This is a genomic window from Ruegeria sp. BH6 (assembly GCF_056538105.1).
The window spans coordinates 57,672-115,342 of the sequence record NZ_JBQFSR010000012.1 but is presented as its reverse complement, the minus strand read 5'-3'; the positions used below and the strand labels follow the sequence as shown (position 1 = coordinate 115,342).

Here is a 57,671-nt window from a genome sequence, read left to right as displayed (position 1 = left end):
CTGACGCTGGCCGTTGACGGACGGCTTGCCTCGACTGTGCATGCCAATGACGAAACCGAAAACGTCATGGGCCAGGCAACATCCCGGTTGGCACAGGTCATGAAGCTGGCAGGGCTCATTCCCCTGACTTTCGCCCGCCGCCCGGGCGATGTGGGATCAAGCTTTCACGTGGGCGGCTCGGTTCCCATGGCCAAAACGCCCAGTTCGAGGCAATCCGATATCCTCGGGCGACCCAAAGGGTTGTCACGGGTGCATCTTGTCGACGCCTCAAGCCTGCCCAGCATCACGGCCACGACCATCACCTTCTCGGTCATGGCCAATGCCCATCGGATTGGCTCGCTGGCCCCCTGACATTTGGCCAATGGCTTAATCCAACTCCCGGACAAGACGAAAGACATGTCCATATCCGCGATTATAGTGATGTGGTCCGATGCGAAACCCGGATCGGCTCTGCCAATCTTGTGAATACGAACCTCCACCCCGCATGGCCCGGAATTCACAATCATCCCCGATAAGTGGAGAGCCGTCGATCTTCACGGGATCATGATAGGATTCATAACAATCCTCGACCCATTCGAAGCCGTTGCCATGCATGTCATAAAGCCCAAAATCATTGGGCGGATGCAGGCCCACTGGCGCCATCGTGCGCACGGGCCAAATGGAAGAGCAATTGATGCAGACAGCATTGTTTTTCCCCACTTCATCACCCCATGGAAACCGCGTCACGGATCCGGCCCGGGCGGCGTATTCCCATTCTGCGTCCGTCGGCAAACGGTAAGTGTGCCCTGTCTTGGCGCTCAGATATTCGGCGTAAGCTTTTGCATCGCTCCATTCTGTCGGCGTCATGGGCTGGTCATCGCGATAGCCTGTCTCTAAATCAGGAAAAAACGGCTCGCGCCCGGTGATCGCGAACCAGTCCGGATCTTCCTGCGCCTGTTTCCATTGCCCATAGGTGATTTCATAGCGGGAAAACGCCACCGGGCGCGGGATGCGAGCCAGACGCCTTGGACCTTCCCGGTTGGCATGTTTCAGCTGTTTCCGAAGGGGCTTGTAAATAAACAGATGCGCATAACGCCCCTTTTCGAAGACCGGAGAGCCGAGCAGAAAGTAGCCCGGAGGAACCTCGACCAGTTCCGGACATTCAGCGCAATCCTGGAAAACACGACCAGATGTAACCAGGTGATAGCCAGGCTGGCGCAATGGAAGAAACTGGGCCGTTACAAAAAGCGCGGCATGTTGCAGAAGTGATAGGTCGGGCTCAGGCAGTTGTTCATACTCTTCTGTCGCCCGCATTGAGAATTCAAGATCACGCAGCGCCGTGTTTGCGACCACGACCAGCAAGAGTAACCCGGCCAGTATAACGAAGACCACCAACACCCCGGACGACATGATCCAAAACAGCCGCCGCATCCATCGAATAACTCGCCCCAGAAGCGATCCGGTCGACGGGTAGGGCGTTCTCTCAGATTTCATTAGAAAACCCTTCCTGATCACTCAGAACCCTGACGGAGGCTTGATGCGTGGTTCCAACCTCGAAAGCACCAGCCTCTAATGCCTGAGCCAACGCACGGTCGCCTTTGCCGTGCGCCGCGCGGGCCAATGCGGCTCCGTAAGCCTCAAGCACCGAGGTCTCATGCCAGATATCCAAGAAAGCTTTGCGCGCGGCGGTTCCCTGCCCTACGCGCCGGCCCGGCTGATGTTGCAAGTTGCGCATTGCCGCGATCAGTTCGTCCTCGGTTTCAAAAAGAGATCCTCCCCCTGCCCGCTCAACGATCTCGGGGAACGGACCCAACCGGCGGGCAATTACCGGAGTTCCCAATCGGAAGCTTTCAATCAGGATGATGCCGAAGGTTTCATAGCAGACAGACGGCACAATCAGCCCGATGGCCCCGCGGTAATAGGCGTTAAGCTCTTCCAGCGTCTTGCGGCCCAGAAATTTGATACGGTCATTGCCTGCGGCTTGGCTCTTTAGCGCATCGGCATAATCCCCGTCTCCGAGGATCAGCAGATCGGCATCCGGATAACGCTCAAAGGCCGGGAACACGTCCTGTAGCCCTTTGATCTTTTCCAACCGCCCGACGAACAGGAAATAGGGACGATCATGCGCCGCCGGTTCCGGCAGGGCGCTTTGGTCAAGATCGGGCAGGAAATACGGCAGCACCTGCATCTCTTGCCCCAGGCCGAATTCGCGGTGCTTGGCGCGGCTGAATTCGCTTTTGGCGATGATCAGGTCCATATGATCCAGCGCCCGGTCCAGTGCGCCGGTATAGCGCCACAGCTGCGGCGGACGTTTGTAGTTCAACACGCAGCGCAGGCATTGACGCTTGTCGCACAGCTCGCGCTCGTGCCGCCACAGAACATGGGTGGGACAGACCAGCCAGTGTTCATGCGCCTCGTAAACCTTCAACCCCTCGCCCATCGACAACAAGCCGGGTCCACCGATCAGCGATGTATTGTTGTGCCAGATGATATCCGGCTGCCGTTCGGCCAGTATCTCGCGGATGCGGGCGGCGTGTATGACGGGTCGGCCAAGCTGTTGGGTCAGCAGGTTCGACATCATGCCATTGCGGCTGCGCAGCCCGATCCGCCGTACCCCATCAGGGTCGCCCTCGGACTGCGGCTTGCCGCCCAGGATCAGATAGCTGTCCTCGTCATGCACCACAGTCACATCGTGCCCGCGCGCCACCAGCGCCCGGGCCATGCGCTGAATCCCTATGGCGTCACCTCCGAAGGAATACGGCGGGTAAAATGTGGTGAACATCAAAATGCGCAACGACTGCATGCGGATCGTACCGGATTACCAATAACTTTCCGGTATGAAACACGATCCCTGCGACAATCGAAAGGCACAAGCCATGCGGGCACCCGCTTCGCCGCCGGTGTTGCGGACATGCTGCAAACATATGCGGGCTGTCATGGGCCGTGACCACAGCATGTGCAAATACGGCGCGCATGCTATGATCGGGAAATAGTTCAGAAAATTGGCCCGATCCCGCTTCAGATGCAGACCTCTTCCCCTTCAGACCCTCTTCATGTTGTCGAAATGGGCACCCAGTTCGGCATGGGCGGTATCACCCGGCATATCCTTGGGCTTAGCGATTGGCTGCAGGCGCGAAACCACCGCGTCACGCTGGCAGGTACCGCCGATATCTGGGCCGGGCCTGACCAACAGGCGGATTTCCTTGACCTGCCCACCCGCTATGTCGCGGGCGACGGTGGCAGCATCGTCAACCGGCTGCGTCATACGGCAGTCGCGGCCTGGCAACTTCAGCGCTGGCTGGCGGACAATCCAGTCGATCTGGTCCATTGCCATGAATCTGCCCCTGCGCTGGTTGCCAATCTGGCCCGCACCGGGCGGCGTATCCCCCTTGCCGTCACCTATCACGGGTCCGAGCCCGAGCGGATCGCCGCATTCGGCCGGATTGCCGCGAAATGCGATCTGGTGATCACACCCAGCCACCGTTCAGCCGAAGATCTGGCCGTGATCGGGAATGTGCCGCGGGACAAGCTGAAGGTCATCGGGTTGGGCGTCACCCCCCCACCCGAGGATAGTGCCGAAGGCATTGCCAGCCTGCGCTCCGAACTGCTTGGGGATGGCGACCGGTTGATTGTCACACTGGCCCGCCTGCTGCCGCAAAAAGGGATCGACATTCTGATCGACTGCGTCGCACGGATGAAAGACATCCATCCGGGCTATCGTTTCATCGTTGCCGGAGACGGGCCGGATGAGGCGCAATTGCACGCGCTGGCGCGCGATAAGGGGCTTGGTGAACACCTGCAGTTCATTGGCCGCACCGATAAACCGATCCGGCTGTTGCGGGCGGCGGATCTGTTCCTGTTGACCTCGCGATGGGAGGCGCTGCCCTTCACCATTGCCGAGGCGTTCCAGGCCGGAACCCCGGCGGTGGCCACCGCCTGTTCCGGCGTGGTCGAACTGATTGATGACAGTGTTGGCGCGGTCGTGCCCATCGCCGATATCGATGCGATCTGCGCTGCCGTGGCGGATGTCTTGTCAGACGAAGACCGCCGCCGAACCCTTGCGGAAAATGCTTTGAAACGCAGCCGCGAAGACCGGTTCGATCCGGATTGGGTGCACCAGCAATTCGAAAAGACCTATTACACTCTGGCAGGTCGCTAAAAAGGACCGCAGATCAGGGACGTTTAGTGATGTAGCCCCAGACTTCGCCCAGCGTCCAAGCGGTCGACAGCAGCATGACATACGGCAGCGTCTTGAGGTACCGCATCCCCCGCCCCTTGCTGGCCTGCAGCTTATAGTGGCGCACCCAAAGCAGCGGCGGGATCAGTGGCCCCGCCAGGATCAGCATCAGACGCTTTGCGTTGCTTTGATTGCGCACCCGAATTTCACCGAACAGGCGGCCCCAATCGAACCGCTCGGGCAGCAATTCCCGAAATGTCGCCCTGGGCCGGCGGTGATGCACGACCACCTCGTTCGAGAGCCACAGCTCCTCACCCTGTTCGATCAGGTGCCAATGCACGATTGGCTCGTGATAACGGTCTTTCCATAGATGCTGCGTTTCATCCAAGGCTTTGCGGCTATAGGTCAGGTTCACGTCTGACACCCAATCTGCCGGACCGGTTTCAAACGGCCGCCCGTAGCGGCCAAAATCAGTGACGTAAAAGGCCCAGTTCAGTGGGCTGACCGGCTCCATGCATTCAATCGCGCCGCCGATCACGTTCTTGCCGGTTTCTGCATACAACCGCACGATAGTACGCGCCCAATCGGATTGCGGCAGGCCGCGATCTTCGAGAATGCCGATAATATCGCCCGTGGCTGCGGCCAGCCCGGCCGAGCGGCGGCGGTCGTAAAGCTCATGCTTGCCCGCCTCGGAGGTGATCGGGCGGATCGGGTCGATGACGCCCAGATCCAGAAACCGCACTTCGGGATAGTCATCGGCATATTGGGCAACATCCGCGACGCTGGCGTCATAGGGAATGATCACATCCAGCGGCGGCGGGTCATCGAAACTGCGCACTGCTTCCAGAAAATCCCGCACATAGCTGCCGCCTTGCACGATGGTCAAAACGATGGAAAGGGTCGGGTCGCTGCTCATTGGATTGTCATGTCCCCCAGATTGTCCAGTTCAACTGGCTGACCGCTGCGCGTGCTTTCCGGCACAGCGGCGGCGATTTCGACCGCGCGCAGGCCCGCATGACCGTCGGCGCAGTTCAGGCCGGTTTCACCGCGGGTCAGGCGGATGAAATCGGCCAGTTCGTCGCCAAAGGACAGGATCGCGGTCGATTTCCAGGATTTCAATTTCTCGCGCACCATGATTTCCGGATAAAACTTACGCACCCGTTTGGGCGCACCACCGGGCTTGTCCATGGTGATGACAAGGTTCTGCATCGGCGCATAGGCCCCGCGCACCATACCGCGCGAGCCGTACACCTCGATCACGCTTTGATAGCCTTTCCAATCGTTCCAGCAGGCCTGATAGATCGCCGGAATACCATCGGGGTTCTTGAAGATTGCCACAGCGTTGTCCTCGGACCCCGGCACGTTCCAGACCGTGTTGGTGGCCACTCCATAAACGCTGGTAATCTCGCCCAGAATGAAACGCGCCATGTCGGTCATGTGAATACCCACATCCCACAACGCACCGCCGCCGGAAAATTCGGCCTGATATTCCCAATCATGGGTGAAATGGCCCAACCCGTCATGGCCGCCATATACGCGGACATGGTCGATCTCTCCGATCTCGCCCGAGGATGCGACCTCTTTCACATGCGCAAACGACGGGTAGTAGCGCATATTGAACCCGGCCCCTAAAGCCTTACCCGCCTTTTTCGCGGCATCGACGATGCGCCTTGCCCCTTCCACGGTCGGGGACAGCGGCTTTTCGGTCAGCACATGCAGGCCTTCGGCAAAGGCCCGCAGGCAGAGCGGTTCACGTATATGCGCCGGGGTCGAGATCACCACCGCATCCATCGACGTGGCAAAAAACCGGTCGAGATCGGTAAAGGCAGGCGCGCCATCCGCCACGGCCACGGCCCGGTGAAACTCCAGATCCAGAACCGCCGCCAACTCGGCGTCAGGAGACTCAAGAATGTTCTGAACACGCATCTGGCCGATCTTTCCGGCCGCCCCGATCACACCGATCTTCATTCAATTCCTCATTAACAATCACGGGTGCGCAACAGGGTTACACCCGGCATCTTTAACAACAATTCACTTATAAGCGGAGTAGCACAGGCGCTGCCTCCACGCTAGGTTTCTGAAAGGCCGCTGTTAGCAACAAAGCGGGATCGCAGGGGGCATGACGTTGTGAACATCTCCGGATTGGACCACCTGAAGGGCAAGTCCGTCTTCGTGACCGGGGCGACCGGTTTTGTCGGCAAACGGCTTGTGCCGACCCTGCTGGACACCGGTGCCAAGGTCACCGTTCTGCTGCGCAGCCGCCATGGCGCGCGCGCGCTTGAGGGGATGGGGGCACATGTCGTAACCGGTGCGCTTGGCGACAGGGCCGCCATGGAAAACGCGCTACGCGATCAGGACGTACTGTTTCATCTGGCCTATGACATGCGCGCACCTGCAGCCGAAAACCTTGATACCTTCGACACCCTCAGACAGGCCGCTGACGCCGCCGGGGTCGGGCGGATCATCCATATCAGCTCGATCGTCGTCTATGACGGCTGGCCGCAGGAGGATCTGACTGAGGATAGCCCGTTATCCCAAGCCGGAGGCACACCATACCGGCAGGCCAAAATGGCGATGGAACAGGCTCTGATACAGGGAAATTGTCCGGCTGTGATCCTGCAACCAACGCTGGTTTATGGCCCGGGCAGCATGCTCTGGACCGATCGGCTGGCCGACTGGATGGCCACAGGCAGCGTGGTGCTGCCGGACCCCGAGGGGCTGTGTAACGCAGTGTTTGTGGACGATCTGGTTCAGGCCATGCTTCGCGCCGCCGTGCTGGATGATCTGGCGCAGGAGCGGTTCATCATATCGGGCGCAGCACCCTTTGCCTGGTCGGATTTACTGACCGGCTATGCTGATATCATCGGACGGGGCAGCCTGCGTCACGTCCCGCTGGATACCCTTAAAGACGGGCTGCCGCCGGAAGAGACCGGAGAGGTCCCCGATACCCCGCCGCTTGCCGCCCGGCTCAGCGCCGCCGCGCGCACCAGGATCGGGCGAGAGAGGTTCGAAAAGCTGGTACACATAGTGAAACGGCGGCTGCCTGCGCAGGGTGAGATGCATCCCGACCGCTATATGCTTGAGCTTTTCGCAACCAAGGGGCACTGCCGGATCGATCATGCGCGTGCCCGGCTGGGTTACGCACCTGCCTATGATCTTGAGGCCGGGCTGGCCGCCACCCGTACTTATCTTGAAGCCCGCTATGAAAAATAATCTGGCTATATTTAAGATTACCCATTCATTTCAGGGATGAAGACATTTGATCCATATTGCCGTTGACGCAACGCCTTGGGAGAACGAGCGCGGCTTTGGCCGGTTCACCCGCAATCTGATCGCCGCGCTTGCCGCCCGCGATACCGGTTTTCGCTATACGTTATTGTTCGATCAGGAACCAACACGACCCGTACCGGATGGGGTCGAAACCCTTGTTGCAGGGGCTGAATCATCGATGTCCGAGGCCTCCTCGGGGGCCAAGGCTCGGGGCGGGGCCGATCTGCTGACAATGGCGAAAGCAGCCCGCCGCATCGACTGCGATGTCTTCTTTTATCCGGCGGTTTATTCCTATTTTCCCCTGCCCGCCCGGCGCCCGACGGTGGTGTGTTATCACGATACGATCCCCGAACGCTTTCCCGATCTGATCTTTCCCAAACGTCTGAATTTCCGGCTGTGGCAGGCCAAATGCTGGCTGGCCAAGATGCAAGCGACACGGGTGATGACAATCTCGGACGCCTCGGCGAACGATCTGACGCGTATCCTACGCATCCCCCGCGCGCGGATCGACACGATCTCCGAAGGGGCCGAAGACGTCTTTCGACCTATTGACGATAAACAGGCTCTAATACAGGCCAGACAGGCTTACGACATCTCTCCTGACGCACCGCTTCTGGTCTATCTGGGCGGGTTTAACCGGCACAAGAATGTTCTGCGTCTGATCGAAGCCATGCCGCAGATTCTGGCACAGGTACCGGATGCGCGCCTGGCCATCGTCGGGCGCACAACCGGCGCGCGGTTCTGGGACAACGTTGAGGACCTCAAGGCCAGCGCCGCCGCCCGATCCGAAAGCATCCTGTTCACCGGCGAGATTGGTGACCCCGAACTGGCCGCCCTGCTGAATGCGGCCGATGCGTTGGTCTTCCCCTCGCTGTGGGAGGGGTTCGGCCTGCCCGCGCTTGAAGCAATGTCATGCGGCACCCCCGTCCTGTCCTCGGATCGCGGCAGCCTGCCCGAGGTGGTGGGCGATGGCGGACTGTATTTCGATCCTCAATCCAGCCAGGCGCTTGCGGATCAGACCATCCGCCTGCTGACCGAACCCGGGCTACAAAGCGCCCTGTCGCAAAAGGCGCTGGCGCAGGCCTCAAATTTTAGCTGGAACAAAGGCGCGGAACTGGCTGAAAAGTCGTTTCGGAAGGCACTAAGCCCAAAATAATTAAATTGTCCCGCTAGCTTTTTTGAGAACCACTCAACAATACCGCCCTGAACTCAAAATTGAGCTCCTCCTGGAAACACGTTACTACTGTCTGTAACCAGGCAGACAAATATGTTGGATTCGTACCCCTTCCCCCCTATCCGTGGAAGGGGTTAGAATTTTTGACAGCCATACCGCGAATTGATTTCAGTCTGACTTTGTAAGATCAGGGTAAATTATGAACTACGAGACCTCGCACCATCAGTCCCTCAAACAGCTTATTGCCGCACGCGACGCGCGGATCGCTGTAGTGGGGCTAGGCTATGTCGGCCTGCCGCTGGCGCTGACCGCCTATGATGAGGGGTTCGACACGACCGGTGTTGACCTCAACCCCGATCGGGTGGCGCGGATCAATCAGGGCGATCAGGTCATCTCGTATCTGGCGTCGGATCGGATCGCGCAGGCTGTGGACAGTGGGCGTTTCCGCGCCACGCAGGACCCTGCCGCACTGGCCGAGGCCGATATCGTGCTGATCTGCGTTCCGACCCCGCTGACCGATGCGCAGGACCCGGACATGCGCTTTGTTGCTGCCGCAGCCCAAACCATCGCGCAGCATCTGCGCCCCGGTCAGATGGTGGTACTGGAAAGCAGCGTCTGGCCCGGAGCCACGACAACTCTGGTCCAGCCCATTCTTGAGGCCGGCGGTCTGCGTGCAGGTTCTGATTTCTTTCTGGCCTTCTCGCCGGAACGCGAAGACCCCGGCAATGACAAGTTCGACACGCACAGTATTCCCAAAGTGGTAGGTGCCGATGATCCGCTGTCGCGGCAACTGGTCGAGGATTTCTATCGCGCCATCGTCACCAGCGCGGTGCCGGTCAGCTCGGCCGCCACAGCCGAAGCGGTGAAACTGGTCGAAAACAGCTTTCGCACCGTCAATATCGCCTTGGTCAACGAGTTGAAAACTGCGCTTGAGGCGATGGATGTGGACGTCTGGGAGGTAATCGAGGCAGCGGCCACCAAGCCCTTTGGCTTTATGCCCTTCTATCCCGGCCCCGGCATTGGCGGGGCCTGCATTCCGGTGTCCCCCGCCTATCTGGCGTGGCGCGCCGCAGATGCGGGGTCGGATACGCCGATCATCAATCTGGCACGCTCCAGCAACGACGCCGTCCCGCAGATGCTGGCTGCGCGCATGGCTGCAGAGCTGACGGCACGCAACGGCTCGGCGCTGGCGGAAACCGGGCAGCCGCTGACCGGGCAGAATATTTTGCTGATGGGCATCGCCTATAAGCGCGATGTCGAAGACACCCGCCGCAGCCCGGCGCTGGTGCTGCTGGATGAGTTGGAGAAGCTGGGGGCCGAGGTCGATTATCACGACCCGTATTTCCCCCGACTGCCGGAAGGCGGTGAATACCCGCAGCTTGCGGGCCGGGAGTCTGTGCCGCTGGCGGCCGAGAACCTGAGACAATATGCGGCGGTGGCCGTCATCACCGATCACAGCGCCCCGGATTACGATCTGGTCGCGCGCACGGCGACGCTGATCTTCGACACACGCAACGTCTTTGAAAAAGCAGAAATTACCGTGACAAGCGGCAAGCTCGTCAAACTCTGAACACGTCAGCCCTGTGCAACGCGTCCGGCAATTTTGAAACAGAAAAAAGGTTACTAAAATTACGTACTTTCAATGAGGTAAAAATCAAAAGTAGAATTCTTGTAATGAGTGAAAAGCCCGAGAAAATTTTTGTTGATCTGGACGGGACGCTGATCAGAACTGATCTTTTTGTCGAGGCCATCCTTCAATTCCTGAAAAGGAACCCGCTTAATATCTTTCCCCTCCTTTTATGGCTGTTCAAAGGTATTCCCTACGCCAAGGAACGCATTGCCCAGGAGGTCACCCTCAGGGCTGAGACGCTGCCATACGAAACCCCGCTTCTTGAATACCTGGAACAGCAGAAAGCGGATGGCAGGCAGTTGGTTCTCGCGACAGCTTCGCACCGCATATATGCCGATAAGGTTGCCGCACATCTGGGGATATTCGAGTCCGTGCTGGCAACGGATGCAGATCACAACCTGAAAGGCGCCAACAAGCTGACCGCGATACGCGCCGCCGCCCATGGTGATGCATTTGCATATGCCGGAGACAGCGCCGCCGACAACCCGATCTGGGCCGCCTCTACGTCGGACATATTCGTAAATGCTCCTGAATCCGAGGTGGCAAAGGCGCAGGCGGCGGGCACAGCCGAGAAAGTCATCACATCACGCCCGCCGCTGTGGCGCGCCTTTCTCAAATCAATGCGGCCGCATCAATATGCAAAGAACGCCCTGATCTTTGCGCCGATCTTCACCTCTCAGCAGTATCTGCCTTTTTCATCGGTTCTTGCCTCTCTTCTGGCCTTTATCTGCTTCAGCCTCTGTGCGTCGGGTGTGTATTTCCTGAACGATCTGGTTGATCTGGCCGCTGACCGCCAGCACACAAGCAAACGGCACCGCCCGCTGCCATCGGGCGATTTGTCCCTGCATGCAGGCGTTGCCGGGGCCATCGCGCTGCCCGTTATCGCCTTTGCCCTTTCGCTGACTTTCCTGCCGCTTGTCTTTGCGGTTGTGCTGACCGCCTATCTGATCATCACCATGGCCTATTCCTTCTGGCTGAAACAGATCGCGACAGCGGATGTCATGGTGCTGGCATCCCTTTACACGCTGCGCGTCATCGCGGGGTCTGCCGCCACCGGCATTGTCCTATCTTCCTGGTTTCTGGCATTCTCGATGTTTGTCTTTGTCAGCCTCGGCTATCTGAAGCGCTATATCGAGGTGGCAGCGGCACCCGAGGAAGACGGCAATGTCCATGGCCGGGATTATTCCTATACTGACAGCGAAACCATGTTCAGCCTGGGCGTGGCCAATATCACGGCCGCCGTTGTCATTCTGGCTCTGTATATCAACAGCCCCGAAGTGCAGGAGATTTACCGGACACCCGAAATCCTGTGGCTGCTGTGTCTGCTGTTGCTGTACTGGGGAAATCGGATCTGGGTCGGCGCCCGACGCGGACGGGTTGCCGATGACCCGGTCCTGTTCGCCTTGCGCGACAAGATAAGCCTCATGGTCGGTGGTGCCTTTGTCCTGGTGACCCTGGCTGCGAAATACCTGACCCTTTGATGATGGCCCCGGAAACGAAGGAGAACACAAATGTCGTTATACTGGTCCGCTTTGCTATTTGCCGTCTGCGCAAACATTTGCACGAACGTCTCGTTCAAACTGGCCGTGCAACAGCTTTCAGGACCTTTCGATATTCGCGCCCTTGTGGTTTCGCCCTGGGCTTGGGCCGGTTTGATCAGTGGTTTGCTGTTGCTGAGCAGCTTCATTGTCGCCATCCGCGGCCTTGAGCTAAGCATCGCCTACCCGGCCGTCACCGGATTGGCGATGGTGGGTATTCTGGTCGTCGGTTACTTTATGTTTTCTGAAACCCTCAACCTGCAGAAAATCGCCGGGATCGGGCTTGTCATCGCAGGCGTAATCGTCCTGTCGCAGGTCAAACCGGCCTGACGTCTGGTCAAAACGCTGGAAATAACAGAGTGCGCCTTCACCAGATCTACTCTGGATTGTGCGCAGACAAGCGGACCTCCGCATATTTCTTGTGGCCTCTTTTACAAAGCATTGCCGAAGTATCTGATTTAGGGAATACTCGGCTCAGGTATATTTGTGCCTCAAAAATACGCAGTGTAGAACGAGTAGTGGGGCAAAGCCCCGTCAGGTAAAAATAACCAAATTTTAACCCAAGGTGGTTCACAGTTTTGCCATGATTTCGTCGCGGAATCATTATGGGCATCTGCCTGTGGCATAAACCATCGCCTACTTTGGGTTGTGCTCGCACCAAGATCAAAGCCGGAGGGCTGGAAAACATGATGGGGATTATCGGATTGGCTATCCTTGTCGGCCTGTGCGCCGGGGGTATCGCTCTGTACTCCGGGGCTTCCATCCTGATGGCGTTCGGGGCCTATATGCTGGTTGGCTGGATGTTCATTCTGGTGGCCATCATCGCGATCTTCGCCATCCGCTCATTTAAACTCCGCACCCAGAAACAAGATCCCGCTTATTCCGGCTGAACCATCTAATCCCGCCCGGCGACCCTTTTGGCCACATATCCCAGAAATGCCTTGTTCGGATTTCTGATCTGCGGGCGACCCGACGCGGCCCAATAGGCCAGCCAGTCTGCTTCCAGCGCATAGACATCCCGGCCCGGCGCCATCGCCCTGGCCTCTTCCAGCGCGCCTGACGGTAGGATCGGCTTGTCCGGCCCCTCGACCACCTGACCGCGGCGCGAGAACCGGATCAGGTCGCCCGGCTCTTCGGTCATCTCATAATCGGGCAGATGATCGGCAGCGATCATGTCGCGGATCATTTTTCGGAACACCCGCCTAGGTGAGGCCGAACCCGATTTCTTCAGCAGCACCTCAACCGAGATCCGCCATTCAGGTTGCCGCCCGCAATGTTTGCGCGCCAGTTCATAGATCCGCCGTTCCAACGGTTTGCGCAGGCGAAAATAATCGCGGCTGAGGGTCAGCACGGATTTCGCCAGCACCGCACGAAATAACCAGTCGGACAGCTTAACGCTGACACTGACCATCCGGCCCGCCCGGGTGCGCCGGACGATCTCCCAGCTTTCGATCAAGCCAAAGCCGGTTGTGGTCTCTTTCTCGCCGGTAACGATGTTGGTGGTGATCCGGGTGCCTGCCAGCCGCTCGAACGCTTCGCGCAGGCGCTTGTAGCCGTCGCCGCTGGTCTCGCGATTGGTGGCCACCATCAGATCATGCGCCGTCAGATGCAGCACCTGGCTGACGGTCCGGCCCGCATTGATCGCCGCCATCAACTGACTGATGCAAAAGATCAGAATGTCCTTGTCATGAATCGTCGCCAGGCCACGCACCGAAGGCGTCACCGTGATCCCAACCCCGTTATGTTCATAATTCAGAATCCGCCGGTCCGGCCTGGTCGAGAGCGAAAACATCGGATGCTCCATCGACCCCATATCGGTCTTTGGTAGCGCATCGAAGATATCGCATACAAAAAAATCACCTGTCGGATGGCGGTCGGGCAACAGCGCCCCTGCCCCGCTCATATCAGCCTGCCCATATGTTCCTGCCCGAATCTTCGTTCGTGGTTTTATTGACGCTCACCGTAAAGTTATCCACAGGAGGCGTAAAGCCGCCGGATCGTGGGTTCAGAGTCAGTTCAACGTGGGTTCAGAGTCACTCTATCGTGGGATCAGATTCACTATGGATATCGAAAATGATGAAAATCTCTTTTTTTTCGTGTAGTTAGATAAAGTGAATAGAGCCTGTAACTAATAATATAACAGGATTCTAACAGAATAAATTTTTGCAAACCGCCTCAATTCCACCTTTCAAACAGCCTTTACCCACTATTTTTGCTTAGAAAATTTGATTTTATGCTCATAATACTTCCATATGCCACCTTTTGTGGTATATTGAGGAAAACATAGCATACAGGCAGCATTTTCAATGCGAGCAGGCACTCCAGAGGGAACCCCTCCGTATTTCAATATCGATCCGGATCTGGCTTATGCAGAGCTTGGAGATCCCACCGGTACACATGATTTCTCGGACATCGCGGATGCCTGTGCCCGGGGTCGGGCCGATCTGGCAAACCGGGGATTGGAAGAGGACGGCCAGAAAAAACTGCGGCTGTTTTCAACCTGGGAGATTACCAAGTATTTGATCCCCGTGGCGCCTGCTCATTTCCGCCGGGTCCTGAAGGGCAACCCGGATCTGCCACAAGGGCAGTCGGAAACAGAAGGCGGGGCCAAGTGGTTCACGCTGGATGAGGTGCTGCGCCTGCGTTCGCATTTCGCCTCGGAAGGATCAAAAGCCAAAGAGTACCGCCCCTACCGCCCCAAGGGACTACCCGCCAAAATCGTGTCGGTGGCAAACTTCAAGGGCGGCGTCGGCAAGACATCCACCTGTGCGCATCTGGCCATGTCCGCGGCTTTGGATGGCTACAAGGTGCTGGTCATTGATCTGGACAGTCAGGGGTCAATGACCTCGGTCTTCGGTGGCAAGATAACAGATGAATGGCAGACCGTGTTCCCGCTGCTCGCCCGTCACTATGCCGCCCATCTGCGCCGCGACAATCAGGGGCGGCTTGACCGGGGCGAGGCGCCGCATCCAATCGACGATACGCTGTCAGACGCATTGAAAGTGCGCAGCAGCGACCTGATCCAGGCCACCCACTGGCCGAATATCGACCTGATCGGGGCTCAGCTGAACCTCTACTGGGCCGAGTTCCAGATCCCGGTCTGGCGTATGCAGGGCCGCAGCTGGAAGCTGTGGGACGCGCTGACCGACACGCTGGAAGAAGATGGCCTGTTGGATGAATATGACATCATCTTTGTCGATACCCCCCCTGCCCTAGGCTATCTGACGATCAACGGGCTGGCCGCATCCGACATTTTGCTGGTGCCCATGGGCGCGTCATTCCTCGAGTTTGATTCCACCGGGCGCTTTTTTGACATGCTGCATTCTACCTTCCAGTCGATCGAAGACGGAGAGAACATGGCCGCCCGCGCACTGGGACGCCCCGAGATGGCCTTTCAGTGGGATGCGGTGCGCACGGTCATCACTCGCTATGACGGCAGTCAGCAGGCAGAGCTGGCCGGATTGATGCAAGCCTATCTGGGCCGTACCCTGTCGCCGCATTGGCAAGGCTATACGGCGCTGATCGGGCAGGCCGGGGAACAGGTCAATGGCATCTACGAAGCTGATTACCGCGATTTCAACCGCGAAACCTATGTGCGGGGGCGGGAAACTTTTGATGCCACCTATGCCTCGTTCAAGAAGCTATTGATCGGGGTCTGGCGGGGTGAGGAACTGGCCCAAAAGGCCAAAGAGGCGGGAACGCCGGAACTGACGCTGTGAGGGACATGTTTCGCGCGCGAAACACCTCTGAACTACGTCAGAAAAGGAGAAATCGATGGCAAAACGCAAACGGCTGACCCCTGCCCGGCCGGATTATCTGGCAGATACCCCCTCTTCCCCCGGGGCCAAATCCATGTTCCCCACGGATACGCCCCGATCCGCACCCCCGGTTGCGCAGGTGGCCGGCGCAACGGCTGCTCAGGCCGCGCTGGAAGAGCTGTCCGGGGAACTGCGCGCCGCGCGTGCCGAAGGCCGTCTGGTGCAGGACCTGCCGCTGGAGGCTATCGAGGAAACCTATCTGGTGCGTGACCGGATGGCCGCCGATGACACTGAGATGGAGGCGCTGAAGGAAAGCCTGAAGGCGCGTGGGCAGCAAACCCCGATCGAGGTTGTAGAGCTGGAGAATGGACGGTACGGCCTGATCTCCGGCTGGCGGCGCATGACCGCCTTGCGGGCGCTGGCGGCCGAAACAGGTGAGGCGCGATTTGCAACCGTTCGGGCGTTTCTCAGACAACCTCAGAGCGCATCCGATGCCTATGTGGCCATGGTTGAAGAAAACGAGATCCGCGTCGGGCTGAGCTATTACGAGCGCGCCCGGATCGTGGCGCGCGCAGTAGAACAGGGGGTTTACCCGGACGAGGCCGCCGCTCTGCGTGGTCTGTTCGCCTCGGCCAGCCGGGCAAAGCGGTCAAAGATCGGGTCCTTTGTCTCGATCTATCACGCGCTGGACGATCATCTGCGCTTTGCCTCGGCCATCCCCGAACGGTTGGGGTTGTCGATTGCGAAGGTTCTGAAAGAGGAGCCGAAGCGGGCAGGGCATCTGATCACAGCGCTGGACGCTGCAGCATCCTCTACTCTGGACGTTGAAATTTCGGCTCTAACTAAGGCGATCAGCGCGGCGCAGCCAAAGCCTGAAAAGACATCCAGCCCGGAGCCAAACACGCCCCTGTCCGAAGAGATCGGGGGTATCTGTCTGCAGCTCAGCCGCGATGCTTCGAAACTTACATTGTCGGGCCGTGGCATGTCAGATGGGTTCTATTTGGACTTGTGTGAGTGGTTGAAGTCCCGGACAGCATAGGTCCGGGATCGCCAAACCACGGAACCGGGTGGCCCGGTTAATTGCCAGACGCCTGCAACAGCCCGTCCGCATGGGCCTGCAGATCCGATGTGACACGCAGAAACTCGGAAACGTTGTTATAGGCCAAAAATGGGACGGCAATGACCGCCGTGGTCAGAAAGAACAAGCGGCCTTTTCCAAGCACGGAAAACCCGGCCAGCAAGAACATCGCCGGGACGTAGCTCATGGAGTACAAAAACGTCTCATCGCCGTAGAAGAAATGCAGCACCCCTTCGAACAGCAGGTATAAAAGCAATGCCTGCGCGACCGGCGCATTCGGCCCAGGGGTCAGGATGGCCCGGGCCAGGCCTGTGATGAATACGATGGCCCATAGCACGAGCCCCGCAAGACCGACCCATGCCAATGTCTGAACGGGGGAGAATTGCACGGACAAGCGCATCCATTCGGGGAAGACCGGATTGTCCAAAAACGGCACTTCGGGGATGGCGATGGTATAGGCGAAGAAGGCCCGGATCTTGTCCAGCGGTCCCCCGGCCAAATCGTGCAGGACATAGGCGAATTCCGATTTGAGGCGTGGAATGAAGAAGTCTGAGCGCGGAAAGGCGATCCGCTGCAGGGTGAAGATGACCGTTGCGATTGCAAAGCCGTCGACCAGAATGCGGAAGGCGCGTTTGTATGAATTACAGGCAAGCACGGTCAGAATGCCGGCCATCCAATTGGTGATCGTCATCGAGAACGCAATCACGCTGGAAATCGACTGCAATATCGGCGGTATAGTCCCGCGCTGCATCAATGTTCCAAAGACTAGGGCAATCGTAACCGTCAGACCGGCAAAGGCGTGTACCTCTGGCACAGGCATCCAGAAGATGGCCGCGCTGGATACTGCGCCCAGAGCTGTGAAAACAACAGCGTCAAAGCGGGGTAGGCCAAGTCCTCGGAACCCGCCGAACAGGGTCGCACTCCAAAGGCCCGCCGTGGCGGAGAGCACGCCGAGAACGGCCAGCCGCTCAGAAAGGCCCGCCACGATCAGCGCTTTGGTTGGCGTGTACATGATTATGGCCTGCAGCGGGTGAACATTGGTTCGGTAATTGTTGGCATAGCGATCCAGCATCACCGGATGGACCCGAATCAGATCGGCCTCGAACCAGACCCATGCATCGCGGTTCGGGTCGATCAAAGCCAGAGGGATCTGGCTGGCCAGAAACCAGTACCCCGCACCGACCAGAAGGCTGATCATAAAAGCCAGGCCTAGATCGGTCCGGCTGGCGACAAGCCAGGCTTTGAAACGTCCAAGGTTTTGGGACAGCGTCAGGCGCGTATCGGGAATGTCACTGACAATTTCGCCCAGAATTCGTCGCAGCATCCGTAACCTCAAACCCAAAAATAACGTAAAACATTGTTAGTTAGATACTAATTGATCTAAAACTCTACCTTTTTAGCGGCCATTTGCAAAAGGCGCGCGCTGATGTTTCGCGCGCGAAACACTGTCTGATGTCATGGGCAGTTCCAGATGGCGACATCTTCTGCGGTTATTGGGTATCTGCTTGCTTCCATAACCTCGGGCACCTGATTAGCGTCATACCGGTCCATGACCCATTCCCAGACCGGTTCACCACTGCTGTTTACCTCCAACGCGCGGCCCGCGCGGGATTCCGTCAGCAGTAGATTGCCATTGGGCAGCTTTTGCCATTTCCCCGACCACTTGGTGTAAAACGGCATGTCCGACTGTTTGGGGAATAGGATGGCGCGTTCTTCTGTATGGGGCTGGATGGCCACCACGCGCGATCCGCCCTGTAAATTGCCCCCTTCGGTTCTGTCGAAATTGTTGTCGAAGATGCCTATCCAACCGTCACCGATGAAATCGGGGTCGTGCTGAAAGAGAGTAGCCGAGTTGGTGTGCCATTTCACCTCCAGCGTCTCTGGATCGAGCACCATGACCATATGAAGATCACGCAGGGACACGACAATGTCGCCCGCATCAAACAGCGGATATTCATCGGCCATCTCCGGTGGCAGTTCTTCTATGTCGTTGAGGTGAAAGATGTCGCCACTATAACGCCTGCCCGTTCTTAGATATGCGTCGCTCAAACCGTTTTTCTCAAACACTTCGATCGAGCTGATGGATTTTAGGACCTCGCCATCGGCGCTGACTTTCATAAAGTAATCTTCGTAGACGGGGAAGGACAGGATATTCAAAAGCTCTTCATCGCGCCCATCGCGCGAGCGAAGCTCTTGATTGCCGGACACCCAGAACGAGCCGTCATCATTTGCCGAGATTGAATGATGTGCCCGAGGCTCTGAAAGGGCCCACAACACATCGCCACAGGCCGACATCCGGGCGATCCCGATAAATTCGAAGTTGAACAGGATGTCGCCGTTGGGAAAAAGATGCGAGCCGTGAATGTATGGGTAGTTATGCCGCCCGCCGAAAATCTCGCCGGGGTCAGGCGCCCAGGAGTGCAGGACAGCGCCGGATTCGTCGATCAGCCGAACACCTGCATGCCAGTCGAATTCCGGGAAATACGATGTGATAAGCGTAGAACCGGGGGCAATGGCGTTGGCATCGTGAATGCGTACACCTTCAAAATCATACCGCACCGGCATCAGCCGATCAGGTTCCTTCATGAAGGCTTTGACTTCTTCCCAGGCCTGAACGGCGATCCTGTAAGGGGCGAGATACAGATAGGCAGACACAAGTCCCGCCAGGAAAGTGATTGCCAACAGACAAGCCAGCGACAGCAATGCAAGTAGGCGATCAGACATAATCAAAGAACCTCAATCCACAGATCTATGGAGCAACGTTGGATTTTTGGCTGACGGCGATCAAGCTTTAATCCGTTCAAACCGCCTGTTTGGGGGCGAGCCTGCCCATTTGCGGGGCTTTTTGCAGCGCATTTTAGACAGGTTTGCCGCTATGGGGGTGCGACTTCAAAAATGTCTAACCCGGAAACAATGCAGTTGATTTTGCCGCATAGTCATTAGGACCTTGCAATGTGGGGCCTTGATGTTCCTATTTTTGTGCCAAGCGGTTTAGTCTTGGATCGCAGGGCAGGCGCATTACCGGGTAACAAGTTCAGTGTTAGGAGGTTTGAAGAGCAAAGAGTGAAGCACTTTTTTGAAAACCTGCCTGAACGGCTGTTCTGGACTTGTCTATTGCTCGCCATCGTTTGCGCATCCATCCTCTATGGGATTGTCGCGCAAATGAAGCAATGGCCACCTGCGCCTCAGCTTCGGCTCGTGTACAGGACGGTGTTTGTCGAACAATCCCTGACGGGAGCGGCCTTGCAGAAACATCTTCAACCCTCACGCGGACAGGGCGATGGTGTTATGATTAACGAGGCTCCGGATCGTAAGGACGCCGTCCTGCTTATGGGGTTCTTCGACGGAGAGAACCAGGCACGGCTTGTGAATCGCGACGGTAGTGTGATTCGCAAATGGTCTCTGAATTACTTCGAACATTACCCTGATGTTGAAACCCGTCCCTGTGACGGTCTTGGCACCCCTTTAGAGACAGATGTGCACGGGGCACTGCTGACGCCGAAGGGCGACCTTGTGTTCAGCTACGAATATTGCGGAACCGCCAAGCTGGATCAGTGTTCCAATCTGCTCTGGGCGCTCAACGAGCAATCTCATCATTCGCTGGTGACGTCTGAACAGGGCGGATATCTGACGATTGGCCGCGACGACTGGACCGCCGCCGAGGTTGCCGATCGGTTTCCGCCTTTTTTCACTGCGGACACGGATGCGCCGATCTGGGAAGATGTGGTGCTGAGGCTTGACGAACAGGGGCAGGTTCTGGAACGGGTATCGATCCCCGACATCATCATGGATAGTGGCCTGACCGCGTTGCTGACGGCCAACAATCAGGATTTCAAAACGAAAGGCGTAACCCGGAGCGAGTTGCTTCACGCCAACAAGATTGATGAACTGCCGTCAGAGCTGGCCTACAAGTTCCCGCTGTTCAATGCCGGGGACTGGGTGGTTTCGATGCGGGGTCTGAACCTTGTTATAGTGGTGGACCCGGCCACGCGGACAGTGAGGTGGCATCAGACCGGCCCTTGGATCAGGCAGCACGACCCTGAGTTCCGCCCGGATGGCAAAATTTCGATCTTCAACAACAACGCATACCTGACGTCTTACACGCGGAGTGACAAAACTCGGCTCGATGCGCCCCGGGATACAAACATCATGACCATCGACCCGGTCAGCCGGGAGACGGAGGTTGTTTTCGGCAGCAAGCCCGGTCAGGAGATGCTGTCGGTCATCCGGGGGCAGCATGAAATTCTCGACGGTGGTGGAATTCTGATCACGGAATTCGATGCCGGACGCGTGCTGGAGGTGGATGGTGCTGGCACTGTGGTCTGGGAATATGTCAATAAATACGATGACGAATTTGTGGGTGAAATCACCAATGCAAAACTCTACCCATTGAGTTATTTTGAAACCGATTGGAAGGAATGCACGCAATGAAATTGTTCATGGAAACATGGGCGGGGGGACGTCTGATTGCGCTGTTGCTGTTTGCAGGGGTGCCGTTTCTGATGTTGGCAAGCCCGGCGCATGCATATATCGGCCCGGGTGCCGGGCTGGGGGCTATTGCAGTCACGATTGCCGTAGTTCTGGGTGGTATCTTTCTTATTGTCGGGCTGGTTTGGTTTCCACTCAAGCGGCTGCTTCGCGGCAGGAAAGGCCCGGCTGACGCAGGCAACGAGACCGACCCGGCGGAATGACACAGGCTATAGCCGTTTCGCTGCTGGCCGTCGCGGGGTTTATTATTGCCCTGTGGTGGACGAATATTGCAGGAATTGCCCATAAGATCGTTGGCGCAAGCATGGCAGGCGTGGCTGCGTTGCTTGACAACCAGTTATCTGACGATGCCAAGGAAGCTGCAGCGCGGCGGGCAGGGGTGCAACTGATCCTGGGCGGTTTGAACCTGACATGGCGTATCGCTCTGGCGCTGGCTGCGGCGGGTCTGCCTATTCTGCTGGCCGATCTTGCGGGTCTCGCGCCCGGTAGTGCAGTTCTGGATGTGATGCTGCGGCTGGATTACATCGTCATCGTGTCCGTTCTGGCCTTTGCTGCGGTTAAGATCGTCAGCCGTCTGCGTCGCAGCGAAACACCGCAGGATAACGGCGTGTCCCAATACTCGCCTGTAGACCAGTTTGTTCACAACCTAGCTTTCTCGGGTCCGACGGTTCAGAAAGCGGCCGCACGGATTGAGGCGCGCCTGATGCCGCGCCCTCCGATGCCAGAAGCAGCGAATCCCATTTTCGTAACCTCCCTTGCGCGAGGCGGCACCACAGCGGTTCTCAACGCGCTGCATGATGCGCCCGAAGTGGCGACACATACCTATCGCGATATGCCTTTTGTGACGGCTCCGGTTCTATGGAACAAACTGGCTGGTGGCCAGAGGCGCGGCGTGCGGCGGCAGCAGCGGGCCCACGGGGACGGAATGAAGATCGACCTTGAAAGCGCGGAAGCGTTTGAGGAGGTCATCTGGAAAATATTCTGGCCGGACAGGTACAAAGGGGCCTCGATCCCCCTATGGGAAGCTGTGGACTCTGATGAACAGGCCGACCACTTCCTGCGTCGCCATATGAGCAGCATCATCCGGGCGCGCAATGTGCAGGCTGGATCGCAGAGCGTTCAGAAAACGCGCTATTGCTCGAAAAACAATGCCAACATTGCCCGGATTCCTTATCTGCTCAAATCCTTCCCGGATTGCAGGATAGTCGTTCCGGTGCGGCGTCCTGAAAGCCACGCAGAGTCCCTGCTGCGGCAGCACAACAACTTCAGCAAGCTGCAGTCTCGGGACAGCTTTGTGACCCGCTACATGGCGGATATTGGCCATTTCGAGTTTGGCGATTTGCATAAACCCTTTCTGTTTTCCGGGTTTGCGCCTGATCAGAAAGACACCCATACGCCCGATTACTGGCTGCAATACTGGACCAGCGCCTTTCAGGACCTGTTTGCGTACAAAGACAAGTGTATCTTTCTTCTGCAGGACGATCTGCGCGCGTCTCCTCGGGCGACGATGGAGGGGCTGTATGACACCCTTGGCCTGTCACCCGACGGGCAGAGTTTTGAGCAATATTTCCACTCAAAGCCTGACCTGGCCGAGGCTGAGAGGTTCGATCCCGGTCACTTGCAGGACGCGCATGACGTCTATAGCGCGCTGGTGGAGTGTGCCCATCGGGATCAGCTGCAAAAGGTGATTTGACGAAAATTTCATATATAAATCAAAGCATCTACCGATTTACACGCACTTTCCCTATATTTTGCAAATAACCTTTTGAACGCTGGAAAGTGTTCTATAATATTCGATAAATATTCCTTATCAGGATTGATTAATCTTCCCGCAAAAGCCGCGCAGAATGGGCCTCGGGCACCCACGCCTGCTGGCTGGAAATGGGGCGAGACCCTTTCCCCGGCGTGGAAATTTCCCCAAAAGCAAAACTGTTCCGGGGACATTTTGAGAAAATACGGATTTCTAAAATCACCCCCGGTTTCCTCTCGGAGAGTATGACAGGATAAGGTAGTTGTGTTACAAAATGACTCACCCAAGAGTTGACAATTGGACGCGCGAGTTTTGAGCGAGAGCAGGACCAAAGAAACCACCGTATTTTCTGTGCGTTTGCCTGTGGACGCGCTGGAGCGTTTTGACACGACTGTGACCGCGCTCGGGCAAAGAGCCGCAACCAGATCATCCAGCGACTGATCTATCAGCCGGTCGGGTATCTTAGATCCGGACTCGGCCCTGATGGATCTCTGGCAACAGCACCTGCATTAGGTGCGGAGGGGCTACACCAACCTGAACCAACTCGCAAAATCGGCCAAGCGCGGCAGCGTCATCTGGACGGATGATGATCGACGTGATGAGACCGATGACGTGGACCCATGGCAACGGCGGCTGACTTGTTTTGAACTGGCATTCCGGAGAGCGCAAAAAAGGATTGACTAATCCTAGGAGGATCTGGTGACCGGCTGGAATGTAGTCCATGCCCTTAACAGTATGAATGACTTTCCCGATGAAAGCCGGAACCTCGCAAAGGCAGTTCTCACCAAAGAAGGAAAGACGCGGCGCACCGTTGTCAAAGCCGGCGCTTCGTCACGGATCATTCCGGTCCGTGCGAGGCGGGACAATCTCTTTCAGTGCGCGGGCATCCTCGGCTTTATGTTCGACACTCCAGTGCCTTTCAGGGGCAGTGCCTGCATGCTCGATGCGTAATGCTGAGAATGGCTCACCTGTGGTTTCGACAAACCGGTGGCAGAGACCGTTCATCTCGGTGGCCAGCGCCTGCGGGTAATAGCGATGTTGCCTGAGCCGCGCGCCTGAATCGTCCAATTGGGTGACAACGATCTGACTAGTGCCGGGATCTATGTCGGCGCAGGTTTGACCAACCAGAACTGCGATAGTGCCTGAATAGCACAACGCAGCGTCCCTGCCTGCGCCCAGCGGAAAGCAGGTGGATGGTGCCGAAAGGGGCGCGGATGCTTCGAGGCAGACGAAAAGCGTGTCCTCGGCCATGAAAACAGAGCCTTCTGCCGGGAAGGCCCCGCAGGGTTTCGGCGGTGCCAACACCGACCCGGCATAATCGGTTGCCCCATAGAGGATCTGGAAAATGGAATTCATATCGATGTCGCGGCCAAACGTGCTTGGGCTCTGAAAGCTGCCGAACCTCTGGGTCTGCTCGGCAGGGCCACCCACAGAGCGGATCGGGGTCGACTTGATGTCGAACCCGTCGATAGTGCGGGCCTGTTTCACAATCGCATCTGCCAAATCAACATCCTGCTCCGCCACACGTTGAAACAAAGGCCAGATATGCGATGAGGCCACCGTGTGACAAAGGCCAAAGATTAGTACCAAAGCCAGCCCCCCTGCCGGGATCAGTCGGGATGCGGATCGCCGGGCCAGCCCATGTGCAAAGACCGTGATGCAGGCCAGAACAACACCGGCAAAGACAAAGCCCATGAACCCGATGGTTCGCCCGATCAGATAGGGTTCCGGATATAGGAACCAGATCAGAACCGGCAGGATGCAAAGCGCGCCGAACCCGCCAAGCAGCACCCGGATCGCCCCGAACCATCCCCCGCCTAAAAAGGCGCGTGGCGCAACAAGCGCTCTGACCGCCGTGAACAGAACCATTGCGCCTGCCGCTGCTGCCGCGATCAGGAAAATACCACGATAGGGATGCGGCATACCCACAAGCCCGCCGCTGTGAATCCGCCTTTCAATCCTGGGCAGGGCAGACAGTTTCTCAAGGATCACGGTTTGGTCCACGCCGCCTGAGAAGCGAAAATTGGGGACGAGATCCAGAACGGAAATGGTGGCCCGCAACTGCAGTTGATACAGCACCAGAGCACCCACCGAGGCGACAAGGACACGACAAAGGCAGAGCAGGCTTTCCCGGTGGCCGTACCGGTCGACACGGATCAAAACTATGGCTGGGATCAGAAAGCCCAAAAGCGCGTAGCTCTGATAGAAGCCGATCGCGATGGCCAGAAGCTCGGCTGCCACAATGACCCGCAAGACCAGACCCCAGGGTGAACTCCCCTGCGCGGGCGCAATCAACGTCATCGCACCCACAGAGGCCAAAAGACCAAGGCAAAACCACGAAGCCTGCGTTTGAAAATGCAAAACGGCGGTCAAATAGACATGCGAAAACCCCGCCAGAAAGACCAGCAGAACAGACACCATGGTCATCACCGGTCCGGTCGGTGCAACAGCCATATGCGCGATCAGAACCGCGACGGCGAACAAAGCTGCGAAAAGGATAAAGATCAGAACCGCAATTGGCGTGTTCCAGCTAAAGATGACTTCATGCGCCCAATGCGTTGCCCAGCGGCCATGCACTTCGGCAAACCCGGTTTCGAGCCCGGCGGCAAACCTCCATTCATCGGGGTTGAAGCCTGATTGCGCGATACCGATCCCGGCCGTTGGCAGGAACATCAGGGCTGCAAGACCCGCCGCCGCAAGATACAAAGCCCAGAACGGGGCTTTGGCACTGTTCATCTTTCAACCGTATAAATCGACACCATCAAACAATATCTTCCTGCAAAGCCGCCCCCGATTTTAGCGAAATTCAGGGGCATTTCAAACCTGTCAAAGCCCGGTTGACGGAAGGCGATACGTGCTGTGCCGCGTGGTCAGTTTGGGGCAAGTACGTCGACAATTGCACCGGCCAGTTTCTGATGGCCCGCTTCCGACAAATGCCCATCCGGGAAAAGATAATCACTTGCATCAAGTATGTCCGGCGTGTGCAGGATCTGTAAGTCAGATACCTTTGAGTGCAAAAGGCCAAGATTTGGGGTGGTCGAGAGAACCTCTGTGAAATGCCCGCCCCGGCCGCCTGTATTGACGTCGAAAACAATCAGCTGTGGCGAGTTGGCACCCCAATCCCATTTGGTCAGAACCTCGATCAGGACATCGGGGTCTTTCAGCTCTGCCATGGGAAACGCGCTGTCTTCGTCGGCCTCCCTGCTGCCACCGAAACGTCCGCGAACCTCTTGAAAGAGGGCGGGCAGATAGTGTCCAAACCCTCCGCCTGCCTTTTCGTTTCCGGCAACGAGTTGCGAATAGGTTTCTTCCGGCATAGCCGACAGCGAGCCTTCAGAAAGATAGCGGCGGTTTTCGTAGCCGTCATTGTCGCTGTACTGGATAATCACCGTCTTGAGGTTGCTGCGATCAAGGCGATCCAGCGCCATAAGCTCTCGGGCGGTGCCATAGGACGACACACCGGTATTCAGCGTCTTACGTCCGGTTTCCGCCTCGATAATGTCGGCAAAGGTCTTCCCTTGTCCAACACCCCAACCCATTGCCTGGCTATCGCCTAAAACCACGATCTCTGGCGCATCAAGAGACGCCTCGTTATCGCGATAGCCTGCCGAATTCACGTCGAGTTCAGTTGAGAAACCGGTGTTTTCGAAAACGCAATTCCCGGGGCGCAATGTATAGCCCAGTTCAGGATCGTAACGCGCACAATCCGGGAGGTATTGCACATACGAAACATTCGCCCAGTAAATTTTCCGGGCCAGCCGGTCAACAGGCCGGATACCGGTCGGAGAGTCCCGTGCAACAAGCCAGGCAAGCGCGGCTTCCAGGCAAACCAGAAGCACCGCGAGGATCAGGATGTTGATACCAATGACGCGCCACATCCGGCTTCAGTCCAACCCGTCGCCGGTTTTGTTATCTATCGCCTTCGACTGGTCCTGACACTCAATCTGCAACACGGCAAACCCTTTAACAAAGTAACATTACGCCCATAACACGGAACGCCAATTCAAGGGAATGGCGTTGTCTGCCATGCACCAGGTCAGCCGCTTTAGTCTGGCTTCTATATGGCTCTCTTTTGGTCCGGGGCGTGCACTGGGTTGTGTTGCAGGATCGTTGTCTCAGAGATGTCTTTCATCTCTTTGCCAGAGAAAGAGACACTGATGCTTGTTTGGAAACAACACCGGGATTCCATTTGACTTGCCCCAAAATGCGAACAAACTGGCAAGTAAAGTGCATGTTCGCGGTCCGGTTTTCGAGTTTAGTTTGTTCAGGATCCGACACGTGGGAAAGTGTAATTAGTTTTCTTTTTTGAGTTTTATTCCAGAGTGTTATGTTCATCGATCTGTTGTCTTGGGAATTCCTGCTGTTTTCGACGTTTACCATCATTTTGGTTGCGTCTTCGACGGGAGTTGTGCGGGCGACGGGCTTTCTGAGCGCCAATATCGCGTTCGTTTTTGCGCTTCTTGGTCCAATCGGTTTGGCGTCAACCTTGTTCTTTTCCGGGTTAGGGTGGGTGCTGACCCGGGTGCATCTGACGGCGTCCAGATGGGCGGCAATTCTCTCGGCAACTCTGCTGGTCCTCGTTTTTATCTACATGCTGGACTATGAATTCCTGGGATTGTTCCTGCCGGAAGCAGCACGCCTGTCATTCCTGCAAACAGTTGGTTTGAGCTTTCTGTTGTTTCGTATCTTGCATGTCATGATTGATGCCCGGTCGGGTGTCATCGACCGCATTGATCCCGCTGTTTATCCCAACTACCTCTTGGCGTTTACCACGTTCATGATGGGTCCGATCCAACGGTATCAGGATTTTCGCGACCAATGGGCAGATCGTACCCAAGCCATCGAGATGACGTATGAAGCTCATCTTGATGCCGGGCTGAGAATTCTCTGGGGGCTTGTCAAAGTATACGTCATTGGAACATTCATCTTCCGTTTTGCGCTACAGCCCAATACCGATGTCCTTGCGTTGAGTTTGGGTGAATTCTGGCTTCAATTGGTAGCCTTCTACTTTTTTCTTTATATGAATTTTTCCGGCTACTGCGACGTCGTGATCGGTATCGGCAGTCTGATGGGCATTCGGCCACCCGAGAATTTCAACAACCCGTATTTTGCCCAGAACATCGCTGATTTCTGGCTCCGCCAGCACAGAACTCTCACGTTGTGGTTAACGGACTACGTGTTCAACCCGGTGTATAAAAAGGCCCTCAGTTCCAGTTCATTCGCCAGTTTGCCGCTGGCTGCCGGGATCATTGCGGCCATGCTGACCATGCTTGTTTCTGGCCTTTGGCACGGCACCACAATCGGGTTTTTGATCTTTGGTCTCGTGCATGGGACGTGGCTCGCCATCTATCGGATATGGGATCATGTTCTGACGGTGCGTTTCGGTAAAAAACGGCTGCGAAAAATTAGGGCAAGCTGGCCCGGACGGATCGTCGGAATAGCGATTACATTTCACGCGGCCGCTTTTGCTTTCCTGTTCTTCCAGTTGGACACGCCAAGCGTGGTTGCGCTTTTGAAAGGTCTTATGTGATGTGGTCGACCCTTTTTCCCAACCGGTCTTTTCGGATGACCATGAAGATTCTCGTCGCAGCCGGGCTTGTTGGTGTTCTCTTTGTTTTCTCCGCAACGGAGGTCGATTTTGTCTACACGGGTTTCTAGGAAACTGCGCCTTTCGCTTGCGACCCTTGGGACAATTGGGGTCGTCGTTGTGTTGGTCTTTTCGGCACTGACATGGCTGGCCATCAGCGCCGAGCGCAGTTTTTTCATGTTCCCGTATAAACAGGAAAGCTGGTACCGCTTTCTTCTGCCATCCCAATTTGTGGTTCAGGATAAACCCGTCATCATGTTGGCTGGCCCCTCTACAGTACGCGAGAACCTGCGATGGGAGCAGGTGCAGGAGGCGTTTCCCGATTACCACATCTACCAGGGGGGGATCAGTCTGGGCACGATTGAAGACGTGACAATCGCGCTGAAACTGATCGAGGCAGCCTATGGTGAAGACGCATTGCCGGACTATGTCGTTCTTGGTCTCGGGCCCCGTTTCATTGCCAACCTGCCGCCCGATCGGCCTTTTAAATCAATTGTTGATACCTACAGCCCCTGGTCGGTGACAACTGGTCCAAACGGGGTTGAACTGCACAAAAAAACGCTGTTTGGCGCTGCGCTGGCTAAAATCCGCTTCGTTGGCAAGCAGCCCGAGCGTTTCAGATCTGCATTGCGTGCCTGGGCGGCATATTGGGGTCGCTCGATCGAAGAATGGCCGCCCGGCGAAGCCTTTTTGCGCAAAGCCGGATTTCTGAACATGTGGACATCGCAGGTCGAAAGACAGCGCAGGCTCGTTTCGCCGTACAAGTTTTCCAGAAGCGCCGGCCTGAGTGAAGAGGATCTTGCTGTCTATATGTCCGGCAGTTGGTGGGAGTCTGTTTTCGACTGGGATGTGCGCAAGAACGGTGATGCTGCGGCTGTGCGTCTACGTCAGCTTCTGGATTTTCTCAACGAACACGGAATAGGCGTGGCGGTCGTCAATATGCCGGAGCGGTCATACTCCCGCTCCCGTTTTGCTTTCGAGTATGAAGACTATCTCGGTGCGATCCGCGACGGCATTGGGACAGCACCGTTTCTCGATCTGAGTACTTTCTCGCACGATGATGAGTTCCACGACGCCGAACATACCATACCGGAAGGGTCACGACGTCTGACGAACCGCGTAATAGTTTGGGTGCAATCGTTACTGACATGACATATGTTAGTAAGTGAATAAGATACCGATGCTACTGTGATTGATGATATTAGTTGAACAAGTACCCTGATTTTTGGGGGTGAGTAAGTGGTTTTTAATGTTAAGGCCGGGCGTGAGTGCCTCGGCACGGATGTTTCCAACGATACAGCGCGGATCCAGGTTCTGGGTGCTCTTCGTGCAACCGAATCCATTCAGGATTACCTCTCTTTCTGCCGCAAATGGCGCAAGATCGAGCGGGCTGCCGTTGACGACGAGCGCGACGTATTGCGCGTTGCGCTTCTCAGCGGCGCGACGACGGATTTTCTTGAACTTCCTCTTCGTGCAGAGCTTGACAGTTTTGGTCTTCGCGCCCGCATTCACCGCCCGGATTTCAACACTCATGTCGCCGAACTTCTGGATCCTGCAAGCGCCACTGCCGGGTTTTCTCCGCAGATTGCAGTTCTTCTGCTTGGGCTGTCCGACATCAGGGAATGGCCTACTGTGGGCGACACAGAGGCAGACGTGGCGACGCTGGCCGACCGGTTTGCCGATCTGTGGCTGAACAACATCTGTGCAACGTTCAACAGGGAAACTGGCGCTGAAATCATACTCGGCAACCTGCATCTGCCGCCAACATCCTCGACCGGTCATCTCAGCCGCCGCCTTCCGTGGGATCGAACCAGTTTCGTGCGCCGCATCAACCAGCTACTGACTGAACGGGCTCCGAAATTTGTCCACCTACTGGATGTGGAGCTTCTCTCTGCCCGCCATGGGGTTCAGCAATGGTTCGACCCCCGCTTCTGGTACCACGCCAAGCAACCTGTCTCGTTCGACTGCATGATCCCGCTGGTGCGCGACACGGCGGGGATTATCGCGGCCATCTACGGCAAGACCTTGAAATGTATCGTGCTGGATCTCGACAATACGCTTTGGGGCGGCGTTGTCGGGGATGACGGGGTGAATGGCATCAAGGTTGGTCAGGGCAGTGCCGAAGGCGAGGCGTTCCTGGCTTTCCAGAATTACCTGCTGGAGTTGAAGGCGCGGGGCATTCTGCTTGCCGTGGCCTCAAAAAACGAAGAGGCCAACGCGCGCGCGCCGTTCGACAAACTGGATGACATGGCGCTGAAATTCGCCGATTTCGTCTCGTTCAAGGCGAACTGGGGACCCAAGCCCGACAGCATCGCCGCCATCGCAAAAGAGCTGAACATCGGGCTCGACTCGATCGTTTTTGTCGATGACAACCCGGCGGAACGCGCCTTGGTGCGGCAGAGCCTGCCGGAGGTGCGCGTGCTGGAACTGGGCGATGATCCTTCAGAATACCCGTATCTTCTCAGTCGGTCAGGCTGGCTTGAGACGATCGAGATCACCAGCGAGGACCGTAAGAAATCTGAACAATACGCCGCCAACCGCTCGCGCACGGAACTTGCGGAAAGCGCGGTGGATTATGATGGCTATCTGCGCTCGCTGAACCAGAAAGCCGTGATCCGCCCGTTCGAGCCCGAGCATCTGGACCGGATTACGCAGCTGATCAACAAGACCAACCAGTTCAACCTGACCACCCAGAGGATGACACGATCCGAGGTCGAGGCGCTGGCCGCCAGCGATACTGCTCTCACGGCCTATATGAGGTTGAAGGATACCTTTGGTGACAATGGCCTCATCAGCGTAGCAGCAGGAACAGTGGACGGCGACACGCTTACGATCGATCTTTGGCTGATGAGCTGCCGCGTGTTCAAACGGGGTGCCGAATTCGCAATGGCGAATTACCTGATGCAGGAAGCCGCACGCCGCGGGATTTCACATGTCAGGGGCATCTATCGGCCAACGGCAAAGAACGGCCTGGTCGAAACCCTCTATGCCGACCTCAATTTTGAGAAGGACGGTGTTACAGAAGATGGCGTCACAACGTGGAGCCGAACCCTTGCCGGGTTCGAACCGGTTCCCGTCAGCATAGACATAGTGGAGGATTTTGCGTGACCGAGGATGAGGTATGGCAGCGTTTAACATCGGTCTTTCGGGACGTGTTCGAGGATGACGAGATCACATTGACCCCTGAGACCACCGCCGAAGACATTGAGGATTGGGATTCGCTGACGAACATCCAGTTGCTGATCGCCATCGAGAAAGCGTTCTCGGGGCTTGAGTTCAGCACCGGAGAGGTCGCGAACTTGCAGAATGTGGGCGATCTGGTGTCGGCGATCACAAAGCGCGTTACAGCCTGACGTACCCAAAAAGAGGCAATATACCTTCGGGAACGGATGTCATTCCGCCTGTCCTGCGCGATCAAAGTGTGGGCTGATCTTTGGGTGCAACAGGGGTCTCTTCTATTCGCACCCCCTTCATGACAGCCCGGTATTCAGTTGCTATGAACATGTTGTGTTAACACGGGTTTTGAGTACATGCAGATTGAAGATACCGCCTTACCGGGCGTTCTGATCCTGACGCCAAAGCGGTTCGGCGATGAGCGCGGTTTTTTCTCGGAAAGTTGGAACCGGAATACTCTGGCCGCGCATGGGATTACCCTGGATTTCGTGCAGGATAACCATTCGGTTTCAGCCAGTGTTGGCACTCTGCGCGGGATGCATTTCCAGTCGCCGCCCCATGCGCAGGACAAGCTGGTGCGCTGCGGGCAGGGGGCGTTGTTCGATGTGGTGGTCGATATCCGCAAGGGCTCACCCACATACGGGCAGTGGGTCGGCGTCGATCTGACGGCAGAGAACGGAAAACAGGTGCTGGTGCCCAAGGGGTTTCTGCACGGTTTTGTCACGCGCGCACCCGGCACCGAGATTTGCTACAAATGCACCGATTATTACGCGCCTGACTGCGACAGAGCGGTGCGCTGGGACAGTTGCGGCATCGATTGGGGGCTGACGGGTGATCCGGCCCTGTCCGATAAGGACGCGGTCGCCCCCGCTCTGGCCGAATTCGACAGCCCCTTTGTCTGGGAGGGCAAGCCATGAAGCTTTTGGTGACAGGTGGCGCTGGCTTTATCGGATCGGCCGTGGTGCGGCGAGCAATTGCGGACGGACATCAGGTGGTCAATCTGGATGCGCTGACTTATGCAGCGTGCCTCGACAATGTGGCCCCGGTGGCAAATGACCCGAACTATACCTTTTTAGAGGCTGATATCCGGGATCGGGCTGCCATGGATCGGGCACTGGCTGAATATGCCCCGGATGCGATCATGCACCTGGCGGCAGAAAGCCATGTGGATCGCTCAATCGATGGGCCCGGTGCTTTTATCGAAACCAATGTTACTGGTACTTACAATCTGCTTGAAGCAGCCAGAGCGTATTGGGAAGAGCAGGGGAGGCCGGACAGGTTCCGGTTCCACCATATCTCAACCGATGAGGTCTATGGCTCGCTGGGGTCAACCGGTCAGTTCACCGAAGAAACGCCTTATGATCCGCGCTCACCCTATTCGGCCAGCAAGGCCGCCAGCGACCATCTGGTGCGTGCTTGGCGCGAAACCTATGGCTTGCCGGTGGTGCTGACGAATTGCTCGAACAATTACGGGCCGTATCATTTCCCCGAAAAGCTGATCCCGGTCACAATACTGAACGCTTTGGCGGGCAATCCACTGCCGGTTTATGGCGATGGGTCCAATGTTAGAGACTGGTTATACGTCGAAGACCACGCCGAGGCACTGCTTTTGGTGGTTCAGAAAGGTCAGATCGGGCGCAGCTATAACATTGGTGGTGAAAACGAGTGCACCAACCTGCAACTGGTGCAGATGCTGTGCGGTATTCTGGATCGTCTGCGCCCTAGGGCCACGCCCTATGCCGACCTGATCACCTTTGTCGCTGATCGTCCGGGTCATGATGCGCGTTATGCAATCGACCCGACCCGTATTCGACAGGAACTGGGCTGGCGACCCTCTGTCAGTGTTGAAGAAGGCTTGGAGCGGACCGTTCAGTGGTATCTGGACAATGAAAGCTGGTGGCGCGCGCTGCAGAACCGCGACGGCGTTGGCAAGCGATTGGGTATGAAAGCATGACCATCCTTGTCTTTGGCCGAACCGGGCAGGTGGCGCGGGAACTGGCGGCGTATGCGGGTGTGACATGCCTCGACCGTTCTGAGGTTGATCTGGAACAGCCCGCCTCCTGTGCAGCGGCAATCCGCGCGGCGGCTCCACAGGCGGTGATCAACGCGGCGGCCTATACGGCCGTTGACCGGGCCGAGGAAGAAGAAGTGCTCGCAACCGTCATCAACGCAGATGCGCCCGCTGCGATGGCGCAGGAATGTGCCGCGTTGGACGTCCCTTTCGTCTCTATTTCGACGGATTACGTGTTTGATGGGTCAGGTGATGCCCCCTGGGTCCCCACGGATCCGACTGGGCCGCTGGGGGCGTATGGGCGCTCGAAATTAGCAGGGGAGCAGGGGATCACCCAGGCCGGAGGGGTCTATGGCATTCTGCGCACCTCCTGGGTGGTGTCGGCTCATGGCAATAACTTCGTTAAAACGATGCGGCGGCTGGGGGCCGAGCGGGACCAGCTATCTATCGTGGCCGACCAGATCGGCGGTCCGACGCCCGCGCGGGACATCGCCGCAGCGTGCCTGTCTATGGCGCAGCAACTGACCGATGATGCGGGCAAGGCAGGTATCTACCATTTTGCGGGTGCACCGGATGTCAGCTGGGCCGGGTTTGCCCGGGCGATTTTTACCGAATTAGAGACTAATTGTGATGTAACGGACATTCCGTCCAGCGAATATCCCACCCCTGCTACACGCCCATTGAATTCCCGCCTTGATTGTTCCTCACTGGAAACAACTTTTGGCATTACACGTCCTGATTGGAGGCACGGCTTAAGTGATATTCTGAAAGAGTTGGAAAGCGCAACATGACGACACGCAAAGGCATCATACTTGCGGGGGGATCAGGCACCCGGCTGTATCCGATCACGATGGCTGTGTCGAAACAGCTGCTGCCGCTCTATGACAAACCGATGATCTATTACCCGTTGTCAGTGCTGATGTTGGCCGGAATCCGCGAGATCTGCGTGATCACCACCCCGCAGGATCAGGATCAGTTCAAGCGCACGCTGGGGGATGGCAGCCAGTGGGGGGTCAACCTGACCTATGTGGTGCAACCCAGTCCTGATGGATTGGCGCAGGCCTTTATCCTTGCCGAAGAGTTTCTGGCCGGCGCGCCGTCGGCATTGGTTCTGGGGGACAACATCTTTTTTGGCCATGGCCTGCCCAAGCTGCTGGCGGCGGCAGATCAGCATGCAGAAGGCGGAACAGTGTTTGGCTATCATGTGGCGGATCCCCAGCGGTATGGCGTGGTTGCGTTCGATACGGATGGACGCGCGCGCGAGATCATCGAAAAGCCATCGGTGCCACCGTCGAATTACGCGGTGACGGGTCTGTATTTTTTGGACAGTTCCGCGCCAGAGCGGGCCAGACAGGTCAATCCATCCTCGCGCGGTGAGTTGGAAATTACCGATCTGCTGCAGATGTATTTGGAAAAAGGCCAGCTGAAGGTCGAAACAATGGGGCGGGGCTATGCCTGGCTGGATACGGGTACCCATGCCAGCTTGCTGGACGCAGGCAATTTCGTGCGCACGCTGGAAGAACGTCAGGGGTTGCAGACGGGTTGTCCGGAAGAGATCGCCTGGCAGTTGGGGTGGATCAGTGACGAACAGTTGCGCCAGCGGGCGGAGATGTTCGCCAAGAACGAATACGGCGCCTATCTGGATGGATTGTTGGAATAAGCGAAGAGGTCTTTGGGGTTTGGTTTCCAAAGTATGAAGCCAAAACTAAAAATGCACCCTGAGACCTGGTTGAATTTGAAAGTAGAAGCGGTGAAAAATTTCTGGGTTAACTGGTTTATGTGAACGGTGTGTCGAAAATTTCCTACAGACCGGACATTGATGGGCTTCGCGCTGTCGCTGTAGTGCCCGTTGTCCTGCATCATGCTAGCTTCGCCGCAGTTCCGGGCGGGTTCGTCGGTGTGGACATATTTTTTGTCATCTCTGGCTTTCTGATTACCAAAATTCTCACACGGGAAATTCGCGACGGGCAATTTTCGCTGCTATCCTTCTACGAACGCAGGGCCAGACGCATCCTACCCGCGCTTTTTATGGTGCTTGTCGCATGCCTGGCTGTCGGTTGGTTTCTCTTGTTGCCCAGCCAATATGGCGCACTTGCAAAATCCACGGCCGCAACACTTCTTTTTGTGTCCAACGTTTGGTTTTGGGATGCGGCAGGGGATTACTTTGGCAGAGGGGTGGAACTGGCGCCGCTGCTTCATACTTGGTCTCTGGCGGTTGAAGAGCAGTTCTATCTTGGTTTTCCAATTTTGCTGTGGGTAATGGCGAAGCAATCGCGCCGCTTTTGGGTCGGCGTGATTGCTTTGATTTCACTTATGTCTCTGGGGTTATCGATATGGGCTACGACCGCAGCGCCCATTGCCAATTTCTATCTCACACCGATGCGGATGTGGGAGCTAGGATTGGGTGCACTTTTGGCGATTGGTGCTTTTCCGGTACTCCGCCACCCGTTGGCCGCCGAGGTAATCGGGGTGATCGGATTGGCCTTGATTGCTGGCAGCATCGTGTTGATCTCAGAAGATACGCCTTTCCCTGGATTGATGGCCATGCCGCCCTGTGCCGGTGCCGCGTTTTTGATCTGGTCGGGGATGCACGGCACCCCGGTTGCCGGCAGGCTGCTGGCATTGCGCCCGTTCGTCTGGATCGGGCTCATTTCTTATTCGTTGTATCTGTGGCATTGGCCGGTCTTGGTCGCGGCCAGAGTGCAAAACGGCAGTGCTGATCTGCCGGTGATAACGGCGCTGGCCTGTGTTCTTCTGTCTATTCTGCTAGCGGCGGCAAGCTTGTATCTGATTGAACGGCCCTTCCGTATTCCGGCCGGAAAGGGCGGCTTTTCAATGGGCAGCATCTTCACGGGCGCAGGTGCAGGTGCTGTGCTCATATTAGGGTTGGTTGTTATACTTGTAGCGAAGGAAGGTGTCCCAAGCAGGGTCCCTGCCGAGTTGGCGACTAAAATGAACAAATTCAAGGAATCTCATTATCTGATGGATGCCTGCAGACGGTGGGCGGATGGTAAGGATCCCTGCAAAATAGGGTCAGCAGCCCAAGCTGGTGAAGGGCCTCGTGTCGTCGTGTGGGGGGATTCCCATGCAGGGTCTCTGTTGCCCGGTATCGATTCCTGGCTGAAAAACAACAAAATACCGGGCGAGGCCTTTGTAAAGTTTGGTTGTCCTGCGCTGCTGGGTGTTCGACGGGCTGATATGGCACCCGCTCATGCTTGCGATACCTATAACGAAATGGTGGTGAGTTATATCGAGCAGTTGCCCGATCTGGATATGGTTGTCGTGGCATCGCGTTGGGCTTTGGCAACAGAAGGCGTTAGGGTTTCGGGCGAAGAGGGCAAATCAGCCGTTCTAGCGGCAACCGATGAGGGGCCTACCGGGATCGCGGATAATCCAAAACACGTGAAACAGGGTCTAAAACGGCTTCTTCAGCGACTAAAAAGCGGGGGTATCGATGTTCTTATTGTCGGGTCGATACCGGAAATCGGGTTCAACGTTCCCGATGCGATCGCGGGCAGCATTGCGTTTGGGACCCGATTGCGCGTGCCCCCGACACGGGAAGAGTTTGATTACCGCAACACCCGCTCTTACGCAATTCTGGCTGCAGCTGGTCGGGAGTTTGATGTAGCGCTTGCACGTCCAGCAGATATTCTATGTGATGAGTTCTGTCGTATCCAACTGGACGGTCGCCCCCTCTACAGGGATGACGATCATCTTAGCGAGTTTGGTGCAAACTGGATTATGCCTGTCTTGTTGGATCAGTATTTAGTGCAGAACTGATGCGTTCCGATTGTACATCGAGACATATCCAGAAGTTCCTGAGTATCTCTTGCCACCCTGCGGATCGAATTGCTCAACCTTTCAACAACCCGGGCTGTGTATTGAAAATGTCTGTAACCAGGAGACAATTCTCATCAAAATGTATAGGCGCCGGTACATTCGCTTCAACGCGAGCCTTGGGAAAGGGAATAATCGGAAGGGTTTAAACGGGCAGCATTCTCCGGCCCGCGCAAGGTCAGGATTGGTTTGATGCTTGGAAGAGAGGTGAGTGTGATCAGAAAAACTGACATGAAACTGCCGTCCCCCGCGATTGGCCGCAATGATCTGGCAATTCTTCTGTTTATCCTGCTTCTTGCGGCGGTGCTGAGGGCTGTCGGGCTGAACACACCGCTTTGGTATGATGAAATCTGGACCGTGGACACGCATGTTCGTCTGCCCTGGGGCGAGATGATGCGCGAATACTCGATGAACCATCATTATTTCTTCAGCATGAAGGCAAAGTTGTTTTCTCAGATTCTAGGTGAGGAAGCCTGGGCGTATCGTTTCCCAGCCGTGTTGTTCGGCGTCGGAACCGTCGCGACTATCTGGTGGCTGGCCAAGGAGGTCGCCGACACTAGGATTGCACATATATCCGCTCTGCTTGTGGCCCTGTCCTATCATCAGGTCTGGTTCTCACAGAATGCGCGCGGATATACCGAGCTTGCTTTCTGGAGTATGCTTGGTCTCATTCTTTTTCTGCGGGGAGTACGCCATCCGACGATGGGAATCTGGCTCGCCTTCGGGCTGACCGCAGCTGCCGCTGTTTTCACGCATTTGACCGGCGCATTTTTCTTTGTCGCCCTGGGACTTGTCTGGCTTATTTCTCTGGCGACCGGGTTCGGCCGGGATACCCTGACCCGCGAGTGGGTGCTGCGGCCACTGATCGGTGTTGCCATCGCGTTGGTTTTGATCCTTTTGGCGTATCTGCCGATTTTGCCCAGTATCCTGGAAACCATGGGCGAGGTTTCAGCGACTTCCGCTGTCGACAAGATGCAAGTTTACCAAAACCCGATCTGGACCATGGTCGAGGGCCTGCGCACCGCAATCGGAAACGCCGGCTCACTGTCACTGATTGTCGCCTTCGTTGGGCTGGTAACCATTGCCTTTGGCGTAATGGGGACGCATTCGGCGCAGCCGCTTTTTTTTGTCGCCATCGCCATGCATATCGTCGTGACACTGGGCATTCTCATGTCACTCGAAATGCGGATCTGGCCGAGGTTTTTCTTTGTCGATATCGGTCCGGTCATCGTGCTGGTCGTTGTCGGCTGCCGATATGGTGCCGATCTGGTGGCCCGGCTGCTCAGGCGGCCTCAACTCGGGCGGGTGCTGTTCGCCTTGGGTGTTTTGGCAATGATTGTCATGTCCCTGTTTCTGGTGCAGCGCAACTACGATGCTCCAAAGCAGGATTTGGCCGGAGCCTTCGATTTTGTTGAAGGGATGCGCGGGCCGTCAGAGCGGGTTTATGCCATCAACCCGGGTGGCCCGGTCTTCGAAAGCCACTTTGGCGCGGATTGGATTACCATCGGTGATGCAGATGGTTATTCCGAGGCAATGGCACAGCCAGGGCCTGTGGCGCTGGTCGTTTTGTTCCCGAACCGAATGTTTCGTGTCATTCCAAGGCTGGGGGCGGATGTTGAAGAACAATTGGAGCTTGTACGGACCTTCGCTGGAACGCTTGGGGATGGGCAAGTTCTAGTCTATCGGCGCAAGTGACGTGCAGCGGACAACTTGTTTTCGAATTGTGGACAATAAGTACAAAAATAAATAATTGTTCTGAAGATGGTCTTCTGGCGGACATTTTCCAAAAGACTACTTGTCCTGCGTCAGGCCCAGGCTGCTTTCCACGATATACAGCGGGCGTTTTCGCGACTCCTCATAGAGACGCCCCAGATATTCCCCGATCACACCCAATACGATCAGTTGCAGGCCGCCGATCAGCAAGACCGCGACCATCAGCGAGGCATAGCCAGGGACATCAATGCCGTAAATCAATGTCCTGAGGGTCAGAAAGATGCCGTAAAAGATCGCTCCGATGGCGGTGAGCATTCCGATATAGCCAGCGATCCGCAGCGGAACCGTGCTGAACCCTGTGATCCCGTCCAGCGCGAAGTTCCAGAGCCGCCAGTAATTGAACTTGGTTTTTCCGGCAACGCGCTCGGGTCGGTCGTAATAGACCTCGGCGTGGCTGAACCCGACCCAGGCAAAAAGCCCCTTCATAAAGCGATTGCGCTCTCGCAACCGGCCGACCTCGCCAACGACGCGCCTGTCCATAAGGCGGAAGTCCCCGGTGTTGGCAGGGATGCTCACGCCGGATAACCGGTTGATTGTTTGATAGAATTTCGCTGCTGACCAGCGTTTTAGAACGGTGTCGGTGTCGCGATTGCGCCGGACACCATAAACCACGTCATACCCTTCGCGCCACTTTTCCAGAAACTCTGTGATCAGCTCGGGCGGGTCCTGCAGGTCGGCGTCAATCGGAACAACGGCCGCGCCCGAGGTGGCATCCAGCCCGGCCGTCAGCGCGACCTCTTTTCCAAAGTTGCGAGAGAAATTCAGCACTTTGATCCGGTCGTCGCGATCATGTGCTTCAGCCAGCATTCTGGCAGTCCCGTCTGTGCTGCCGTCATTAACGCAGATGACTTCGTAGCTTTCGCCCATTTTTTCCATGACCTCCCCGAGGCGCCCGAACAGGGCGGGCAGGACGTCTTCTTCATTGAACATGGGAACGACGATACTCAGCGTCGGCGTGGCTGGGTTGGCGGCTGTGGCAGCCCGTGATTGGGATGTGGGTATGTTCATCGGTTCCCTGGCAAATGTCTTGTTCCGTATCGTTGAGAATAAATTGATCATGGTTTGGCAGCAGGTTCAAAGAATTCGGCGGAGAGCCTGGGTGTTTTTTGTTTTTCAGTGATAACCTCTGCTCAACCGGCTCCAGTGCGGTCCCGTTTGGGTTTGAAAAAAATTGAGGCTGAGTTCTGGACGAGCAGGGAGAAACAAGTCAGTGCGCATTAACGTCTGGATCGGGTTAACCGCGCTGGCGGCCTTGGCTGTCAGCCTTTTGGTGTTCGCGGTGATTGGCATGCCGATGGGGCATTCCTACGGCTTCAACATAAGTTGGACGGTGGCCTTTGCGGACGCTCTGAGCGTTAATGCGATTTATCCCCGGTTCTTGCCTGCCCTTTGGGATGGGGTCGGGGGGCTCGACTTTTTCTTTTATGCGCCTCTTCCGTTCTATATCGCTGCGGGCCCCGCACAGTGGGTTTGCCCGAATTGCAGCCCGCAGGTGCTTTTTGGTTTGTCCGGCGGTTTCCTTTGTTGGCTGTCAGGTGTGGCGTTCTGGATCTTTAGCCGGCAGTTTTTGCCCCCAAAGCCTGCCTTGGTGGCGGCCTTCGTGTGGGCGCTGGCCCCCTATCATGTGGGCATTGACTGGATGGTCCGTCAGGCGGCGGGTGAGTTTGCGGCCTATGTTTTCGTGCCCCTTGTCGCGCATGGGGTGCTTGTGGCCCTGCGTGACCACCGCCCGGTCTGGTCCTTGCCGGTTGGGCTTGCAGGGCTTGGTCTCAGCCATCTTCCGACCCTGCTTCTGGTCGTGCACGTTATGGCCGTTATCGTGGCCGCGTGGGTTTTGATCCATCGCACCCGCTTTGTGCGGTCCCTTGTCCTGCTGGCGGTCATGGGGTTGGTGGGGGTCGCCCTGTCCGCATTCTATTGGTTGCCAGCCATAATATTGCTTGGGGATGTGTCGCCCGAAGGTCTTTATACAAAAGAGCTCATTCCAGAAAGCTGGTACCTGATCGGGGCGGATGTCCTGCCCGACAACATGTACAAGGTCGCCCTTTTGATATGCCAGTTGACCGCCGCCGCCGTGGCCGGGCTGGCCGTCGTGATAACGCAGGGCGACACCAGAAGAAACCTGATCATCTGGGCGTTGGTGCCTGCAATTTTTGTCCTCCTGCTCAACAGCTCGGTCTCGCGTGTTCTGTGGGAGAACTGGATTATCGCTAAGGTCCAGTTCCCCTACCGGCTGACGGTGATTTCCGATCTGGCGCTTGCCCTTTCGATTGGCGCGCTCAGCACGGCCTTCGCCTTGGACCGCCGTTCGCGCCGAATTGCGTGGGTCGGTATTGGGGGGCTGGTGATCTCGTTCCTTGTTGTGGGGATGCTGCTGCCGGACCGCATTACCAAAGGCATTGCGGCGCGCGAGCAACCGGTCGCGATGATTGGCGCGCCGGAATATCTGCCGCCTCCGGTGTTTGACCCGCTTGCCGAAGACGTCAAAGCCGAAGGGCAGCCGATCTGGCGATTGTCGCGGCATATGCTGGAGCTTGCGGCAGAAATCGAAGCGCCAGAATCCGGTTTCATCCAGCCTGTGCAGGAGGTGCCGCGCCAGTGGATCATTCGCGTCGAAGGCTCTGGCCAACCGGAAACGCGGCTACGCGTTGCGCTGATGTATTGGTCACATCTGGAGGCCGAGGCCACAGACGGAACCCCGCTAATACTCTCCCCCGACCCGGAAACCGGCTTTGTCACATTCGCCCCGACAGACGCGGATGTCAGGATCACCCTTCCACGGCACTGGAGCGAATGGGTCGGCGCGCTTCTGGCCGGGTTCGGCCTGATCTTGGCGGTCTTTATTCTATACCGGGCGCGCAGAGCCGAGCCGGACCTAACCCGGCTTGCGGAATACCCAGAGGGTTGAGATCACATAGTTGACGGCAAAGGACGCGCCAATCGCCACCAGCAGGATGGACCAGAAGGGCAGGGCGGTGACATAGCCCAACCCCGCGACCACGGCGAGCCGTACGACCAGTGAGGATACCACCGCCATAAAGTACTTCACGTATCCCCGGACAGAGATCGTGCTTTGGCTGGTATGTTTGTAGCTGAAGATATTGTGCCCGCAGTAATTGATGACCGAGCCGAGGACAAAGCCGCAGGTCGATGCAAGGACAGGTGGCGCAAGCAGAACCACAGCCAGCAGCAGCGCCAGCAGGTAATCCGCGATTGTGCCCAAGGCGCTGATGCCGAGGAACCTGAAAAACAGGCCCTTGTCTTTAAGGTTCGAGATCATGGTAGGGCTGCGGGGTGGTGATTGGAGACAGGGCGGAGCAAGCTTTTATAGTGTTGGTTTCTAATGGTAATCATTGAACTCAGAACATCTCAACGCAGCGTCGGATAATTTTTGACAAGTGTGGAACCGGCATTCAGGCGATCGACCTCGCTACCGGGTCGCACCCCGTATTCGTGAAAGCCATTGGCAGCCCCGGTCGCATAGTAGATGAATTCCCGGTCATAGTAGCCGGGCCTTGACGGGGACTGGTCCTGAACGATGGCGTTGTTGAGCACCGCCCAATCCTTCTGGTTCTGATACCCGTTGATCGCGCTGACAACGTTTTGCTCGATCACGACATAGGTTGAGGATGAGACATTGATCCGCGGAATCGTGACCTTGCCGTCATTCGGCTGGCGCACCCGGATGATCGAGTTTTTGCGGATAGAAAGATTGTCTGCCCCGTGAACCGAAATGCCATGCAGATGCGCGTTGTAGATCACATTGTTTTCGATCAGGACATTCTTGTGACGCAACAGAGGGTCATTCGTATTCTTCCCGCTTTTGCCCATGAAAATCGTCTGGGTGAAATCTCCGGCCCCTATGTCGAAGATATTGTCTCGTATCACGATGTTCGAGCTGCCCCGGTTCGAGGTCCGCATAAGCTGGATCATGTCCCGGTGGTCGCGGCTGTTGCCACCGCGGAACGTGTGGAACCGGTTATAATCGATCACTAGGTCATCCATTCCGCTAAAGGCCATTCCATCGGCCCGGATGTCGTAAAACTGGTTTCGGCTGAGCGTTAGATATGTCGAATGAATTCCGGTCAGCGCCTTCCACCACCTCCGAAAGGTGCTGTTTGAAATGGTGACTTTGGAACTGTCCGTGATCAACAGGCCGCGACCATGCCCGATGCCCGCGTTGTGATCCCCATCGAACGTGGAATTGGTGATGGTGATATTGTGGCTGTTGCCAATGCTGAAGAAGTTGGTGCGGTGTTTATCGCCAGCCGTGTAGGAATAATCGAACACCAGCCCATCCAGCGCAAGATTACCGGCGCCTTTCAGGCGCAGCTCTGTAAAGCAGGCGGGTGAGCTGATGTCTGCGGACCGGATCACGACAGGGGTTTTGAAGGCGTCCCGGATGCGCAATGCGCCATAATTTCCGCCAGCCAGCACGATGGTTTCGCCGCCGCTGGCCGTGCCGAGCGCCTGTGAAAGACCCTGCGCGTCATGAATGATCTGACCCTCCTGGGGTACTGATGCGGCTGTCATCTCGGTGCAGGCCGGGGCTGCACGCACTGGTGTTGCCGGTGCCATTAACAGAAGCATGGAGCAAAACAGGATGCCAACAGAGATGTATATACGTCGCATGGGCGGTTGCTCTTCATAACATTGGCGGTAGGTAAAACATTACGGGCATGCAAAAGCCTTGTCTATGATGGCACCTTTATCAGCCCGCGAGCGCCTCTTAGAACCGATAGAACGATCTGCCGGCAACGAAACCGTCAAGCCCGACAGAGCGCGCGAATTTGTACAGATCACTCGTTTTGTTGATGAAGCCCGAGCGTTTGAAGTTCAGCGACGTGTTGCACAGGACGCCGACGCCGCTGGTCGCTTTGAACTCGGTCAGCAAATCATGCAGCATTGCATTCTGGTCTTTTGTTACGGTTTGCACCCGCGCTGACCCGTCCACATGGTTTACGGCCTTAAGCCTAGGGTCGGTGACTTGCTGAAAATGAAGCATATGCGGCGACGGTCCCGACCAATCGAAGTGTCTTGACACGTCTTCCTCCAGACAGACCGGTGAAACCGGCGCTAGACCCGCACGCCCTTTGATCTTGTTCACCCGGTCGCGTGTTTCGGTAGAAAACGGTGCGGCAAGGATCGAGCGGTTCCCAAGCGCCCGCGGGCCGATTTCACAGTTCCCCATGACCCATCCGATAACCATTCCATCATGCAGCGCGGCTGCCACCTCACTCAGGTTTAGCTCACGGCTGGTGACGCCCTCCATATCAACCCGGTCGTCATTAAAGGGCTGGCCGGCATACACCGTCCAATCCAGCTTGGCCCGTCCTGTAAAATGGCGCATGGCATCAACCGCCGTGCCGATTGCACAGCCTGAATCATTGGTGCACGGGGGGATGAAGACATCACGAAACAGACCGCTGTCCCGCCAGCGCGTGTTCCAGCGATAGTTCAACCCGCATTCACCGGAAATCAGCAGGGGGTAGCGCTTGGTCAGGTTGGCCGTTGCGAAGTCATGGAAGCGGGAAAAGACCGCATCGGAATATTTGGCTGCAAGGTTGTGAAACCTTGGGGATGCGACGCCGATATTGTGGTAGGGCGAGCCTCTGAACGCATCCTTGTTCAGGAAACCAGAGTCCGCGCCGTTGTTTAAAAGCGTGTCAATCAAACCCCGTGCGTCGCCGTCAATGGCGCGCGCGTCCCCATGTGCGCTAGCTGATTGCAGCTTGCTGGAAAAATCCTTTCCTAGGGTCTCACTCGTTCCCGAAAAAGCGGGATCCGCAAGCGCATAGAGAAATGAAAACCGGCGTCCGGGCGCGGCCAGCACCCGCCCCATGTGATGTATCTTCAGGTTGCGATCGATTTCATAGAAATCACCCAGCGCATCTTCCCAGACCAGAACATAACAAGGCTCGCCCTGCTCGAATGGCGACATCGCATAGGTAGCCCAGATAAGCGATCGTTCATGCGAGGAAGAATAATAATCCAGCCTCTTCCCGAAAAAATTCTTTGTCCCGACAATTGCAGAGCTTTCGTCGATGCCGAAACTTCCGGCGCCGGATATGGCAGTGTGGTTCTCGCCTCGTGTGGACCAGCCGCTAAGGGCAAGAACATCAGGCAACTCGTTGAACCATAGCCCGGCATCGATCAGCGTATTCGGGTCGATTGGCGAATTTCGGGGAAGACTGTCTTTCTCTGCTTCATAGGAAAACATCAGGTGCTGTTTTGGCGCGTCGACCCCTGCGACTGCCCCATCATGCCCGGATTTGAAGGAAAGAATTTTCATATCAGCACTCTAATCCAACCAGCCTTTCGTCGTCAGGTGATCAATGACCGTATGGGCGACGACCTGATGACCTTCTGGGGTCCAATGCGCATCGTCCAGAAAATAGACCAATGTCCCGTCAGCGGCGGCCTGCTGCAGAGCAGGTGTTAAATCCATGTAGTTTACGCCGTTCTCATCTGCCCATGTTTGAAGCGTGGTCGCCAGTTCCAAAGGTACCCAATCCTGCACAACGCTGTCATCGGGAAAGGCCAGCAGATCACGGTACACATCGATTTTCATCGGAATATGCGCGACCAGAAGTGTCCCGCCGTTTTCCCGAACCAGCGCATCCCCCTGCACCAACAGGTCCTTCAGATAGGGCAGGCGCGCCTCGGCCCGTTCAGGCGGGCCATAGTCGAAATACATGGCCGTTTCCTCGGACCACGCCGCGTCAGGGAAATTGCCGGACTGGGTCCGCGCATAGTTGTCCTGCTGTAAGTTGCGTGCCGCCAGCGAACTCCACGAGGCCAGACTGGAAGACAGGCTGCCAAAGAACGACCTTTGGCTGAACCGGGCCGGTTCGGCAGAGGCCGAACTGCGGGACACAAATTGCTCATGGCTGATCGGGAAATAGGGCAGATCGTTGCCTTCAAACAGAAACCAGACCACCACCTTGGGCGAATAGCCCTCCAGATAGTGCAGCATCGCGCTTAGCCCGTGGTAAAGCGAGTAGTCGCTTTGGGCGAGGCTTATGGCCGTATAATCCGAGCTGGCCATGATCTGCTCGGTGACGGTCACATCCTGGCCAACCTTGTAGCCTTCGATGAAGCTGTCGCCGACAAGCAGCAGATCGGGGTTTGCGATTGGGGTGCTGTTGCGAAAACCGTTCTGATCATAGGTGTAATCTGCTTCGTACAGGCGGTTCGTCTGCGCCCCCAGCGTCAGCACGGAATCCCCCGGCCGAACCTCGCTGTACTGGTCGTTTGCCGGGCGGTGGAAAAAACCGCCCGGCTTATAGATTCGGTTGTGGGGGCCGGTCAGGCCAACCCCTTTGGGGATAAAGACCTGCCGGTAGTCGATGAAGCCGGTCAGGGCGGGCAGTTCGATCAGCAGGGCGACAAATCCAAATGTCGCAACGCTTAGGGCAACATTCTGGGCAATGTCCCGGCGCCGGTCAGTCCGGGTTATGAAAACATAGGCCAGCAGCGCCGCCATGCTGAGCAGGAGATTCAGGTAGAAGCTCCGGGGCAGATAGATCAGAAAGAAATGCTCAAAGCTTTCAGTGGGCTGGCGCGTCCCAGTCCAGACATAAAGAACAAAACCAAGCAGGATCAAGCCGAGCCACAGACGTTGCCGCCCGAGTTTCAGAAAAAACAGCCCCACAGTTCCCAGCAGAATCTGAATCCCGATGATCATGTAGGTGAACAGCTCTGATTCAATCTGCCCGTCAGACGCGACCAACGCCTGCACCGACCATTTGTTAAAGCCCACGCTTGCGACCATCAGGAAAACCCCGAGCAGTTTTCGATAGTCGAATGTCGATCGTGCGAGCGTCATTTTTGTCTCATGTACCGAAGCCAGATGGGCAACATATTGCAAGCGTCAGGAACAACGCGACGAGAGAACCTGTGCTAGTCAAGCTCAAACGCTTCTTTGTAATCCTGTTTCAGCGCCTGATCCTGATCGGGTTTCCGCAGAACGCACCGGCCGATGACCAGCATGTCCAGATCCGTGCCCATGAAACAGTGGAAGGCATCTTCGGGTGTGCAGACGATCGGCTCCCCCCGGACGTTAAAGGACGTGTTGACCAGGACCGGGCAGCCGGTGCGCTGTTTAAATTCGGTAATCAGTGCATGGTACATTGGATTGGTTTCGACATGTACGGTCTGAACGCGGGCAGAATAGTCGACATGGGTCACCGCTGGAATTTCCGAGCGCACGACGTTGAGTTTTTCGATACCAAAGAGTTGCGTTTCCTCTGCCGTCATCTTACGGCGCAGTTTTTCCTGAACATCTGCAACCAGCAACATGTAGGGGCTGTCATAATCCAACTCGAACCAGTCGCTGACGTCTTCGCGCAGGACTGATGGGGCGAACGGGCGAAAGCTTTCGCGATACTTTACCTTGAGGTTCAGCGTCTTTTGCATCGACGGGGATCGCGGATCGCCGATAATCGATCGGCCCCCAAGTGCACGAGGCCCAAACTCCATCCGGCCTTGGAACCAGCCAAGCGCCTTACCATCGGCCAGCGCTGCCGCAGCCTCGGAGATCACGGCATCGGTTTCGAGCGTCGAGAATTTTGCCCCCGCGGCGGTCAGGCGCCGTTCAATGTCATCCTGTACAAAGGCCGGCCCCAGGTAAGATCCTTTCATTTTGTCTGTTGGGCCGTCGGTTTTGCGCTCGTGCTGCAGTTCCGTATGCCATGCCGCCAAAGCGGCCCCAACTGCACCTCCGGCATCCCCGGCGGCGGGTTGCACCCAGATATTCTTGAACGCGCCATCCCGCAGGATATGACCGTTGGCAACGCAGTTCAGTGCCACGCCCCCGGCCATGCACAGATTTTCGATGCCATATTCCTGCGCGGCAGAGCGGGTCAGCCGCAGCACGATTTCTTCGGTCACGGCTTGAACCGAGGCCGCGATGTCCATGTGGAACTGGGTCAGTGGGTCTTTTTCAGGTTGGCGCACAGGCTCGCCAAACAGGTCAGAGAAACGTTGGTTGGTCATCGTCAGACCAACGGCATAGTTGAAGTACTGCATGTCCAGCCTGAAGGAACCGTCATCCTTCAAGTCGATCAGGTTCTCCAGAATGACATCCTTGAAGCGGGGGGTGCCGTAGGGGGCCAACCCCATGACCTTGTATTCCCCGCTGTTGACCTTGAAGCCTGTGTAATACGTGAATGCGGAATAGAGCAGGCCGATCGAATGCGGAAAATGGATTTCCTTTTCAATCTTCAGGTCCTTGCCGCGCCCGATCGCTAACGTCGTCGTCGCCCATTCGCCGACACCATCCAGCGTCAAAACGACCGCCTCTTCAAAAGGAGAGGGAAAGAAAGCACTGGCAGCGTGGCTGAAATGGTGCTCACTGAACATCAGCTTGTCCCCGGGCCGAAACTCGGGATCGTGTCGGCGCAGTTCCCGGCTAAGTAAGTCTTTCTGAAACAGCTTCTCGCGCAGCCAGACCGGCATGGCCATCCGAAAGGACTTCAGCCCGCGCGGAGCGTAGGAGACATATGTTTCCAAAAGGCGTTCGAACTTTAGGAATGGTTTGTCATAAAATGCGATGTGATCGACGTCGCCAAGTCCAAGGCCAGCTTCACCTAGAACATATTCGATCGCATGAAACGGATACCCCGCATCGTGCTTCTTGCGCGTAAAACGCTCTTCCTGCGCGGCGGCGACCAAAGTGCCATCAACTACAATGGCCGCAGCGCTATCGTGATAGAACGCAGAGATCCCCAGAATTGCAGTCACGACCTGGCCCTAGAACAGAGTATAGATGAACGGAGCGATAGCCGAACCCTGACTGAGCACAATCAGTCCGCCGAAAAGCACCATCATGACAAGGATCGGAAGCAACCAGAATTTCTTTCGAAACCTGAGAAATTGCCACATCTCTACCAGAAACGACATCTGATACTCCTAAAATTGATTTCTCATTGGGCCCACATTTTCCGCGCGCTCAATCCAATATGTGTTCGTGCCTTTATCCAGCTTTTGTCTCAAAAGGTCCTTTCCCAAGGCCCTCATGATCAGCCCGGTTGGTGTCACGGTAAGAAAATAGACCAAAGCCATAACGATGGGGGCCACAATCGCCCCCAGAAGCAGGCCGAACTTTGTCCACAGCCGGTTTGCTCCGGACAGCAGCGATGGGCGTAGCAGGGTTATCAGCACAAATGCGGCGGCGATAATGAGAGACCAATACCGCAGACCTCCGCTATGGATCAGCGGCCAGAGCCCAATGATTGTGAATACGAACGCAAAAACGAACCCAAAATTGCGATTGCTGCCACCCTGGACTTCGTGCCGTGCCTCAATATCGATCATAATAAGATCATCTCATTCAGGTAACTCTAAGAACTCTTATACCGCCCTGTACAACCACTCAGGGAAACCAACTTTGTTAAATTATACACTCGGACCGTGGTATTGTCGCAAATTTTTTCAGCAAATGAGCCTAATTCACGGACTTCAGATCGTAAGCGCCAGTTTTGCAATCTGTTTGAGTGGGCAGGCCTCGAATTATTGTCGTAAACGCGGAAACAAAAGGGATGGGAATGTGAAACTGGCCAATTCTTGCGGTTCCTGAATTTGCTGATGGAACGATACAGGCAGTGCTACCCACTTCTCGGAAGTGACCGTATTTGGACATTTAGGCTGTGCCTTGTCAGTGATTGAAGGCTCACATCTGACGGTCTAGGCAGACAGAGGGTGTGTGTTCCGCCGACATGCGTCAATCCATCGAAAGCCATTATTCGCCTCAACGTGAGATCAATGTGAGACTGAATTATGCGTATGGCCGTGCCTTCTGGCGAAATTGACGTAGCGGCACTTAGCAACTCATTGCCGATGCCTACCGTGAATACGCGAGGACACGCCTGAATTGTGGCGATTTGGTGTCCATTGTTGCGATTAAGGAATCAATCCATCAAACCCTAGATTACCGCAACGGGAAGGGGAACAATTCCCGGTAACGAGTATCGAGTCCACTCGGAAATGAAGGCAATGGGGCATAATTGCCCCAATACAGGCAACCGTTTCCAAACATAGCCATATTTTGGCCTATCTGTCGCCCTTGTGCGGCTGTCCCCTCTGTCCTGGGTGTGCGGGATCTCTTGCGCTGCCACTCACAGCGCCTATGAAACAGAAGGTGAAATATGTCGACGACAATCACGGTAACCTCTGCGGCCGAGCTGAACCAAGCTTTGTCACAGGCGACAGGTGGGGAAACAATATTACTTGCAGCAGGCGATTATGGCGCGTTGAATCTCGGGGCCAAATACGCGTCATCCGTCACGATCAAATCGGCGGACGCGAATGCGCCGGCCACAATCTCGTCGATGAATCTGAACGGGGCGTCGAATATCGCGTTCGAAGAAATAAACTTCGATTATACTTTTGGCGGTGAGGCCAAAAGCTATAAGCCCTTCCAGATTCACAACAGCTCGAACATCACCATCGACAACTCCACGTTCTCGGGCGACTTGGCCTCGGGGGTCTCGGCGACGGATGATGGCTATGGGTGGGGCATGGGCCTATTGGTCCGCACAAGTTCCGACGTGACCATTTCGAACAGCGAGTTTTTCGACTGGCTCAAAGGGATGAACATCGGGTCCAGCAGCAATGTGACGGTCTCGGGCAATGACATACATTCGATCCGTTCGGATGGTATGTATCTCGACGGCAACCAGGGCGTTGTGGTCGAAGGCAACTATATTCACGACTTCGAGCGATCGCTTAACTCTGGTGATCACGGCGACTTTATTCAGTTTTCTAAGCTGCTGGGCCCCAGCAGCAACATCACAATCCGCGACAACGTCATCGACATGGGATCCGGGGATTGGGCTCAGTCGATCTTTATGGGAAGCGGTCATTCGGATCCCGGCGATCCGGCGATGTTCTATACGAATGTGCTGATCGAAAATAATACGATCTATAATGCACATACGCATGGCATCTCGGTGGCGGGTGCAAAGGATCTGACAATCGCGAACAACACTGTGCTGGCAGTGCCCGGTGCCTTGACCGGCGGCGTGTCGGTTCCAAAGATCTTTGTGTCCGGTGGTTCCCAGGATGTCACAATCAAGCAGAATGTTGTGTCCGCTATATCCGGGCCTAGCGGCCAACCGGACTGGAATGTAACGGACAATGCTTTGGTTCAGACCCACCAATATGACAACGTGTTCACGTATTATGCGACTGGCGCGCAAGATGGATACAACCAGTATGGCGTCATACCGGGCAGCATCGTTGACAACTTGAATGCGGGTTCGGATTTGGCTCAGCTGTTTCCGTTCTCTTATGACGCTTGGGTTGGAACCGCTACTAGCGGCGGCACCACTCAGCCCGGTGGTGGAACTACCCAACCCGGCGGTGGGACCACGCAACCCGATAGCGGGACGACCCAACCTGACAGCGGAACAACCCAGCCTGACAGCGGAACAACCCAGCCTGACAGTGGGACCACCCAGCCCGATAGCGGGACGACCCAGCCTGACAGTGGGACCACGCAACCCGATAGCGGGACGACCCAGCCTGACAGTGGGAAGACCCAGCCTGATAGCGGGACGACCCAACCTGACAGCGGGACGACCCGGCCTGACAGTGGTACAACTCAGCCCGACAGCGGAGTCACGCAACCAGATTCAAGCCAATCGTCTCAGATGATGTTTGATGACTTTGTTCTCGATATCGGGGGGTTGCTGAATCAAGACGAAATCGGACTAAAGGGCGACACGACCGTCGTGAATACTGGATCCGGGCCGGTTGTAGAATTCGATGGAAAAGACGACTACCTAAATTTGGGTCGACTTGAAGAATTCAGTGGTTCAAGTGAGCTTGGATTTACGATCGAATTTGCCCGGGACGAAGCCGATGGAAGCGCGCAGCGCCTTGTTTGGAATCACCAGAAAATTGGCTTGATTCTCAAAGACGATGGGCTGGTCGTGAAAGTCGCCAATAATGACGCCAAATTCCACAAAGGCTTCAAAGCAAAGGACATTGGCCTGAACGATCTCGAAAAACATGAGATCACCGTTCTGGTGGATGAAGACGAGGACCGCTTGCAGGTTCTTGTTGATGATCAAGTTGTCATTGATGAAACCGGCGTGGATTTAGACTTTAGCGATGTAAACAACCGGAATTGGACGATTGGATCCCAATGGGGGGCCGATATCGATGGTGAGGTCAGCGCCTTTGGGATCGATGATGAGGTTGATTTTGTCGATACAACTGTTTTCGACAATGCATTGATTGCCTGACGTTACTGTATGTAGCCAGCAGGCAAATTGAAACATCTTGGACAGGGCGCAAAATTGCGCCCTGTCGCTGATTGCGATACCTGTTTTTTCACATAACGCTATGTAAGATCTGTATTCTGTTTATGATCGTGATTTATGATTTTATCTGATCGCTATCGTTTCATTTTCATTCATGTTCCCAAGTGTGCGGGAACATCGGTTCGAAACGCTGTCTTACCTTTTCACGATGCCGACAGCCGGTTCCTGAAAACAGTAGAGCATCATCCGAAACTGGGTGAGATCGACTTTCGGCATTTGCCGCTATCATTGCTGCGCGAACTGGACCCTGAAGCGTTCGAAAAGTTTAAAACCTACGAAAGCTACGCGCTTTTGCGCGACCCGGTTCAAAGGTTCCGGTCCGCCATGGCGCAACGAGCCAAGATGTATCTGGGCAAGGAATTCGCGCAGCTTGATGACAGCGATATCCGTGACGAGGTAGGCAAGGTCATCGCCTATCTTCAATCCGATCCTGCAGTGATCGCACCGGATTATATCCATTTCGCCCAGCAATCGGGGTTTGTCGAGATCGACGGCAAACGGCTGGTTCGTAACCTATACCCCGTCGAACGGATTGATTGTTTCGTTTCTGATCTGGCCCGTCATATTGGCACCGATGCGTTGGAACTTGGCCATGCAAACCAGACCACGGTGTTTCGCTATCAGGGCCTGAGCCGTGTCATGTATGCAGGAAGTGCCGTTGCCAGGCGGGTTTTGCCCGGTCCGATACATGAAAAGCTGCGTATCTCGGCCCGGAAACTATTAATGAAACCAAGCACTTCTTCTGACTCTTCCGTGTTTGACCGGTCCGAAATCCGGGGGTTTGTGCAAGACTATTATGCCGCAGACATTGCTTTGCACCAAAAAGCGCTTGAGGATGTTGTCGCATAATCACACCCAATTCCGGTCCGGGCGCGACCGAACAAAAGCCGCTATAATCATGGTATTCATCAAAAGTGATTTTTTTCTATGATCTGTTTTCGGGATAACAGTCAGGCAGGATATAGTTCTGCTAACATATGCGCAAAGTGGTGGTGAATGTCATTGGAGGCATCGACAGGTACAAGACGGAATTTGCAGGCGGCGGGTGACAGCACCGGGCGCACATCCAGGCCGTTTGTCATACCTTTGCTGTTCATCGGCTTTACGCTGCCGCTCTATTTCGAAATCGCGGGTCTGCAACTCAGCGGGTATCGCATTGTTTTGCTGGTTTTCTTTTTTCCGGCCCTGATCCGCTGGCTTGACGGCTCGGGTGGGTATTATGCGCCTGATTTTCTTGTTCTGGGCTATGCGTTGTGGGCGGCGCTGGCGATCTTTTACCACCATGCCCTGTGGAGGTGGGAATATATTGGCATCTCGTTCATCGAGACGATTGGCCCGTATTTCATCGCCCGCTGGATGATACGGGATGAACACGCCTTTCGGGTTTTCGTGCGCTGGATATTTATTGCGGTGCTGCTGATGCTGCCGTTCAGCGTCTATCAGTTCATTGCGGACAGGTCATTGATCCTCGAGATATTCGGGAAAATCGGTAACGTTTACAATGTCGTGCAAGAGGAACCGCGCTTGGGCTTTTACAGGGCCCAAGGGTCGATGCCGCATCCGATCCTGTACGGTGTGTTCTGCAGTGTTGCCTTCTCGCTGGTCTGGTACGTCCTGGGATATGGCAAAGGGTTCACGTTCAAAATGTCCCGGGCCGGCAACGTCTTGCTTGCCACGTTTGTATCCCTGTCGTCCGGGGCCTGGCTGTCGATCGTGGTGCAGATAGCCTTAATGGCCTGGAAGACCATATTCGCCTTCCTCCAGAGAAAGTGGAACCTGCTGCTTTACATGTTTGCAGGGCTGTATTTGTTCCTTGAGATTTTCGCAAACCGGCCTCCGGCCCAGATTTTCGCGGCTTATCTGACGCTCAAGAAATCGACGGCGATGAACCGGATTTTCATTTTTACTTTTGCCTCTGACGATGTCCTGAACAATCCGATTTTTGGGATTGGGTTCAATGAATGGTCGCGCCCGCGCTGGATTGTTGGAAGTGTTGATAATTTCTGGCTGGTTGTCGCTTTGCGCTACGGGTTGCCGTCGCTGATTTTCATCGTGGCGGCCATCGTGATGACTTTCGTGATCTTGGGGCGCGCCCAGCTGTCTAGCAAATTGGAAAGTTACCGGTTGGGGTATCTTTTCGCCCTGACCGGGTTCTGTGTTTCAGCCATCACAGTGCATGTCTGGGACGCCACATTGTGCCTTTTGATGTTCCTGCTCGGTGCGGGGATCTGGATGGTCAATACCAAAGAGGAAAGCGATCAGCTGCAGGTCGAGGCGAACCAACGTCGCACGCGGCGGATAAGGTATACGCGGTTCGGGCCTGAGGAAACATAAGCGGCCAAAAGGCGACGGTGCGTTTGGTGATTAAGTGTATAAGGAAGTCGACAGGTGTCAGTTCAGCAAAGCAAGATTACGACAGATGCCGGGATTGGCCGCAAGCCGAAGCGGTCGGAACTGCAGAAAAAACTAACTCAGGTGCCGATCACGTTTCGCAAGAATTACGGGCTTCTGAAAAACCTTGAATTCTGGCAAATCCTTCCGCTTTTGATGGCCATTCGGATGCGGGCGCGGGCTTCTGAAGAAGAGCAGCCCAAAATTTTTGTGGGCACGCACCACAAGGCCATGACCACCTATTTCAAGGCGGTGCTCAAGCTTCTGGCCTTTGGGCTGAATGCCCGGTTCGAGGATATTTCGAAAGAAGCCCCGCAATCGAAGACCCGGGTTTTCCTATCGACCCATAGCCGAACGCCCTGGTCTGAAATCGGACCATACCGGGGAATACATATCATGCGGGACCCGCGGGATATGATCGTATCTTCCTATCACTATCACCTGTGGACGAATGAGCTTTGGGCCCATGTCCCGGATGAAAGTGGGCGGACATATCAGGAAAAGCTTCAGGCGGTGGACAAGACCGAAGGTCTGTTCATGACAATCCGTCATTTCATCTTTTTCAGTCGCGAAACGCTTGAGACCTGGGATCTGGATGACCCGGATATTCTCGAGGTCTCGTATGACGATCTGATGGGGGATAAGCGTGATGAGCTATATTCGGAGATATTCAGTTTCCTCGGACTGACCGGAAAAGAACATGAACTGGGCGTCCGTTTGATGCGCTTGTTCGAGGCCGGAAAGCGCAGCAAGGTCTCTGCCACGGAAATCAATGAACGCGCCCATATCCGCAGCGGTCGTAGCGGGCAGTGGAAAGACGAACTGGAACCCGAGCATCTGGCCTATATCGAACAGGAGCTGGGGTACATTCTGGAGAAATTCGGATATGCCCGATCATCTGCCGCAGGATCGCAGGGCGCTCTCTGAGGGTTGCTTATCGCAGAGGCAGAAGCTGCTTTCTGATCATGCCAACTGCGCGGCGCAGGCGTCTGGCAGCGGGCATCTGGCCCGCAAGTATCGCGTCAATCTCAGTCGGTGTCATATCCCCGCGCAGGGACGTGCGCGGGCGCAGAAAGGCGGTGTCGCTCATATACCCGGTATCGCTGGAAAATGCCGTCCTGTAGCCATTGCGGCGCAGGGCGCGCAGGACGCGGGCGTTGTAGCGGCCGAAGGGTATTCCCGCTTTGGTCACCGGACCACCGCACAGCTCCTGCAACACATCGCGTGATTGAGTCAGTTCCTGCTCAAGCGTTTCGGCTTCTAACTCGCTCCAGGCGACATGGGCGATCCCGTGGCTGCCAATGCCCATTCCGGCGGCCAGCAATGCCTTGACGTGGTCGCGGGCCAGGGAGCCGGTTTCGTCAAGCCGCCCCGTCAGCACAAAGAACGTCGCGGTCAGTCCCCGCTGGTTCAGGGCGGGCAGGGCGATCTCGTAATCCGACAGGTTGCCGTCATCGAAGGTCAGAACAAAGGCCTTCGGATCGGGGCTTGCCGCAACCCGGTCCAGAACGTCGCTAAACTGGGCCCGGGACAGCCAATACGGTGCTTCGCCTTCTTCAAGGTCGCGCGCCGGAGTGCCTATTCCGTGGAAGTTCAGACCGATCAGCCGGGCCATATCAGGACCTCAGCCTTTTGTGCAGGGTTTCGGCGACGTCGATCAGACCGGCCCCAAGCCCGTTTGGCCGGGCCTCATAGGGTCCCGCCGCCATGATGTCCGTTCCGCCCGTGCGCAGTTTGAAGCGGGTGACGCTTGGATTTGCCTCGGCATCGATCCCGCCCAGATCGAAGCATTTCAACCCCCGTTCGCGGCAATACAGCATGGACTGCCACATCAGGTAGTGCCCGGCATTGAGCTTCCGCCCGGCCTCGGACGTGGCCCCAAACAGATAGATGGCGTTCGGGCCTGACACCCCGATCGTCATGGTGCCGATATCCTCGCCATCTTTACGGGCAATCAGAACGTCATGGTCGAAATCCGGCCCTGACAGCGCATAATAGAATTCCGGAGGGATATCGGGCTGAAACCCCTTGGCATCCCGCACCTGTTCATAAAGGCGGCTGAAGCGGCCTGACTGGTCCAATATCGGGCCGATTTCCAGCTCCAGCCCGGCTTTCAGCGCATTGCGTAGAGGGTTGCGCCATTTGCCGTGCAGGGCGCGCATCAGGCTGTCGTCCTCCTGATCCGGGTCGATCAGCACGGTGCGGTAGGGCGCGGCTCGTTCAGTCGGTGTGAAGCCTGCGCGCGCAATCGCATCCTCTGCCGGGGAGGCATGAACCGGAAAGCGCAGGCGCAGGACATGCCCTGCGGAATGCACATGGTCGCGTAGCCCCGACAAAATTGAACAGAGGGTGTCTGGGCCGGGTGCGGGCAAATCGTTGGAAGCGGTCAACGGCCCTGCGGCGATCCACGCAATGCCCCGGTTCAGAACCGGAATCTTTTTGATCCTCAAGCAGGCTGCGGCAACCGGTTTGTCCTTTGCATCGTACAACGCGACAAATTCCGTGGTTGCGCCGATCCGTTTGGCCGCAGCGAGCGCGTAGGTCAGGCTCTGTTCATAGGTCAGGTCCCGGAACCGCGCGCTGAGCGCGGGCCATTCCTGTTCGGGCAGAACTTTTACGGACAGCTGTTCAGTGATCATGCCGGGGTCATATCCGTGTTCTGATCCAGGCGGACCATAAAGGTTTGTGCCCCAGCGGGATCACCGATCGCAGGCGGGGGGCGATGCGA

48 protein-coding genes (2 of these 48 cut by a window edge) are annotated in these 57,671 nt (G+C 56.3%); 28 read left to right on the top strand and 20 right to left on the bottom strand.

Features of this window, described 5'->3' with window-relative positions; genetic code table 11:
* Window positions 1–351: part of a GMC oxidoreductase coding region (locus ACR0B8_RS19630; RefSeq protein WP_480686163.1), annotated on the top strand (this coding region is incomplete at its 5' end). 299 nt of the annotated region lie to the left of the window's left edge; the window shows 351 of its 650 annotated nt.
* A gap of 15 nt (window positions 352–366) precedes the next feature.
* Here the strand turns inward: ACR0B8_RS19630 and ACR0B8_RS19625 are convergent.
* Both ACR0B8_RS19625 and ACR0B8_RS19620 read right to left on the bottom strand, forming a co-directional pair.
* Entirely contained in the window at window positions 367–1,473 is a 1,107-nt protein-coding gene (locus ACR0B8_RS19625) for a formylglycine-generating enzyme family protein (protein ID WP_226689864.1), read from the bottom strand.
* A complete protein-coding gene (locus tag ACR0B8_RS19620; RefSeq protein ID WP_226689863.1) occupies window positions 1,463–2,782 on the bottom strand; it encodes a glycosyltransferase family 4 protein in 1,320 nt (439 codons plus the stop codon). Before ACR0B8_RS19620 ends, ACR0B8_RS19625 begins: the two co-directional genes overlap by 11 nt.
* Window positions 2,783–3,043: 261 nt before the next feature.
* On the opposite strand from ACR0B8_RS19620, the gene ACR0B8_RS19615 reads away from it, so the two are divergent.
* The gene (locus ACR0B8_RS19615; protein ID WP_226689862.1) at window positions 3,044–4,138 is read left to right on the top strand and encodes a glycosyltransferase family 4 protein; all 1,095 of its coding nucleotides are present in this window, start codon (window positions 3,044–3,046) and stop codon (window positions 4,136–4,138) included.
* Window positions 4,139–4,151: 13 nt separating this feature from the next.
* Here the strand turns inward: ACR0B8_RS19615 and ACR0B8_RS19610 are convergent, their stop codons facing one another.
* Together ACR0B8_RS19610 and ACR0B8_RS19605 are read right to left on the bottom strand one after the other, a co-directional pair.
* Window positions 4,152–5,072, bottom strand: a complete 921-nt coding sequence (locus ACR0B8_RS19610; RefSeq protein ID WP_226689861.1) for a glycosyltransferase family 2 protein — start codon at window positions 5,070–5,072, stop codon at window positions 4,152–4,154.
* The gene (locus ACR0B8_RS19605; RefSeq protein WP_170359863.1) at window positions 5,069–6,124 is read right to left on the bottom strand and encodes a Gfo/Idh/MocA family protein; all 1,056 of its coding nucleotides are present in this window, start codon (window positions 6,122–6,124) and stop codon (window positions 5,069–5,071) included. Before ACR0B8_RS19605 ends, ACR0B8_RS19610 begins: the two co-directional genes overlap by 4 nt.
* Window positions 6,125–6,283: 159 nt before the next feature.
* Here ACR0B8_RS19605 and ACR0B8_RS19600 point away from each other — a divergent pair, with 159 nt between their 5' ends.
* From ACR0B8_RS19600 to ACR0B8_RS19575, 6 genes are all read left to right on the top strand, one after another.
* Window positions 6,284–7,369, top strand: coding sequence for an NAD-dependent epimerase/dehydratase family protein (locus ACR0B8_RS19600; protein ID WP_480659349.1), 1,086 nt, complete (start codon window positions 6,284–6,286; stop codon window positions 7,367–7,369).
* Window positions 7,370–7,415: 46 nt separating this feature from the next.
* Window positions 7,416–8,582, top strand: a complete 1,167-nt coding sequence (locus ACR0B8_RS19595; protein ID WP_480659347.1) for a glycosyltransferase family 4 protein — start codon at window positions 7,416–7,418, stop codon at window positions 8,580–8,582.
* Window positions 8,583–8,799: 217 nt separating this feature from the next.
* Window positions 8,800–10,170: a nucleotide sugar dehydrogenase gene (locus ACR0B8_RS19590; protein ID WP_226689858.1), complete on the top strand. Its 1,371-nt coding sequence runs from the start codon at window positions 8,800–8,802 to the stop codon at window positions 10,168–10,170.
* A 104-nt stretch (window positions 10,171–10,274) separates the two neighbouring features.
* Window positions 10,275–11,711, top strand: coding sequence for a UbiA family prenyltransferase (locus ACR0B8_RS19585; RefSeq protein WP_480659345.1), 1,437 nt, complete (start codon window positions 10,275–10,277; stop codon window positions 11,709–11,711).
* 30 nt (window positions 11,712–11,741) lie between these two features.
* Window positions 11,742–12,098 (top strand): DMT family transporter, encoded by a 357-nt coding sequence (locus tag ACR0B8_RS19580; RefSeq protein ID WP_170399658.1) that lies wholly within the window; start codon window positions 11,742–11,744, stop codon window positions 12,096–12,098.
* A 356-nt stretch (window positions 12,099–12,454) separates the two neighbouring features.
* Window positions 12,455–12,658 carry a hypothetical protein gene (locus ACR0B8_RS19575; RefSeq protein WP_170399655.1) on the top strand — a complete coding sequence of 68 codons (204 nt, stop codon included), beginning with the start codon at window positions 12,455–12,457 and terminating at the stop codon, window positions 12,656–12,658.
* A gap of 5 nt (window positions 12,659–12,663) precedes the next feature.
* Here ACR0B8_RS19575 and ACR0B8_RS19570 read toward each other — a convergent pair whose 3' ends face one another.
* Window positions 12,664–13,671 (bottom strand): replication initiator protein A, encoded by a 1,008-nt coding sequence (locus ACR0B8_RS19570; protein WP_170399652.1) that lies wholly within the window; start codon window positions 13,669–13,671, stop codon window positions 12,664–12,666.
* A gap of 403 nt (window positions 13,672–14,074) precedes the next feature.
* Between ACR0B8_RS19570 and ACR0B8_RS19565 the strand changes: the two genes are divergently transcribed.
* Together ACR0B8_RS19565 and ACR0B8_RS19560 are read left to right on the top strand one after the other, a co-directional pair.
* Entirely contained in the window at window positions 14,075–15,487 is a 1,413-nt protein-coding gene (locus ACR0B8_RS19565; RefSeq protein ID WP_480659342.1) for an AAA family ATPase, read from the top strand.
* A 55-nt stretch (window positions 15,488–15,542) separates the two neighbouring features.
* On the top strand, window positions 15,543–16,565 hold the full coding sequence (locus tag ACR0B8_RS19560) for a ParB/RepB/Spo0J family partition protein (protein ID WP_226689854.1): 1,023 nt from the start codon (window positions 15,543–15,545) through the stop codon (window positions 16,563–16,565).
* A 37-nt stretch (window positions 16,566–16,602) separates the two neighbouring features.
* Here ACR0B8_RS19560 and ACR0B8_RS19555 read toward each other — a convergent pair whose 3' ends face one another.
* Both ACR0B8_RS19555 and ACR0B8_RS19550 read right to left on the bottom strand, forming a co-directional pair.
* On the bottom strand, window positions 16,603–17,928 hold the full coding sequence (locus tag ACR0B8_RS19555; protein WP_226689853.1) for a hypothetical protein: 1,326 nt from the start codon (window positions 17,926–17,928) through the stop codon (window positions 16,603–16,605).
* Window positions 17,929–18,059: 131 nt separating this feature from the next.
* Window positions 18,060–19,328 carry an arylsulfotransferase family protein gene (locus ACR0B8_RS19550; RefSeq protein ID WP_226689852.1) on the bottom strand — a complete coding sequence of 423 codons (1,269 nt, stop codon included), beginning with the start codon at window positions 19,326–19,328 and terminating at the stop codon, window positions 18,060–18,062.
* Window positions 19,329–19,667: 339 nt separating this feature from the next.
* Here ACR0B8_RS19550 and ACR0B8_RS19545 point away from each other — a divergent pair, with 339 nt between their 5' ends.
* From ACR0B8_RS19545 to ACR0B8_RS19535, 3 genes are read left to right on the top strand one after another with little or no spacing between them, the layout of a single operon-like run.
* The gene (locus tag ACR0B8_RS19545; protein ID WP_480659340.1) at window positions 19,668–21,035 is read left to right on the top strand and encodes an arylsulfotransferase family protein; all 1,368 of its coding nucleotides are present in this window, start codon (window positions 19,668–19,670) and stop codon (window positions 21,033–21,035) included.
* Window positions 21,032–21,295 carry a hypothetical protein gene (locus ACR0B8_RS19540; RefSeq protein WP_226689850.1) on the top strand — a complete coding sequence of 88 codons (264 nt, stop codon included), beginning with the start codon at window positions 21,032–21,034 and terminating at the stop codon, window positions 21,293–21,295. Before ACR0B8_RS19545 ends, ACR0B8_RS19540 begins: the two co-directional genes overlap by 4 nt.
* Entirely contained in the window at window positions 21,292–22,785 is a 1,494-nt protein-coding gene (locus ACR0B8_RS19535; RefSeq protein WP_226689849.1) for a sulfotransferase, read from the top strand. Before ACR0B8_RS19540 ends, ACR0B8_RS19535 begins: the two co-directional genes overlap by 4 nt.
* A gap of 888 nt (window positions 22,786–23,673) precedes the next feature.
* On the opposite strand, the gene ACR0B8_RS19530 is transcribed toward ACR0B8_RS19535, so the two are convergent.
* Entirely contained in the window at window positions 23,674–25,578 is a 1,905-nt protein-coding gene (locus tag ACR0B8_RS19530) for a glucosyltransferase domain-containing protein (protein ID WP_226689848.1), read from the bottom strand.
* 134 nt (window positions 25,579–25,712) lie between these two features.
* Complete coding sequence (locus ACR0B8_RS19525) at window positions 25,713–26,720, bottom strand: SGNH/GDSL hydrolase family protein (RefSeq protein WP_226689847.1); 1,008 nt, start codon at window positions 26,718–26,720, stop codon at window positions 25,713–25,715.
* 449 nt (window positions 26,721–27,169) lie between these two features.
* Here ACR0B8_RS19525 and ACR0B8_RS19520 point away from each other — a divergent pair, with 449 nt between their 5' ends.
* The 10 genes from ACR0B8_RS19520 (at window position 27,170) to ACR0B8_RS19475 (ending at window position 39,146) form a co-directional block, all read left to right on the top strand.
* On the top strand, window positions 27,170–28,372 hold the full coding sequence (locus ACR0B8_RS19520; protein ID WP_226689846.1) for an MBOAT family O-acyltransferase: 1,203 nt from the start codon (window positions 27,170–27,172) through the stop codon (window positions 28,370–28,372).
* A gap of 180 nt (window positions 28,373–28,552) precedes the next feature.
* The gene (locus tag ACR0B8_RS19515; RefSeq protein ID WP_480686162.1) at window positions 28,553–29,581 is read left to right on the top strand and encodes a hypothetical protein; all 1,029 of its coding nucleotides are present in this window, start codon (window positions 28,553–28,555) and stop codon (window positions 29,579–29,581) included.
* 87 nt (window positions 29,582–29,668) lie between these two features.
* Window positions 29,669–31,537, top strand: coding sequence for an HAD-IIIC family phosphatase (locus tag ACR0B8_RS19510; RefSeq protein ID WP_226689844.1), 1,869 nt, complete (start codon window positions 29,669–29,671; stop codon window positions 31,535–31,537).
* Window positions 31,534–31,782 (top strand): acyl carrier protein, encoded by a 249-nt coding sequence (locus ACR0B8_RS19505; RefSeq protein ID WP_226689843.1) that lies wholly within the window; start codon window positions 31,534–31,536, stop codon window positions 31,780–31,782. The genes ACR0B8_RS19510 and ACR0B8_RS19505 overlap by 4 nt, the downstream gene beginning before the upstream one ends.
* Before the next feature lie 177 nt (window positions 31,783–31,959).
* Window positions 31,960–32,520 carry a dTDP-4-dehydrorhamnose 3,5-epimerase gene (gene rfbC / locus ACR0B8_RS19500; protein ID WP_226689842.1) on the top strand — a complete coding sequence of 187 codons (561 nt, stop codon included), beginning with the start codon at window positions 31,960–31,962 and terminating at the stop codon, window positions 32,518–32,520.
* Window positions 32,517–33,557, top strand: coding sequence for a dTDP-glucose 4,6-dehydratase (rfbB, locus tag ACR0B8_RS19495; RefSeq protein ID WP_226689841.1), 1,041 nt, complete (start codon window positions 32,517–32,519; stop codon window positions 33,555–33,557). Before rfbC ends, rfbB begins: the two co-directional genes overlap by 4 nt.
* A complete protein-coding gene (gene rfbD / locus ACR0B8_RS19490) occupies window positions 33,554–34,405 on the top strand; it encodes a dTDP-4-dehydrorhamnose reductase (protein WP_226689840.1) in 852 nt (283 codons plus the stop codon). Before rfbB ends, rfbD begins: the two co-directional genes overlap by 4 nt.
* Window positions 34,402–35,274 carry a glucose-1-phosphate thymidylyltransferase RfbA gene (gene rfbA, locus ACR0B8_RS19485; protein WP_226689839.1) on the top strand — a complete coding sequence of 291 codons (873 nt, stop codon included), beginning with the start codon at window positions 34,402–34,404 and terminating at the stop codon, window positions 35,272–35,274. The genes rfbD and rfbA overlap by 4 nt, the downstream gene beginning before the upstream one ends.
* A 128-nt stretch (window positions 35,275–35,402) precedes the next feature.
* Window positions 35,403–37,394, top strand: a complete 1,992-nt coding sequence (locus tag ACR0B8_RS19480) for an acyltransferase family protein (protein WP_170553993.1) — start codon at window positions 35,403–35,405, stop codon at window positions 37,392–37,394.
* 288 nt (window positions 37,395–37,682) lie between these two features.
* Window positions 37,683–39,146, top strand: a complete 1,464-nt coding sequence (locus ACR0B8_RS19475) for a glycosyltransferase family 39 protein (RefSeq protein WP_226689838.1) — start codon at window positions 37,683–37,685, stop codon at window positions 39,144–39,146.
* A 96-nt stretch (window positions 39,147–39,242) separates the two neighbouring features.
* Here the strand turns inward: ACR0B8_RS19475 and ACR0B8_RS19470 are convergent, their stop codons facing one another.
* Window positions 39,243–40,232: a glycosyltransferase family 2 protein gene (locus ACR0B8_RS19470; RefSeq protein WP_170359730.1), complete on the bottom strand. Its 990-nt coding sequence runs from the start codon at window positions 40,230–40,232 to the stop codon at window positions 39,243–39,245.
* Window positions 40,233–40,434: 202 nt separating this feature from the next.
* Between ACR0B8_RS19470 and ACR0B8_RS19465 the strand changes: the two genes are divergently transcribed.
* Window positions 40,435–42,132: a glycosyltransferase family protein gene (locus tag ACR0B8_RS19465; RefSeq protein ID WP_226689837.1), complete on the top strand. Its 1,698-nt coding sequence runs from the start codon at window positions 40,435–40,437 to the stop codon at window positions 42,130–42,132.
* Here ACR0B8_RS19465 and ACR0B8_RS19460 read toward each other — a convergent pair.
* The 7 genes from ACR0B8_RS19460 to ACR0B8_RS19430 form a co-directional block, all read right to left on the bottom strand.
* Window positions 42,100–42,504 carry a GtrA family protein gene (locus tag ACR0B8_RS19460; RefSeq protein ID WP_226689836.1) on the bottom strand — a complete coding sequence of 135 codons (405 nt, stop codon included), beginning with the start codon at window positions 42,502–42,504 and terminating at the stop codon, window positions 42,100–42,102. The two genes, ACR0B8_RS19465 and ACR0B8_RS19460, sit on opposite strands and share 33 nt — an antisense overlap.
* An 89-nt stretch (window positions 42,505–42,593) precedes the next feature.
* A complete protein-coding gene (locus ACR0B8_RS19455; RefSeq protein ID WP_170359736.1) occupies window positions 42,594–43,856 on the bottom strand; it encodes a right-handed parallel beta-helix repeat-containing protein in 1,263 nt (420 codons plus the stop codon).
* A gap of 97 nt (window positions 43,857–43,953) precedes the next feature.
* Window positions 43,954–45,516, bottom strand: coding sequence for a carbamoyltransferase C-terminal domain-containing protein (locus tag ACR0B8_RS19450; protein ID WP_226689835.1), 1,563 nt, complete (start codon window positions 45,514–45,516; stop codon window positions 43,954–43,956).
* 9 nt (window positions 45,517–45,525) lie between these two features.
* Window positions 45,526–47,052, bottom strand: coding sequence for an alginate O-acetyltransferase AlgX-related protein (locus tag ACR0B8_RS19445; RefSeq protein ID WP_480659333.1), 1,527 nt, complete (start codon window positions 47,050–47,052; stop codon window positions 45,526–45,528).
* A gap of 74 nt (window positions 47,053–47,126) precedes the next feature.
* The gene (locus ACR0B8_RS19440; RefSeq protein WP_226689833.1) at window positions 47,127–48,968 is read right to left on the bottom strand and encodes a carbamoyltransferase family protein; all 1,842 of its coding nucleotides are present in this window, start codon (window positions 48,966–48,968) and stop codon (window positions 47,127–47,129) included.
* A 9-nt stretch (window positions 48,969–48,977) separates the two neighbouring features.
* Window positions 48,978–49,127 (bottom strand): DUF5989 family protein, encoded by a 150-nt coding sequence (locus ACR0B8_RS19435; protein WP_170359744.1) that lies wholly within the window; start codon window positions 49,125–49,127, stop codon window positions 48,978–48,980.
* A 9-nt stretch (window positions 49,128–49,136) separates the two neighbouring features.
* Window positions 49,137–49,541: an SxtJ family membrane protein gene (locus ACR0B8_RS19430; RefSeq protein ID WP_170359746.1), complete on the bottom strand. Its 405-nt coding sequence runs from the start codon at window positions 49,539–49,541 to the stop codon at window positions 49,137–49,139.
* A gap of 830 nt (window positions 49,542–50,371) precedes the next feature.
* Between ACR0B8_RS19430 and ACR0B8_RS19425 the strand changes: the two genes are divergently transcribed.
* The 4 genes from ACR0B8_RS19425 (at window position 50,372) to ACR0B8_RS19410 (ending at window position 55,870) form a co-directional block, all read left to right on the top strand.
* Window positions 50,372–52,474: a right-handed parallel beta-helix repeat-containing protein gene (locus tag ACR0B8_RS19425; RefSeq protein ID WP_480686160.1), complete on the top strand. Its 2,103-nt coding sequence runs from the start codon at window positions 50,372–50,374 to the stop codon at window positions 52,472–52,474.
* 135 nt (window positions 52,475–52,609) lie between these two features.
* Window positions 52,610–53,401 (top strand): sulfotransferase family 2 domain-containing protein, encoded by a 792-nt coding sequence (locus ACR0B8_RS19420; protein WP_170554121.1) that lies wholly within the window; start codon window positions 52,610–52,612, stop codon window positions 53,399–53,401.
* A 147-nt stretch (window positions 53,402–53,548) separates the two neighbouring features.
* Window positions 53,549–54,886, top strand: coding sequence for an O-antigen ligase family protein (locus ACR0B8_RS19415; RefSeq protein WP_170554118.1), 1,338 nt, complete (start codon window positions 53,549–53,551; stop codon window positions 54,884–54,886).
* 54 nt (window positions 54,887–54,940) lie between these two features.
* A complete protein-coding gene (locus ACR0B8_RS19410; protein WP_226689831.1) occupies window positions 54,941–55,870 on the top strand; it encodes a sulfotransferase domain-containing protein in 930 nt (309 codons plus the stop codon).
* Window positions 55,871–55,877: 7 nt separating this feature from the next.
* Here ACR0B8_RS19410 and ACR0B8_RS19405 read toward each other — a convergent pair whose 3' ends face one another.
* The 3 genes in view from ACR0B8_RS19405 to ACR0B8_RS19395 are tightly spaced (at most 7 nt apart) and all read right to left on the bottom strand, a layout consistent with a single transcriptional unit that may run on beyond the window.
* A complete protein-coding gene (locus ACR0B8_RS19405) occupies window positions 55,878–56,558 on the bottom strand; it encodes a polysaccharide deacetylase family protein (protein ID WP_226689830.1) in 681 nt (226 codons plus the stop codon).
* 1 nt (window position 56,559) lies between these two features.
* Window positions 56,560–57,582, bottom strand: coding sequence for a lipid II:glycine glycyltransferase FemX (locus ACR0B8_RS19400; protein ID WP_226689829.1), 1,023 nt, complete (start codon window positions 57,580–57,582; stop codon window positions 56,560–56,562).
* A 7-nt stretch (window positions 57,583–57,589) separates the two neighbouring features.
* Window positions 57,590–57,671, bottom strand: the end of a protein-coding gene (locus ACR0B8_RS19395) for a GNAT family N-acetyltransferase (protein ID WP_170359762.1). The gene runs 1,136 nt beyond the window's last position; the window shows 82 of its 1,218 coding nt (coding positions 1,137–1,218); its start codon lies beyond the right edge, outside the window; it ends in the stop codon at window positions 57,590–57,592.

Bases quoted from the DNA above. Each gene is read 5' to 3' on its own strand.
- ACR0B8_RS19445 (WP_480659333.1), bottom strand. From the start codon at position 47,052: ATGACGCTCGCACGATCGACATTCGACTATCGAAAACTGCTCGGGGTT.
- ACR0B8_RS19475 (WP_226689838.1), top strand. From the start codon at position 37,683: ATGAAACTGCCGTCCCCCGCGATTGGCCGCAATGATCTGGCAATTCTT.
- ACR0B8_RS19610 (WP_226689861.1), bottom strand. From the start codon at position 5,072: ATGAGCAGCGACCCGACCCTTTCCATCGTTTTGACCATCGTGCAAGGC.
- ACR0B8_RS19590 (WP_226689858.1), top strand. From the start codon at position 8,800: ATGAACTACGAGACCTCGCACCATCAGTCCCTCAAACAGCTTATTGCC.
- ACR0B8_RS19470 (WP_170359730.1), bottom strand. From the start codon at position 40,232: ATGAACATACCCACATCCCAATCACGGGCTGCCACAGCCGCCAACCCA.
- rfbB (WP_226689841.1), top strand. From the start codon at position 32,517: ATGAAGCTTTTGGTGACAGGTGGCGCTGGCTTTATCGGATCGGCCGTG.
- ACR0B8_RS19450 (WP_226689835.1), bottom strand. From the start codon at position 45,516: ATGAAAATTCTTTCCTTCAAATCCGGGCATGATGGGGCAGTCGCAGGG.
- ACR0B8_RS19530 (WP_226689848.1), bottom strand. From the start codon at position 25,578: ATGAACAGTGCCAAAGCCCCGTTCTGGGCTTTGTATCTTGCGGCGGCG.
- ACR0B8_RS19455 (WP_170359736.1), bottom strand. From the start codon at position 43,856: ATGCGACGTATATACATCTCTGTTGGCATCCTGTTTTGCTCCATGCTT.
- ACR0B8_RS19585 (WP_480659345.1), top strand. From the start codon at position 10,275: ATGAGTGAAAAGCCCGAGAAAATTTTTGTTGATCTGGACGGGACGCTG.
- ACR0B8_RS19625 (WP_226689864.1), bottom strand. From the start codon at position 1,473: ATGAAATCTGAGAGAACGCCCTACCCGTCGACCGGATCGCTTCTGGGG.
- rfbA (WP_226689839.1), top strand. From the start codon at position 34,402: ATGACGACACGCAAAGGCATCATACTTGCGGGGGGATCAGGCACCCGG.
- ACR0B8_RS19560 (WP_226689854.1), top strand. From the start codon at position 15,543: ATGGCAAAACGCAAACGGCTGACCCCTGCCCGGCCGGATTATCTGGCA.
- ACR0B8_RS19400 (WP_226689829.1), bottom strand. From the start codon at position 57,582: ATGATCACTGAACAGCTGTCCGTAAAAGTTCTGCCCGAACAGGAATGG.
- ACR0B8_RS19615 (WP_226689862.1), top strand. From the start codon at position 3,044: ATGGGCACCCAGTTCGGCATGGGCGGTATCACCCGGCATATCCTTGGG.
- rfbD (WP_226689840.1), top strand. From the start codon at position 33,554: ATGACCATCCTTGTCTTTGGCCGAACCGGGCAGGTGGCGCGGGAACTG.
- ACR0B8_RS19435 (WP_170359744.1), bottom strand. From the start codon at position 49,127: ATGTCGTTTCTGGTAGAGATGTGGCAATTTCTCAGGTTTCGAAAGAAA.
- ACR0B8_RS19605 (WP_170359863.1), bottom strand. From the start codon at position 6,124: ATGAAGATCGGTGTGATCGGGGCGGCCGGAAAGATCGGCCAGATGCGT.
- ACR0B8_RS19540 (WP_226689850.1), top strand. From the start codon at position 21,032: ATGAAATTGTTCATGGAAACATGGGCGGGGGGACGTCTGATTGCGCTG.
- ACR0B8_RS19415 (WP_170554118.1), top strand. From the start codon at position 53,549: ATGTCATTGGAGGCATCGACAGGTACAAGACGGAATTTGCAGGCGGCG.
- ACR0B8_RS19525 (WP_226689847.1), bottom strand. From the start codon at position 26,720: ATGTGGCGCGTCATTGGTATCAACATCCTGATCCTCGCGGTGCTTCTG.
- ACR0B8_RS19405 (WP_226689830.1), bottom strand. From the start codon at position 56,558: ATGGCCCGGCTGATCGGTCTGAACTTCCACGGAATAGGCACTCCGGCG.
- ACR0B8_RS19550 (WP_226689852.1), bottom strand. From the start codon at position 19,328: ATGTCTGATCGCCTACTTGCATTGCTGTCGCTGGCTTGTCTGTTGGCA.
- ACR0B8_RS19430 (WP_170359746.1), bottom strand. From the start codon at position 49,541: ATGATCGATATTGAGGCACGGCACGAAGTCCAGGGTGGCAGCAATCGC.
- ACR0B8_RS19460 (WP_226689836.1), bottom strand. From the start codon at position 42,504: ATGATCTCGAACCTTAAAGACAAGGGCCTGTTTTTCAGGTTCCTCGGC.
- ACR0B8_RS19575 (WP_170399655.1), top strand. From the start codon at position 12,455: ATGATGGGGATTATCGGATTGGCTATCCTTGTCGGCCTGTGCGCCGGG.
- ACR0B8_RS19565 (WP_480659342.1), top strand. From the start codon at position 14,075: ATGCGAGCAGGCACTCCAGAGGGAACCCCTCCGTATTTCAATATCGAT.
- ACR0B8_RS19425 (WP_480686160.1), top strand. From the start codon at position 50,372: ATGTCGACGACAATCACGGTAACCTCTGCGGCCGAGCTGAACCAAGCT.
- ACR0B8_RS19580 (WP_170399658.1), top strand. From the start codon at position 11,742: ATGTCGTTATACTGGTCCGCTTTGCTATTTGCCGTCTGCGCAAACATT.
- ACR0B8_RS19555 (WP_226689853.1), bottom strand. From the start codon at position 17,928: ATGCTGCGACGAATTCTGGGCGAAATTGTCAGTGACATTCCCGATACG.
- rfbC (WP_226689842.1), top strand. From the start codon at position 31,960: ATGCAGATTGAAGATACCGCCTTACCGGGCGTTCTGATCCTGACGCCA.
- ACR0B8_RS19570 (WP_170399652.1), bottom strand. From the start codon at position 13,671: ATGAGCGGGGCAGGGGCGCTGTTGCCCGACCGCCATCCGACAGGTGAT.
- ACR0B8_RS19520 (WP_226689846.1), top strand. From the start codon at position 27,170: ATGTTCATCGATCTGTTGTCTTGGGAATTCCTGCTGTTTTCGACGTTT.
- ACR0B8_RS19420 (WP_170554121.1), top strand. From the start codon at position 52,610: ATGATTTTATCTGATCGCTATCGTTTCATTTTCATTCATGTTCCCAAG.
- ACR0B8_RS19620 (WP_226689863.1), bottom strand. From the start codon at position 2,782: ATGCAGTCGTTGCGCATTTTGATGTTCACCACATTTTACCCGCCGTAT.
- ACR0B8_RS19535 (WP_226689849.1), top strand. From the start codon at position 21,292: ATGACACAGGCTATAGCCGTTTCGCTGCTGGCCGTCGCGGGGTTTATT.